The sequence below is a fragment of the Pseudomonas allii genome, assembly GCF_055380095.1.
This window is the reverse complement of record NZ_AP039450.1, coordinates 746,000-803,390: the sequence shown is the minus strand read 5'-3', so window position 1 is coordinate 803,390 and position 57,391 is coordinate 746,000. Positions and strand designations below refer to the sequence as shown.

Sequence of the window (57,391 nt, the reverse complement as noted above, 5' to 3'; positions counted from 1 at the left end):
GCAAGCGCAGGCAATGTAGCGAGCGCGACTTATCAGGGCGGTGGAGCAAAGATTACAAATCCGACAGTAATGGCTCTGCGGCGGGCATTTCGGCGGCCTGCCGCTGATCGCACCAAAACGGCACATAAGCACTTGGCCATCGCGGTATCAGGTATGCTTTTCGAGCAGGAAACAAAAAGAAACAATTTCCCCAACCTGTTCGATAAGGAGTCCCGCCTTGGAGTTATCGACTGCCGCGTGGATGGTTCACGACACTCGCCTTATGTTTTGTGTACTGCTGGCCATCGCCAGCATCATCGTGCTGATCAGCGCAACCAAGTTGCCGCCGTTCCTGTCGATCCTGATCGGCACCTTTATCGCCGGTGTCGGCGCCGGCCTGCCGCCGGAAGAAGTGGCCAAGGCCTTCAGCAAAGGCGCCGGGGCGATCCTCGGTGAGGCCGGGATCATCATTGCCCTGGGCTCGATGCTCGGCGCATTGATGGCCGAATCCGGCGCGGCCGACCGCATTGCCACCACCCTGCTCGGGCTGGGCAAGGGCAAGTCATTGCCGTGGGTGATGGCGCTGGTGGCGATGGTGATCGGCCTGCCGTTGTTCTTCGAAGTGGGCCTGGTGATGATGGTGCCGATCATCTTTGTGATGGCCAAGCGTTCAAACCAGCCGCTGCTGAAAATCGCCATCCCGGCACTGGCCGGCATGACCACCCTGCACGCCCTGATGCCACCGCATCCGGGGCCGCTGATTGCGGTAGGCGCCTTGCACGCCGACCTCGGCCTGACCATGTTGCTGGGTTTCTGCCTGGCGGTGCCGGCGGTGATCCTGGCCGGCCCGATCTACGGCAATTGGCTGTCCAAGCGCCTGCAGGTGGATGCACCGGCGGACATCGGCGCCCTGTTCAGCGCACCGCCCAAGGCGCCGCGCCAGCCGAGCTTCGGCGTGTCGTTGCTGATCATTCTGTTGCCGGTGATCCTGATGCTCGGCAGCACCTTGGCCAAGGTCGCGCTGCCGGCGGAAAGCACCCTCGGCCTGACGTTGAAGTTCCTCGGCGAACCGCTGATCGCCCTCGGCCTGGCCGTGATCGCCGCCGTGATCTGCCTGGGCTGGGCCGCCGGCATGCCGCGTGCCGACGTGGGCAACACCCTGCGCAAAGCGCTCGCCCCCATCGCCGTATTGCTGCTGACCATCGGCGCTGGCGGCGGCCTCAAGCAAACCCTGCTGGATGCCGGCGTGAGCCAGACCATCAGCAAGGTCGCCGAAGGCGCACACATGCCCTACCTGCTGCTGGCGTGGTTGATCGCGGTTGCGCTGCGCCAGGCAACGGGTTCGGCGACAGTCGCCACCACCACGACGGCGGGCATTCTCGCGCCGATGATGGCCGGGTTGGCGGTGACGCAAAGCTCGTTGGTCGCGCTGGCTATCGGCGCCGGCTCGGTGTTCTTCTGCCACGTCAACGACGCCGGGTTCTGGATGGTGCGTGAGTACTTCGGCTTGCAGCTGAAGCAGACGATCTGGGTGTGGTCGGTGTTGCAGACGATTGTCTCAGTCGTCGGTCTGGTGGGGACGCTGGTGCTTTGGCACTTCTTGACTTAATCCGACGCAGCCAACGTGTGGCGCTTTCCAAACAACGCCACACTCCCCACCCCCACCGCCCCCATTACCACGCAATACCCCACGCAGATCCACGGGCTGGTCGGCATCAGTGCAATCAGCAGCAGCGGCGTGGTACTCGCCCACAGCGCGTAGGCAATGTTGTAGGTGAAGGAAATCCCCGACACCCGCACCTGCGCCGGAAACAGGCCCACCATCACCGACGGCACCGCGCCGACCACGCCGCAACTGAGGCCCGCCACGGCATACGCCGCGCCCAGCCAGATTCCGCCGTTGATCAGGCTGGCGTACAGCACCGCGATTCCCAGCGGCAGCAACAGGCTGTAGACCAGCACCGCGCGCCAGGCGCCGATGCGGTCCACCAGCAGGCCGGCCAGTACGCAACCGATGTTGAGGAACACGATGCCCAAGGCGCTCAAGGCGAAGGTGTGGCTGGGGCTCATGCCGAAGGTTTTCTGCATCATGGTCGGGGTGATGACCACCAGCACGACGACGGCAGAGGTAAGCACGCAGGTGAGGATCATCGCCGGCAGCAACACCGCGCGATGGTCACGCAGCACGCTACGCAGCGGGAGTTCGGCGGCGGCCTGGCGGCGGGCCTGCATTTCGAGGAACACCGGGGTTTCGCTGAGCCAGCGGCGCAGCCACACGCCGATCACGCCGAACACACCGCCGAGCAGGAACGGGAAGCGCCAGGCGTAGTCGAGGATTTCTGCGGGGGTGAAGACTTGCGCCAGCAGCGTGGCGGTGAGGGCGCCGAGCAGGTAGCCGAAGGTCAGGCCAGCTTGCAGGAAGCCCAGGGCGTAGCCGCGATGATGGGGCGGCGCGTGTTCGGCGACGAAGGTCCAGGCGCTGGGCACTTCACCGCCGACCGCCGCACCTTGCAGCACGCGCAACGCCAGCAGGATCAGCGGGGCGAAGTAACCGATTTGCGCATAGGTGGGCATGACCCCGATCAGCAGGCAGGGCAAGGCCATCATCAGGATGCTCAGGCTGAACACGCGCTTGCGTCCCAGGTGATCGGCGAAGTGCGCCATCAGGATGCCGCCCAGCGGGCGCGCCAGGTAGCCGGTGACAAAGATGCCGAAGCTTTGCAGCAGGCGCAGCCACTCAGGCATTTCCGGCGGGAAGAACAGCTGGCTCAAGGTCAGCGCGAAAAACACGAAGATGATGAAATCGTAGATTTCCAGGGCACCGCCGAGGGCGGCCAGGCCCAGGGTTTTGTAGTCGGAGCGGGAAAAACGCTGCGCCTGCGTAGGAAAGGTGGCAGTCATGTGGAGGCTCGGCAGACAAACAAAATGGCGTGCAGGTTATGAGCTGAGCCCAATGATGGCAATCGCGGCAGATATATTTGTTTTCCTCATGGATCGATGAAGATAACTGCATTCCCATATCAATGGCCGTAGCGGAACATGCCGGAAAAATCGCCTGCCCCCTAATAACTATAAGAGGAAAGACTCATGGCCGATGCTATCGAAGAAAGCCGCTATGCCCGATTTGCCCTGCGTTGTTCCAATTTCGCCGAGCGCTGGTTTCCAGACTCCTGGGTATTCGCCGCCCTTGCGGTGATCATCGTTGCCGTGGCGACCCTGGGTATGGGCGCCGCACCGACCGAGGCCGCCAAGGCCTTTGGTGATGGGTTCTGGAGCCTGATCCCGTTCACCATGCAGATGGCCTTCGTGGTGATCGGAGGTTATGTCGTCGCCAGCTCGCCGCCCGCCGTGAAACTGATCGACCGCCTGGCGCGTATCCCGAAGAACGGGCGCTCGGCGGTGGCCTGGGTGGCGTTGATCTCGATGGTCGCCTCGTTGCTGAACTGGGGCTTATCGCTGGTGTTTGGCGGTTTGCTGGTACGGGCGCTGGCACGGCGCACGGATCTGCGTATGGATTACCGTGCTGCCGGTGCCGCGGCGTATCTGGGGCTCGGTGCCGTGTGGGCGTTAGGGTTGTCGTCCTCGGCGGCTCAGTTGCAGGCCAACCCGGCGAGCCTGCCGCCGTCGATTCTGTCGATCACGGGGGTGATCCCGTTCACCGACACCATCTTCCTCTGGCAATCCGGCGTGCTGTTGCTGGCGTTGATCGTGGTATCACTGATCATCGCCTACGCCACCGCGCCCGGCCCGAACAGCGCCCGTGATGCCAAGGCCTGTGGGGTCGACCCGGCGTTCAACCTGCCAAAACTGCAAGCCCCGACCCGCCCGGGCGAGTGGCTGGAACATAGTCCATTGCTGACTATTCTGCTGGCGCTGCTGGCGGCCGGTTGGCTGTTCCATGAGTTCTCGACCAAACCGGCGATCAGTGCCATTTCAGGGCTGAACACCTATAACTTCCTGTTCATCATGACCGGCGCCCTGCTGCACTGGCGCCCGCGCAGCTTCCTCGATGCGGTGGCGCGTGCGGTGCCGACCACCACCGGCGTGCTGATCCAGTTCCCGCTGTACGGCTCGATCGCCGCGCTGATGACCGTGGTCAAGGGTGGCGACGGCCAGACCCTGGCGCACCATATCTCCACCTTCTTCACCTCCATCGCCTCCCACGACACCTACGCGTTGTTGATGGGTGTGTACTCGGCGGTGCTGGGCTTCTTCATCCCGTCGGGCGGTGGCAAGTGGATAATCGAAGCGCCGTACGTGATGCAAGTGGCCAATGACCTGCAATACCACCTGGGCTGGGCCGTGCAGATCTACAACGCCGCCGAGGCGCTGCCGAACCTGATCAACCCGTTCTATATGCTGCCGCTACTGGGAGTATTGGGGCTGAAGGCACGGGACTTGATCGGATTCTCGTTCGTGCAGTTGCTGGTACATACGCCGCTGGTATTGTTCCTGCTGTGGGCGCTGGGGACGACGTTGAAGTATTTGCCGCCGGTAATGCCCTAATCAATGGATGAAGCACCTGTTGCTGCAACAGGTGCTTCATTCAGGCGCAACAGGAAGACATTCCAATAGATCAGGCAGGGCGCTCTGGATCGTGTCCCAAACCACATCAAGGTTGATATCGAAATAACCGTGGGCGATTCGGTTGCGCATTCCGCGCATGCTACGCCATGGGACTTGCGGGTGACGTGACGCAAAATCCGGATGCTGGTCCATGATTTTCGTCGAGGCTTCACCAATGATGATCAGGCTCATGATCACCGCTTGCTGAGTACGCCGGTCTTCCAAAACCTTCTTTACCCAAGCCATCAACAAAGGTGATCGCATCAGTGGACGCTCTGCGGATGTGACTCAGATAATCTTCAAGACGGTTCATTGTCATACCGGCCGCGCCTCAGCCAAGACTTTTGCGCGAAACGTCAAAGGCAAATCGGCCGGCGTCAGCAAGTCCACATTTACGCCAAGCAGATCCTCGAGTTCTACCTGCAGCCCACCAAGATCAAAAAGAGTGGTTCCCGGCGGGGCATCGACCAGCAAATCCAGATCGCTGCCCTCTTGGTCGGTACCTAGTAATACAGACCCAAATACTCTCGGATTTGAGATGCGAAAACGGCCTACCACTTCTCTGACGGCTGCTCGCTGTAGGTCAAGGGCGGTTGAAGGTTTCACGGTTCACCTCAGTGGTATCCATTACTGATCCAGTCTAGCAGCGCTGACCGTCTGTAGACGCACGCATACGGCCCAGAGGGAGTACTTGCGCGCCAGCAGCGAATTGACACTGTGCCTGCTGTGATCCGTTGATTCAAATCACTGTCTTCGTTCCGTCACATTGCATTGCTACCGTCCTGCGAAATATCTTGCAACACCTCGCCAAGGACTCCCCGCAATGAGCGACGAGCACGAAGACCGCCCTTCCCCCGATTCCGCAGCCCAACCGCCAGTCGACACCAGCCGTCGGCGTTTCCTGGGGGGCGCGGCGGTGCTGGGGGTTGGCGCAACCTTGAGTGCCTGCGGCAATACCAGCGAAGCACCGGGTAAACCGGTGGCGCGGCCGCTGACGCCGCAAGAGTTGGACAAGGCCTTGCGTGAGCAGGTGAAAACCGTGGTGGTGATCTACGCCGAAAACCGCAGTTTCAACAACTTGTTTGCGGACTTCCCAGGTGTTGAGAAACCGCTGTCGGCGCTATCCGCCGCCGACACGCAGCAGCGTGACCGCGATGGCAGCCTGTTGACCACCCTGCCCCCAACCTGGGGTGGCGTGCTGCAAGTCGGCCCGCAAACGGTGGACGGTGTGACCTACCCCAGCGAAGTGCAATTCCAGGAAAACCTGCCCAACGCGCCCTTCGCCCTCAAGGGCCCGAATGCCGAAGACCTGCCCCTGAGCCTGGTCACCCGTGACCTGTGGCACGTGTTCTACCAGAACCAGATGCAGATCAACGGCGGCAAGAATGACAACTTCGTCGCCTGGGCCGACTCCGGCGGCCTGGTGATGGGCCATTACGCCCAGAGTCGTTATGCCCTGCGCCTGTGGGACGTGGCCAAGGAGTTTGTGCTCTGCGATAACTTCTTCCAGGGTGCGTTTGGCGGCTCGTTCCTCAACCACCAATACCTGATCAGCGCCACCGCGCCGTTTTACCCGAATGCCGCACAATCGGTGGCCAAGGCGCAGATCGCCACGCTGCAAAGCGATGACCCCACCGACCCGCGCCTCAAGCCCCTGGACAAGTCCCCCGCCAGCGCGATGAGCGGCCCGCCGCAGTTCGGCCCCAGCGCGCTGACCCCGGATGGCTACGGCGTGAACACCCTGGCCCCGCCCTACTGGCCGACCTGGATCCGCGACCCGGAAAACCCGGACTACTCCAAGCCTGACCTGCCCAACGTGCTGGTGCCACAAACCCACGAACACATCGGCGACAAGCTGTCGAAGAAGAACGTCGATTGGGCGTGGTACGCCGGCGCGTGGCAAGCGACGCTGGACCAGTTCAAGGATTCGGGCGGTATTCCGAAAATCCCGAACTTCCAGTATCACCACCAGCCGTTCAACTACTTCAAGCAGCAGGGTCCCGAGAACCGTGCTGAACGCAACAAACGCCTGCGCGATGGCGGTTTGGGGGACGAGTCGAGCACCAACAAGTTCTTTGCCGACGCCCAGGCTGGCAAGCTGCCCGCCGTGACCTTCTACAAACCCCAGGGCAACCTGAACATGCACGCGGGCTATGCCGACGTCGCCTCGGGCGACCGCCATATCGCCCGTGCCTTGAAGGTGCTGCAAGAGAGCCCGCAGTGGAAAAACATGGTGGTGGTGGTGACGGTCGACGAAAACGGCGGTTGGTGGGACCACGTGGCACCGCCCAAGGGCGACCGCTGGGGCCCTGGCACGCGGATTCCGGCGCTGGTGGTGTCGCCGTTCGCCCGAAAAGGCACGGTGGACCATACGGTGTACGACACCGCGTCGATCCTGCGCCTGATCACCCGGGTGTTCCAGTTGGAAACCCTGGACGGCCTCAAGCAACGCGACGATGCGATGATCGCCCGCGGCCAGAAACCCATGGGCGACTTGAGCAACGCGTTGCAGTTCAGCGTGTAGGTTTTCTTATCCAATAGCGACACGCCCGATGATTTAGCACGCGGTTTTCCTGGTCAGCCGCTACTGTGTTGGGGTGGGCTTTCACCCCGCGCAGACGGGCTTTCGCTGACAAGGAAACAACCATGTTCAAACCAACCAGGCTGTCCTTCACCCTGGCCGTACTGATGGCGAGTGCGGCGGTACAGGCCGACATCGAGGTGCCGCTGGGGAGCACGCAGCGCGTGACTCAGCTGTTCGCCTTCCCCAACAACTGCAATGTGATCTGCTTTCGGCCCTGGACGCTGGAACAGACTGCCGAGCATTACTTGAACCAGAGCCTGCAACGGGATGGGTACAGCCGGGCGAAAGTCAGCGTCAAGACCCATGACGGTCAGGTTTCGGCGACTTTCAGCGGCGTACCGTACAGTTATGGCCAACCGCTGACCACCCTGCTCAATACCGCCGACCTGGCCTATCAAGGCGCCAGCAAGCTCAACAGCGATGGCAAATGGGCCTACAACTGGTACCTGTTCCTGCCGCTGGGCATGGCCCTGGAAAATCGCAAAAGCATCGAGCTGCTGCACTTCCCGCCGGACTACTCGCTGACCCAGGCGCAGGACTACCTGGAATCGGCCACCACCGACCGCTGGGCTACCCTGTTGACCGACAACGGCATCCCGGCCACCGAAACGCCGGCCTACCAGACCATCATCGATATCGCGCCCATCGCCGCGCCGTCCAATGCGGGCAAGGACCTGGAAACCGTCTACAGCTACTTCACCGATTACCAGACGCACATGGTCCGGGAGTTGAGCCTGCCGGCCAAAGGGGCGTTGCCCATGGTGGCGTTCGGCGCACCGGTGCGCAGCTGGATCAAGCAACAATACGGGCAGACGGTTGGCGTGCTGGGCCTGGCGCAGATCAGCCCGGCCCCCGGCAAGACCGTTTCGGTGCTGGGTTCCAACCACCCCAGTTACATCTGGTATGCCGCGAGCCCCGACACCTACGGCGGTAACGAGCAGAAAGCCGACGAAGCCGGCTTGAAGGTCATGGGCCAGGACCTGAGCGCCGCCTGCTGGCAGGCCGGGATGGGCCAGAAACCGGCGAGCGATCCGAATGTATTACTCAAGGCCTGCATGAATACCTGGCAAGTCACGCGCAAGGAACAGACGTGCGAGCTGTTCTACACCTCGGTGCGCAATCTTTCCCCGGAAGACGCGAACGCCAAATGCGCCACAGCCGCCATCAAGACCCAGCTGAAACAGCTTCGCAATGCGGCGCCAACCCCTACGGTCAGTGCGCCGGCGCTGTAAGTTGCACAAAAAACAACCGATTTCTACTGTCAACATTCACAGTAGAAATCGGATCCATGTTCAGCGAGTCTTGAGCCGCGCCCATCCGCTGCAAGACTGGTAGTCAGCCACCACCCGCAGGTCGATGCAGCCTAAACCAGGAGAGTTATGAAAACTCAGGCCATGGATAAGGCTAAAACCGCTGCGAGTGACTGCCTTTATCCTTTCGCGAGCACGTCTTTTACGCGTGGTTACCCTTCGAGCCGTGAATTTCAGGTGGTCCACAACCCAGAGGGGGAGCCCACGGGAATAAAGGCTCGTATCAATTTTGGCAACCGGACATGCATCGCCAAGGTATCAGGCTATGCGTTGAGCGAGAGGTGTCAGCATACCTTTCAGATTTCTTCGCGCATTTACCTGTATGACCGATGGTTCTGCGGCCAATTGCGCCACTCCTGCAGCCCAAACGCCTTTCTCGATACTCAATATTTGGAGCTTTGGGCAGTGGCTCCGATCTGCGCAGGAACCTGGATCACGCTCGACTACGCCAGCACCTGCGACATCCTGGACGTTCAATTCGCTTGCACCTGCGGCGCGCCCTGTTGCAAGGAGTGGATCAAAGGCTGGAATGAACAGATCAATGCAGAGGGGCTGCGCTTCCTCGAAGAGAAGCGCAGCCTGGGCGCCCCTTAGGCCTCACCCAATGGACGCAAGCGATACTGCGGCGGCAACTGTTCGAAACCACTGATGGTGGTGTTCAAGCTCTTCCAGCGGCCATCCTTGATGCCGTAGATGCAACCGTGGATCGACAGGCTCTGCCCACGGTGCCAAGCGTTCTGCACGATGCTGGTGTGACCGACGTTGGCCACTTGCTGAATCACGTTCAACTCGCAAAGACGGTCGACGCGCTCTTCTTCAGTCGGCAACTGGGCCAGCAGGTCGCGGTTCTCATAGTAGAGGTCGCGAATCGTGCGCAACCAGCCGTCGATCAGGCCGAACTGGCGGTCCTGCATCGAGGCGCGCACGCCGCCGCAGCCATAGTGGCCGGTGACCAGGATGTGTTTGACCTTGAGCACGTCCACCGCGTACTGGATCACCGACAGGCAATTGAGGTCGGTGTGCAGCACCACGTTGGCGACGTTACGGTGCACGAACAGATCACCCGGCAGCATGCCGACGATCTCGTTGGCCGGTACGCGGGCATCGGAACAGCCGATCCACAGATATTCCGGGGTTTGCTGGCGGGCGAGCTTGGCGAAGAATTCGGGATCTTCCTGTTTGATCGCGTCCGCCCAGCGTTCATTGTTATCAAGCAGGTCTTGTAGTTCGTTCATCAGGGAAAGCCTCAGGAATGATGCGCAGTTTTGTGACTGACAACCCCGCGTCCAGGTCACGCTCAGCACGAATCAGCTTGAATCTTTAGCCCTCCGTGCCTGTCCACACACTATAAGCCCCACAGTATGAGGATTGGCCATGACTGAATCACGACGTCCCTACGGCGCTACACAGCCCGAACCGATTGATGATAATGAAGATCGCATGGGCTCGATGCGTGAGCTGGATTTTGACGAAGACGCGCCCACCACGCATATCGGTGACGAACGGGTGCGGGAGGCCGGGCTGACCGGGGCTTCAACCGAAGACCATGAAGCGACGGACGATGACATGAGCCCTGAAACGCTGATCCATGAAGATGGAGCACGGGATGCTAAGGAAGCGGGCGAAAGCGAACCGGCGGACTGGGACCTGAGTATCGTCGATGAGGATGAGATCGGTGGGGGCAATGGCCTGGATGAGGCCGAATTGGCAGATATTGATCCAATAGACGGTAACCGCTGACAAACCGTGTCCTACAGGTGGGAGGGGGCTTGCCCACGATAGCGGCATGTCAGACTGATAAGGTGCCTGGTACACCGCCATCGGGGGCAAGCCCCCTCCCACAATGGCCTATGTATTTAGTCGACCAGGGTGCAGGCCATGACGACCGCATCTTCGCGGCCACCGACAGCCGGGTAATAGTCCCGGCGACGGCCGATCTCGTTGAAGCCATAGCGCTCATACAGGCGAAACGCGCCGGTATTGCTGTCGCGCACTTCCAGGAAACACTCCCGTGCACTGGCGGCATAGGCGCGGGACATCAGGTGTTCCAGCAACGCCAGGCCAAGGCCGCGTCCCTGGTTTTCCGGTTTGACGGTGATGTTCAGCAGATGCGCCTCGTCGAGGATGATCTGCACCACGCCGTGTCCCACCTGCTGCTCACCTTCGAACATCAGCCAGATCTGGTATTTGCCCAGCCCGTCGAGAAAGATCCCACGGGTCCAGGGATGGCTGAACGCCGCGTATTCGATTTTCAGCACGGCGTCGAGGTCGGCCTCGGTCATCGGGCGGAAGGATAAAGCCTCACTCATCGGTTGTTTTCCAGCGCGCCATCAGCCGGCGCATGGCTTGCCAGACATCAGCCTTACGCTGTGGCTCTTCCATTAATAATTCCAGGCCCGGGAGGGCCCACACCAAACCCAGGCTTTCGACCTGCAGTTCGCGGTACCAGGCTTCGGCATTGGCTTCGCCAGCAAAGCGCACGGCGGGCAAGCCGATCAGCCACAGGCACGCGCAAGGTTCGTCTTCCAGGCGCGCCGACACAAAACCTTGCACGAAATCCCGTGCGGCCTCGGGGCCTTGATCCATGTTGCCACGCACCAGCAGCGGCCAGCGCACCGGGTCGCCGACGATTTGCGGGCTGTCGGGCAGGCCGGCGGCGCGCAGCATGTCCTTGAGCAGCATGTAGGCGGGGTCGCGGGTCTGGAAACGTTCGCCGGTGGGCAACTCCACCAGCAGCAGGCAGCGCCCGGCGCGCAGCAATTGCAGGGCAAAGCGCGGTGGTGGCACCACCGGGGCCTTGACCACCGGGGCCGCCTCGTCGACCACCTTGGCGGCCTTGGTCACCGGCGCGGGGCGCGGCACTTCGATCTTCGCCCGCTCCACCACCGGTCGCGTCTCCGGCGTGGGCTTGACCACCGCCACTGGCGCAGCCGCTTCCTCGCCCGAAGACTCGAACGCCTCATAGGGCTCAAGCGCCTGCAACAGCTCGGGCCGCGACGGCGCGGCAAACGGCAGTTCGGTGCGGGGCAGCCAGTTGACCACCTGCATGGCGCTCAAGTAAGCGCGACGTCGGGACTCGATAAGCACAGCTCGGCCACTTGTGGATAACTAAAGAGCGGGGATTCTACCGCTGTTCGGCAACAATCGCCCACTGCGTACTGACCGGCTGTGGATAAATCCCGCGTCCGATGCAGTACAATCGCGACTTTTAATCGCCAACCAGCCGGCCATTCCGATGATCGAACCCAAGCGCGTCTTGCGCGCCCTCGCCGAACACTGGGCCCTGCTTGAGCCACTGTGCGAACACTTCGACCAAGGCACCCTGAGCCTGGGCGAACTGCGCGCACAACTGGCCGCCCAACAACTGGACAGCACGCCACAGGACATCACCAGCCTGCTGGACGTGTGGATTCGCCTGGACATCCTGGTGCCTGTCGCCAAAAGCCCGAACCGTTTCGAGCTCAATGCACAGATCCACGACTTCCTGGCCTATCTTCGCAAGGAGCACCGGCTTGGCCTGTGCCTGGAAATCGAAGCCTACCTGCGCCACCTCGAGCGCCTGGCCGGTTACATCCAGGACGCCTTCGACATCCGTGACGGCCACGACCTGGCCCGTCAACTGCGTCTGCTCGACATGCGCGTGCGCGATGTGCTGAAAAAACTCGCCAACGACGAACAGGCCCTCGCCGCCGTGGCCGACCGCGCCAAGACCAGCGACCGCCAGATCCCGTTACGCCAGCGTTATGCCGAGGTCCTCGCGACCTGGGACGAATACGTCGAACCGATGATCCAACTGGTGAACGCCGACGGCGCCTTCGAACAAGGCGTGCGCAAGGTGGAAAATGTGCTGTTGCGCATGCTCACCGAACAGCAGCGCCTCGGCCACCTGGTGGACGACGACATGCTGCTGCGCACCCACGCGCGCATCCTGGAGATGCAGACCAGCGCCCAGTTGACCTTGCGTCATGCCCGCGAACTGCTGCTGCCGCTGCGTGAAGAAGCGCGTCGGCACAACGCCGTGACCCGTGGTGCGGCGCTGGCCTTGTCGGCCATTCGCCGCAAAGGCCTGGACGCAGTGCCGCAGGCGGCGATGCCGATGTTCACCCGGCCGCAGAGCACCTTCCTCGGCAGTGCCAGCCAGGTGGAAGCCTATGTGTACGCCCTGGCGAATTTCGAGCCGAAACCGGCGCGTTTTCCCAAGGCGCACAAGTCCCCCAAGGGCGACGCCCAGCGCGCACCGCGCACGGTCAAGGAGATGCTCGAACGCTGCGAAGACGCCCTGCCGATGCCGGACCTGATGACCTGGCTGCTGGAGCAGGAACCGGACGGCGCCACCGACGAACTGCTGTACTGGTTCTCGCGCCTCTCGCGGGAAAAACGCTTCAAGCGCGAACGCCTGGAACGCCGCGATTACCACACACACGAGCACCAGGTCAGCCTGCGCTCATTCGCCCTGCTCCCGGCCGGATCCGACGCCGCCGAGCACCCTGCGAGTACACCTCATGCATCTTGATCTATCCGAACTGTCCCAGCTGGCGCCGATCTTTCGCGAGCTGTTCAAGGGTTACCACGTCAGCCGCCGCGACCCGGAGCTGTACGCACAACTGTCGAACTTCCAGGACCAGTACCGCACGCTGTTCAAGGCCCTGGGCTTTGAGCTGGTGTGCGACACGCGGGGCTTCTACTACTTCGTGCCGGACACCGCCGTGGCCGCCGCGCAGGTCAACAAGACCGCCCAGCGCCTGGCGTTGTTCACCTTCATCATCGTCGAGCACCTGGCCGACCAGGGCCGCGACCCGATCGCCGTGCTCGACGGTGGCAGCCTCGGCCGTGATGAGTTGCCGTCTCTGCTGGAGAAGTACCGCGACCTGTTTATCCAGGCCGAAGTGCAGACCCAGGAAGAACTCGAAGAAAAAATCATGCGCCGCATGACCCAGCTGGGTTTTGCCAGCGAAGACAACGGCATCTATCGCTTCCTGCCGCCGATGCACCGCTTCCTCGATGTGTGCCTGTCGGTGCAGCAAGACCGCGACCTGGCAGCCAGCGTGCACAGCGTGTTGCCGCTGCCGGCACCGGTGATCATCGACGAAGACAGCGATGAGAAATTGCTGAAAACCGATGACCCACTCGACTTGAGCGACTTCGCCGATGAAAGCGAAGAAGACGCACTGGCCCGCGCGATTGCCGAAGAACAGGAGACCGATGCATGAGCAAGGAACGCTACGGCATCCGCCGCTTCGCCCTATTGAACACCGCCGGCTACAGCCTGGGTTTGTTCCCGCTGGAAGAGCCGCTGTCGGTGTATGGCGCTAACAACCTGGGTAAATCCGCCTCGATCAACGCCTTGCAGTTCCCGATCCTGGCGCGCATGTCGGACATGAGTTTCGGCAAGTACACCCTGGAACAATCACGACGCTTCTACTTTGCCACCGATACCAGCTACATCCTCGTGGAAGTCTCGCTGCCCCACGGCCCCCATGTAATCGGCGTGGTTGGGCGCGGCCCGGGCGGTGGTTTCGGTCACCAGTTCTTTGCCTATGCCGGCAAGCTGGACCTGGCGCACTACCAGAAGAATGACACCTGCCTGCGTCAGAAAGAGCTGTTCACCAACCTCGAGCGCGAAGGCCTGAAAGCCTACGAACTCAAGCCGGATGAACTGCGTCGCTTGCTGGTAGGCGGGCATACGTCGATCCCGCTGGACCTGACGTTGATTCCACTGCGCTCCACCAGCGAGCAGAGCCTGAAGACCTTCCGCGCACTGTTTATCAACCTGCTGCACATGCGTGAAATCACCGCGGCCAAGCTCAAGCAATTGTTCCTGGATGCGTTTGAGCACAGCCTGCGTTCGGGTAGCGTGGACTACATCGCGGCGTGCGAAGAAGCCTTCCGCGATGTGCGACGCATGGAGCAGGACTACAACTCCCTGGTCGCGGCCGGCCCTCTGGTTGAAGCGCTGTCCAATGGTGTTCGTCAGCGCGACGTGCTGCGTGGCAAATTGCATCGCCTGTCGCCATTGCTCGACTCGTTGCTGGGCACCTGGTCGGACTACGCCAGTGCACGCAAGGAAGAACTGACGATTCAGGCCGAACACTACCGCAACGAGCAGGACGCGCTGCAGAACGATCAGCGTGGCGGCACCCAGGAGCTGATGCGCCTGGAGCGGGAAATCAGCGGTATCCAGCGTTGGTTGGGCGAGTTGTCGGTGCTCAAGCATCGCTTTGCGCTGGTGGATGACGTGAAGGTGCTGGAGCAGCAGTTGCTGGCGGCCAAGGATGCCCACGATGAGTTGGCGGGTGCCCTTGCGCAGTCGCGGCAGTTCAGCGCCGAGGATCTGGATGAGCGTCTGCGCGACTTGGAAAAACGCTTGAAGTCGGTCAAGCAGCAGCTCGACCACGCGGACAACAACAGCTACGCCAAACTGCGCGAAGAATTCTCACAGCAGGATGTCGAGCGTCTGATGCGCCTGTTCAACAGTTCGTTGTTCAGCCTGCCGTTGGGCGAGCATGGCATCACCCTGGATGAGGAAGGTCAGTGGGTCAAATCCCTGGAGCAAATCCTCGACGGCTTCAAGGGTGAGCGTTTTGAAGTGCCGGGGCTGTCCATCGACATCTCCCACATCGAACCGCCGGCATTGCAGGCCTTGGCGGATCGCGCGGCGTTGCGCGATCAGAAAGAGCGCCTGGAAAAAGAACTCAAGCAACTGAAAACCCAGCAGGCTGTCGCCTCCGACCGTGCCGCGAGCAAGACGCAGACCGAAGCGCTGTACCAGCAGGTGCTCGATGCGCAGAAAGCCCTGGAAGACTTCCGCCGTGCGCAAACCCTGAGCGCCGAAGAAGGCGAGAAGCTGGAAAACCTCGCGCAGATGGAAGCCGCACAAGACGAATTGAAGCGCTCCAGCGATGCGTTCACCGAGCGCGTTCAGCAACTGTCGGCCAAGCTGCAATTGGTCGGCCGCCAGATTGGTGACATGGAAGCCAAGCAACGCACGCTGGACGACGCGTTGCGTCGCCGTCAGTTGTTGCCGGCGGACTTGCCCTTCGGCACACCGTTCATGGAACCGGTCGACGATTCCATGGACAACCTGCTGCCGCTGCTCAATGACTATCAGGACAGCTGGCAAGGTTTGCTGCGCGCCGACGGGCAGATCGAAGCGCTGTACGCCCAGGTTCGCCTCAAGGGCGTGGCCAAGTTCGACAGCGAGGATGATGTCGAGCGTCGCCTGCAATTGCTGATCAACGCTTATGCGCACCGCACGGATGAAGCGCTGACACTCGGCAAGGCCCGCCGTGCGGCGGTCACCGATATCGCACGGACCCTGCGCAACATCCGCAGCGACTACGACAGCCTTGAGCATCAACTGGCGTTGTTCAACCGTGAGATCAACAAACGCCAGGTCTCCAACCTGCAAAGCTTCCGCATCGTGCTGGCGCCGAACAAGGAAGCGCTCAAGCATATCGACCAGATCATCCACAGTGCCGGTCAGTATGAAGAAGGCGAAACCCTCTCGGTGTTCGACCTGAGCCAGAGCGCCGAGCAGGACAACAAGAACGAAGAAGCCAAAGAGTACCTGGCGCGACTGGTGGCGGCCAACCATAACCAACTGGGCCTCAAGGACTTGTTTGAGCTGGCGTTCGAGATCACCAAGGTGCATGGCCAGCCGGTGATCCACACCGATATCGACGGCGCGGCGTCCAACGGCACCACCATGACCATCAAGGCGCTGACCAACATGTACTTGTTGCTGCACTTGATGGACCGTGACCAGGCCGGGCGTGTGCGCTTGCCGTACTACCTCGACGAGGCGGCGGACATCGATGAGAAGAACCAGGCTGCCCTGTTGGAGACCAGCTTGCAGCTGGGCTTCGTGCCGATCCTGGCCAGTGTGAAGCCGCAGGTGTCCGCCCAGGTGGCGATCGACCTGGAAGGCGGCAGCGGGCCGAATGGGATCTACATCGATGAGGCGGACTGGAAGTACATCCGTCGTCATGATGTGGTGAAGGCGACGATGAATGTGCAGGCAGACGAGCCGGAGCTGGATGAAGTCTGACGTCCTGCGCTGAAATGCAAAAAGGCCGCGATCTATGGATCGCGGCCTTTTTTGTGGCGCTTATTTGCCGAGCGGGATTTTAGGTGCCCAGGTCAGCCACTCATCTTCAAACTTGTCGAACAGCGGGAAGGTTTGCTGTGGCCGGGCGGCATTGCCCATGCGCTCGCCATCGGGTGTGGCGAAGGCGATACCGCCGGCGACCAGGGTTTCCAAGGATTCCGTGCGTACGGTTGCGCCTTTGAACAGGCCGAAGTCGAGGCCAAAGCCACTGGTGTTCCAGAACCGGCTCCCGCCACGCACCAGCGGGGCATATTTAGGCTCAATCAGAATATGGATCAACACACGGTCGGCGGTTTGGCCCAGCTCGTAGCCGGTGACTTTGCCCACGGTGACTTCGCGGTAGGTGACCGGCACGCCCTCCTTCAGCGAACCACGGCGGGCGGCGCTGAGGGTCAGGCTCAGGCCGGCTTCCTGATGGGCGGCTTCAGGGGGTTGGTCCAGCGCGACGAAACTCTTCTGCGGGCCGGCGCTTTTCGCAGCCGGTTGCACTTCGATGTATTGACCGGTGACCAGGGTTTCCAGGTTAGCGGTTTTCATCAGCCCCAGCTCAGGCTTGACCACCCAGAACTGGCTGCCGACGCGGGCGATACGATCTGCTACCTGGGTGATACGCGCACTGAGCAGCACCGACTGCATGTCGGCACTGAGGTCGACACTTTCAATCTTGCCCACGTCCAGGCCTTTGAAACGTACAGGTGTACCAGGGCGCATGCCGTCGGCGCGGTCGACCTTGATGGTCACTAGGGTACCGTGCTGGTTGGCGGCATCGCGGTCGGCAAACAGCCGGAAACGCGGAATGCGCTTTTTCAGCGGAACGTTCTGCTCGGGTGTTTCGAAGGCGATTCCGCCGGCCATCAAGCTGGCCAGGGATTCACTCTTCACCTGGATGCCGCCCGTGAGACCACCGGTCAGGGTGACGCCGCTGGCATTCCAGAAACGCGTCGAGCCATTGACCAGGTTTTCGTATTCCTTCTCGATGTGGACGCCGATCACCAACTGTTTGTTCTTGCGCGAGAACTGATAACTCTGCACCGAGCCGACCTTGACCTGCTTGTAGAGGATCGGACTGCCGACATCCAGGGAGCCGAGGCTGTCAGTGAACAGCACCATGTGTAGCCCCGGCGAACGCAGGTCCAACGGGGGAGCCTTGGCCCTTGCGACATACTCGCGTTGTGGAGGCGTCCCTTTGTCACCCGGGCGGATGGCGATGTAGTTACCTTTGACCAAGGCCTCAAGCCCGGTGATACCCGCCAGGGAAATTGACGGTTTGACGACCCAGAACTGGGTGTCCTGTACCAGGTAATCTTCAGCCAGGGGATCAAGGGTCAGTTCGGCGTTAGCACTGGAAAGGTCTGGGTTGATCTTCAGCGTTTTCAGGCTGCCGACCTGGATACCTTTGTACATCACCGGTGTACGGCCGGCCTGCAGGCCTTCGAAGTCGGAGAGTGTGACCTTGACCTTGATACCGGCCGCAGCGGCGTCGAAATCTTCGTACAGGCGGAATGGCAGGCTTGGATCCGTAGGCGGACTGTCCTTGCGGTTCTCCGGCGTGGCGAAGGCAATACCGCCGGCAACGATGCTGGAGAGGGATTCGCTGCGAACTTTCACGCCGGAGAGGTTGGCATCGATGCTGATGCCGCTGGCGTTCCAGAAACGTGTGTGTTTGCGCACGAGGCTGGCGTAGGTCGGTTCGATATAGACCTTGATCTCGACGGTGCTCTGGTCTTCGGAGAGCAGGTAGCTTTTGACCTGGCCTACCTGGATCTGCTTGTAGAACACCGGGCTGCCACGGTTGAGCGAACCGAGACGGTCAGCCTTGATGGTCAGGTGCAAACCGGGCTTGGCGTCGGACAAGGGTGGCTCTTCGGAGAGCGCCTTGAACTTGCGCGTGGGCTCACCGTCACCCGGGCTCGCGGCGATATAGTTGCCCGACACCAGGGTTTCCAGGCCGGTGATGCCGGCGAGGCTGACACTCGGTTTGACCAGCCAGAAACGGGTGTTGGTCTTCAGGTATTGTTCGACGTCCTTGTTCATCTCGATGGTGGCAATCACACCGCGATTGTTACCTTCGTCATCCAGCGCCAAGGCCTTGACCTTGCCCACTGGCATGCCTTTGTAGACCACTTCGGTTTTGTTGACCTGGATACCTTCGCCACTCTCAAAGCGCACCTGGATATCGATGCCCTGTTGAGAATAGGCACGCCACCCCAGCCATCCACCGATGATCAGGGCGATCAGGGGCAACACCCAAATGGCCGACCAGTTGGAGGCTGGGCGGGTTTTAGCTTTTGGCAAATCACTCATGGTCGTCGTCCGACTCCGTGTTATCCCAAATCAGTCGGGGATCAAAAGTTACTGCGGCAAGCATCGTCAAGATCACCACACTGGCGAACGCCGCCGCGCCGAGATTGGCCTCGACACTGGCGAGTCGTCCAAAGTTTACAACCGCCACCAGGATGGCGATCACGAAGATATCCAGCATGGACCAGCGGCCAATGAATTCGATAAAGCGGTACATCACAATGCGTTGTTGCGCGGACAGCGGTTGGTGACGCTGCACCGAGAACAGTAGCAGACCTATGCCGACCAGCTTGAACGTCGGCACCAGGATGCTGGCGATGAACACCACGGCCGCGATAGGGTACATGCCATGCTGCACCAGTTGAATCACCCCAGCCATGATAGTGCTGGGGTCGCCCTGGCCAAGCGAATTGATGGTCATGATAGGTAACAGGTTGGCGGGAATGTACAAGATCGCCGCGGTGATCAGCAGCGCCCAGGTACGGGTAAGGCTGTTGGGGCGACGGGCATGGATCAGCGCTCCACAACGGGTGCAGGTTTGCTCATCGCTATCAGCGTCTTGTTTGTTCAACTCGTGGCATTCGGTACAAATCAGAATGCCCGCATCAATCGCCCGCATGATCATCCTCTCCTGATAGCGCTTGCCATATCTGGTGGGGCGACATCACCACCTCAAGCAACACCTGAACCACCAATAGGCTGATAAAACAGACCAGCCCCAGGCCTATCGTGATGGAGGCCATGTCGGCGAGTTTTACGATCGCCACCAATACGCCCATCAAATAGACCTCCAGCATTCCCCAGTCTTTCATGTGATGGTAAATGCGGTACAGCAGCAGCCCATAACTGCGCCCGACATTCCAGCGGATGCTGAGCAACACTGCCAATTGGCAAAGCAGCTTGAGCAAGGGGATGCCCATGCTGCACAGGAAAACGACAGCGGCGACACCTTGCATGCCGGTGTCGAACAAACCAACGACGCCACTCCACACGGTGTCCTCGGAGGACTGCCCAAGTAGATTGAGCTGCATGATGGGTAGAAAGTTCGCGGGTATATACAGCAACAGTGCAGCCAGCACCAAGGCGATGCTTCGCTCAACGACATTGTGGCGGTGAGCGTACAGCTCGTAACCGCAACGCGGGCATTGGGCTTTTTCGCCGAGGGCGAGCACCGGTTTGCGCATCAGCAAGTCGCACTCATGGCATGCCACCAGGTCGTCCAGTGGTAAATCCGATAGCTCGAGGGCATCAGCCGGATCGGGCATAGATAGGGCTCTGACTCTAAAAATGGTTAGGTGCCTATTCTAGTGCTCTGGTTCAGAAATAACTGTGCAAATTTGTCGGGGGATAAGTAGCGCTCGAGTTTTCTACCGCCCAAAACAAAACCCCTGACTGCGTTAGCAATCAGGGGTTCTGGAATTTAATCTTGACGATGACCTACTCTCACATGGGGAAACCCCACACTACCATCGGCGATGCATCGTTTCACTACTGAGTTCGGGATGGGATCAGGTGGTTCCAATGCTCTATGGTCGTCAAGAAATTCGGGTACTGAGTCGCGGCCTAAGCCTCGCTTCAGCAAATTGGGTATGTGACAGCTTTCGGTGCTTTGTGAGCGTCGAACTTTCGGTTCATTTTCGTCTTCACACACCGCAATCTGATGCTCGTTAGAGTGGTCAAATTGCTTGGGTGTTATATGGTCAAGCCTCACGGGCAATTAGTATTGGTTAGCTCAACGCCTCACAGCGCTTACACACCCAACCTATCAACGTCGTAGTCTTCGACGGCCCTTCAGGGAACTCAAGGTTCCAGTGAGATCTCATCTTGAGGCTAGTTTCCCGCTTAGATGCTTTCAGCGGTTATCTATTCCGAACATAGCTACCCGGCAATGCCACTGGCGTGACAACCGGAACACCAGAGGTTCGTCCACTCCGGTCCTCTCGTACTAGGAGCAGCCCCTCTCAAATCTCAAACGTCCACGGCAGATAGGGACCGAACTGTCTCACGACGTTCTAAACCCAGCTCGCGTACCACTTTAAATGGCGAACAGCCATACCCTTGGGACCGGCTTCAGCCCCAGGATGTGATGAGCCGACATCGAGGTGCCAAACACCGCCGTCGATATGAACTCTTGGGCGGTATCAGCCTGTTATCCCCGGAGTACCTTTTATCCGTTGAGCGATGGCCCTTCCATACAGAACCACCGGATCACTAAGACCTACTTTCGTACCTGCTCGACGTGTCTGTCTCGCAGTCAAGCGCGCTTTTGCCTTTATACTCTACGACCGATTTCCGACCGGTCTGAGCGCACCTTCGTACTCCTCCGTTACTCTTTAGGAGGAGACCGCCCCAGTCAAACTACCCACCATACACTGTCCTCGATCCGGATAACGGACCTGAGTTAGAACCTCAAAGTTGCCAGGGTGGTATTTCAAGGATGGCTCCACGCGAACTGGCGTCCACGCTTCAAAGCCTCCCACCTATCCTACACAAGCAAATTCAAAGTCCAGTGCAAAGCTATAGTAAAGGTTCACGGGGTCTTTCCGTCTAGCCGCGGATACACTGCATCTTCACAGCGATTTCAATTTCACTGAGTCTCGGGTGGAGACAGCGCCGCCATCGTTACGCCATTCGTGCAGGTCGGAACTTACCCGACAAGGAATTTCGCTACCTTAGGACCGTTATAGTTACGGCCGCCGTTTACCGGGGCTTCGATCAAGAGCTTCGCGTTAGCTAACCCCATCAATTAACCTTCCGGCACCGGGCAGGCGTCACACCCTATACGTCCACTTTCGTGTTTGCAGAGTGCTGTGTTTTTAATAAACAGTCGCAGCGGCCTGGTATCTTCGACCGGCATGAGCTTACGGAGCAAGTCCTTCACCCTCACCGGCGCACCTTCTCCCGAAGTTACGGTGCCATTTTGCCTAGTTCCTTCACCCGAGTTCTCTCAAGCGCCTTGGTATTCTCTACCCAACCACCTGTGTCGGTTTGGGGTACGGTTCCTGGTTACCTGAAGCTTAGAAGCTTTTCTTGGAAGCATGGCATCAACCACTTCGTTAACTAAAAGTTAACTCGTCATCAGCTCTCGGCCTTAAGATCCCGGATTTACCTAAGATCTCAGCCTACCACCTTAAACTTGGACAACCAACGCCAAGCTGGCCTAGCCTTCTCCGTCCCTCCATCGCAATAACCAGAAGTACAGGAATATTAACCTGTTTTCCATCGACTACGCTTTTCAGCCTCGCCTTAGGGACCGACTAACCCTGCGTCGATTAACGTTGCGCAGGAAACCTTGGTCTTTCGGCGTGGGTGTTTTTCACACCCATTGTCGTTACTCATGTCAGCATTCGCACTTCTGATACCTCCAGCAAGCTTCTCAACTCACCTTCACAGGCTTACAGAACGCTCCTCTACCGCATCACTTACGTGATACCCGTAGCTTCGGTGTATGGTTTGAGCCCCGTTACATCTTCCGCGCAGGCCGACTCGACTAGTGAGCTATTACGCTTTCTTTAAAGGGTGGCTGCTTCTAAGCCAACCTCCTAGCTGTCTAAGCCTTCCCACATCGTTTCCCACTTAACCATAACTTTGGGACCTTAGCTGACGGTCTGGGTTGTTTCCCTTTTCACGACGGACGTTAGCACCCGCCGTGTGTCTCCCATGCTCGGCACTTGTAGGTATTCGGAGTTTGCATCGGTTTGGTAAGTCGGGATGACCCCCTAGCCGAAACAGTGCTCTACCCCCTACAGTGATACATGAGGCGCTACCTAAATAGCTTTCGAGGAGAACCAGCTATCTCCGAGCTTGATTAGCCTTTCACTCCGATCCACAGGTCATCCGCTAACTTTTCAACGGTAGTCGGTTCGGTCCTCCAGTTAGTGTTACCCAACCTTCAACCTGCCCATGGATAGATCGCCCGGTTTCGGGTCTATTCCCAGCGACTAGACGCCCTATTAAGACTCGCTTTCGCTACGCCTCCCCTATTCGGTTAAGCTCGCCACTGAAAATAAGTCGCTGACCCATTATACAAAAGGTACGCAGTCACAGAACAAAGTCTGCTCCCACTGCTTGTACGCATACGGTTTCAGGATCTATTTCACTCCCCTCTCCGGGGTTCTTTTCGCCTTTCCCTCACGGTACTAGTTCACTATCGGTCAGTCAGTAGTATTTAGCCTTGGAGGATGGTCCCCCCATATTCAGACAAAGTTTCTCGTGCTCCGTCCTACTCGATTTCATGACTAAGAGATTTTCGCGTACAGGGCTATCACCCACTATGGCCGCACTTTCCAGAGCGTTCCGCTAATCTCAAAGCCACTTAAGGGCTAGTCCCCGTTCGCTCGCCACTACTAAGGGAATCTCGGTTGATTTCTTTTCCTCAGGGTACTTAGATGTTTCAGTTCCCCTGGTTCGCCTCTTGCACCTATGTATTCAGTACAAGATAACCATCTTATGATGGCTGGGTTCCCCCATTCAGACATCTCCGGATCAAAGTCTGTTTGCCGACTCCCCGAAGCTTTTCGCAGGCTACCACGTCTTTCATCGCCTCTGACTGCCAAGGCATCCACCGTATGCGCTTCTTCACTTGACCATATAACCCCAAGCAATCTGGTTATACTGTGAAGACGACATTCGCCGAAAATTCGAATTTCTCAACTAAGAGAACTCACAAATTTTACCTTAGCCTGATCCGTTACCAGTGAAAGTAACGTTCAGTCTATCTTTCTATCACATACCCAAATTTTTAAAGAACGATCTAATCAAAGACTAGAAATCAACATTCACCATCGCCTTGATGGAATGCTCATTTCTAAGCTTTCAAAACTTTCAGAAGCAGTAGTGGTGGAGCCAAACGGGATCGAACCGTTGACCTCCTGCGTGCAAGGCAGGCGCTCTCCCAGCTGAGCTATGGCCCCGTATTTCTACAGGCGTTTCCCACACAAAATTGGTGGGTCTGGGCAGATTCGAACTGCCGACCTCACCCTTATCAGGGGTGCGCTCTAACCAACTGAGCTACAGACCCAATTTCGGGCTGCTTCTTTATCGTCTTCTTCAATGAATCAAGCAATTCGTGTGGGAACTTATGGAGCAGCTGATGTCGTCGATTAAGGAGGTGATCCAGCCGCAGGTTCCCCTACGGCTACCTTGTTACGACTTCACCCCAGTCATGAATCACACCGTGGTAACCGTCCTCCCGAAGGTTAGACTAGCTACTTCTGGTGCAACCCACTCCCATGGTGTGACGGGCGGTGTGTACAAGGCCCGGGAACGTATTCACCGCGACATTCTGATTCGCGATTACTAGCGATTCCGACTTCACGCAGTCGAGTTGCAGACTGCGATCCGGACTACGATCGGTTTTATGGGATTAGCTCCACCTCGCGGCTTGGCAACCCTCTGTACCGACCATTGTAGCACGTGTGTAGCCCAGGCCGTAAGGGCCATGATGACTTGACGTCATCCCCACCTTCCTCCGGTTTGTCACCGGCAGTCTCCTTAGAGTGCCCACCATTACGTGCTGGTAACTAAGGACAAGGGTTGCGCTCGTTACGGGACTTAACCCAACATCTCACGACACGAGCTGACGACAGCCATGCAGCACCTGTCTCAATGTTCCCGAAGGCACCAATCTATCTCTAGAAAGTTCATTGGATGTCAAGGCCTGGTAAGGTTCTTCGCGTTGCTTCGAATTAAACCACATGCTCCACCGCTTGTGCGGGCCCCCGTCAATTCATTTGAGTTTTAACCTTGCGGCCGTACTCCCCAGGCGGTCAACTTAATGCGTTAGCTGCGCCACTAAAAGCTCAAGGCTTCCAACGGCTAGTTGACATCGTTTACGGCGTGGACTACCAGGGTATCTAATCCTGTTTGCTCCCCACGCTTTCGCACCTCAGTGTCAGTATTAGTCCAGGTGGTCGCCTTCGCCACTGGTGTTCCTTCCTATATCTACGCATTTCACCGCTACACAGGAAATTCCACCACCCTCTACCATACTCTAGTCAGTCAGTTTTGAATGCAGTTCCCAGGTTGAGCCCGGGGATTTCACATCCAACTTAACAAACCACCTACGCGCGCTTTACGCCCAGTAATTCCGATTAACGCTTGCACCCTCTGTATTACCGCGGCTGCTGGCACAGAGTTAGCCGGTGCTTATTCTGTCGGTAACGTCAAAACAATCACGTATTAGGTAACTGCCCTTCCTCCCAACTTAAAGTGCTTTACAATCCGAAGACCTTCTTCACACACGCGGCATGGCTGGATCAGGCTTTCGCCCATTGTCCAATATTCCCCACTGCTGCCTCCCGTAGGAGTCTGGACCGTGTCTCAGTTCCAGTGTGACTGATCATCCTCTCAGACCAGTTACGGATCGTCGCCTTGGTGAGCCATTACCTCACCAACTAGCTAATCCGACCTAGGCTCATCTGATAGCGCAAGGCCCGAAGGTCCCCTGCTTTCTCCCGTAGGACGTATGCGGTATTAGCGTTCGTTTCCGAACGTTATCCCCCACTACCAGGCAGATTCCTAGGCATTACTCACCCGTCCGCCGCTCTCAAGAGAAGCAAGCTTCTCTCTACCGCTCGACTTGCATGTGTTAGGCCTGCCGCCAGCGTTCAATCTGAGCCATGATCAAACTCTTCAGTTCAAACATCTTTGGGTTTTTAAGAAACCCTAAACTTGGCTCAGCAATCGTTGGTTACATCTTTGATTTCTCGCGGAGCAACTTGTGATGCTGATAATCTTGTTGACTATCAGTCTGACTCCACAAGCACCCACACGAATTGCTTGATTCAGTTGTTAAAGAGCGGTTGGTTAAGATCTTTCGTCTCAACCGAGGCGCGCATTCTACAGCAGCCTCATTTGCTGTCAAGTGATTATTTTCAGAAGTTTTCGAAGATTTCTTCAACAACTTCAACCACTTGCGCTTCCGATCTCTCGTTAGCGGGAGGCGAATTCTACAGCGTTACACGCTGCTGTCAACACCTCTTTTTCTCCGCTTTCGACCGAGAGGATCGAAACGTTAATAGAGCCAAACCACTTTGCTCTACCAACTCCTTCTGGGCTTCGATGAACTGAAGCAAGCCGCTGTCGAATTCTGCGTAACTCTTTGTTTACCAAGGAGTTTTCCGTTTCGACTGCGCCGGAAGTGGGGCGAATTATAGACTTCCAGAATCTGCCGTCAACACCTTTTTTTCATATTTCTGTCACATGGGTCAAAAAAGCCCCAGAAACGCGAAAGCCGGCCCCAAGGGGCCGGCTTTCAGCACTGCTTACAAGCTAGGGAAAGCAAATTGCGAGGCTTCATGGCTGGCCCGTTGCGGCCAGCGCTGGGTAATCGCCTTGCGACGAGTATAGAAACGCACCCCATCCGGCCCGTAGGCATGCAGGTCGCCAAACAGCGAGCGCTTCCAGCCACCAAAGCTGTGATACGCCACCGGCACCGGCAATGGAACGTTCACGCCCACCATACCCACTTCAATCTCGTCACAGAACAGACGCGCCGCTTCACCGTCACGGGTGAAGATACACGTACCGTTACCGTATTCATGATCGTTGATCAGTTGCATGGCCGCTTCCAGGCTATCCACCCGCACCACACACAACACCGGCCCAAAGATCTCTTCTTTGTAGATACGCATTTCAGGCGTCACATGATCAAACAGACTACCGCCCAGGAAGAAGCCTTCTTCATGGCCCGCAACACTCAGCCCACGCCCATCAACCACCAACTTGGCGCCCGCTGAGACACCGTCTTCTATATAGCCACTGACTTTATCCCGCGCCTGACCGGTCACCAGCGGCCCCATATCCAGGCCACAAGACGTCCCCGCCCCAATCTTCAGCGCCTTGACCTGCGGCACCAGCTTGGCGATCAACGCATCCGCCACCTGGTCGCCCACGCACACCGCCACTGAGATCGCCATGCAACGCTCGCCGCAGGAACCGTATGCCGCCCCCATCAGAGCACTGACGGCGTTATCCAGATCTGCATCCGGCATCAGCACCGCGTGGTTCTTCGCCCCACCCAATGCCTGTACGCGCTTGCCACGCTTGGTGGCCTCGGAGTAGATGTACTCGGCAATCGGCGTCGAGCCCACGAAACTCAGCGCTTTCACTTCCGGCGCTTCGATCAGCGCATCCACCGCGCCCTTGTCGCCGTGCACCACGCTGAGCACGCCTTTGGGCAGCCCGGCTTCCTGCAGCAGTTGTGCAATCAGCAATGTCGAGCTCGGATCACGCTCCGATGGTTTCAGGATGAAACAGTTGCCGCAAACGATCGCCAGCGGGTACATCCACAGCGGCACCATCGCCGGAAAGTTGAACGGCGTGATACCGGCCACCACGCCCAGCGGCTGGAAATCCGACCAGGCATCAATATTCGGTCCTACGTTACGGCTGTACTCACCCTTCAGAATCTCCGGTGCCGAGCACGCATACTCGACGTTCTCGATACCGCGCTTCAATTCACCGGCGGCATCTTCCAGCGTCTTGCCATGCTCTTCGCTGATCAATTGCGAGATACGCGCTTCGTTCTGCTCCAGCAATTGCTTGAAACGAAACATAACCTGGGCACGCTTGGCCGGCGGCGTATTACGCCAGGCCGGGAACGCGGCCTTGGCGGAGTCGATCGCCTGTTGGATGGTTTCACGGCTGGCCAACGGCACTTGATGAATCACCCGGCCGGTCGACGGGTTGTACACGTCGGCACTACGGCCGGAATCATTGACCAACTCACCGTTGATCAAATGCTGGATAAGGCTCATGCGGGGCTCCTGAAAAGTTGTTCTATATAGAAGGAGAAATCAGTCGATCTTGTTCAGCACTTCGCCGACCGCATCGAACAGGCGATCCAGGTCCTGCGGCTTGCTGTTGAAGGTTGGCCCGAACTGCAGGGTGTCGCCGCCAAAGCGCACGTAGAAACCGGCTTTCCACAAGGCCATGCCAGCCTCGAATGGACGCACGATGGCATCACCGTCACGCGGGGCAATCTGGATCGCGCCGGCCAGGCCGTAGTTGCGGATGTCGATCACGTTCTTGCTGCCCTTCAAGCCATGCAGCGCATTCTCAAAGTGCGGCGCGACTTCGGCGACGCTTTGCACCAGGTTTTCCTTCTGCAACAGGTCCAATGCCGCCAGGCCAGCCGCGCAGGCCACCGGGTGCGCCGAGTAGGTGTAGCCGTGGGGGAATTCCACCGCGTACTCCGGCGTCGCCTGGTTCATGAAGGTCTGGTAAATCTCACTGCTGGCAATCACCGCGCCCATCGGGATCGCGCCGTTGGTGACTTGCTTGGCGATGCACATCAGGTCCGGGGTCACGCCGAAGCTGTCGGCGCCGAACATCGAGCCGGTGCGGCCGAAACCGGTGATCACTTCATCGAACACCAGCAGGATGTTGTGCTGATCACAGATCTCACGCAGACGCTTGAGATAACCCTGTGGCGGCACCAGCACACCCGCGGAGCCGGCCATTGGCTCGACAAAAACAGCGGCGATGTTCGACGCGTCGTGCAATTCGATCAGTTTGAGCAGTTCGTCTGCCAGCGCGATACCGCCCTGCTCCGGCATGCCACGGGAGAAGGCATTGCTTGCCAGCAAGGTGTGCGGCAAATGGTCAACGTCCATCAAGCCCTGGCCAAACAGCTTACGGTTGCCGTTGACGCCCCCCAGGCTGGTACCGGCAATGTTCACACCGTGGTAACCGCGGGCGCGGCCGATCATCTTGGTCTTGGTGGCCTGGCCCTTCAGGCGCCAGTACGCACGCACCATCTTCACCGCGGTATCGGCGCACTCGGAGCCGGAGTCGGTGAAGAACACATGGTTCAGGTTGCCAGGGGTCAGGTCGGTGATCTTTTCCGCCAATTGGAAGGACAATGGATGACCGTATTGGAAGCCCGGCGAGTAGTCCAACGTCCCCAGTTGCTTGGCGACTGCGTCCTGAATCTCCATGCGGGTATGCCCGGCACCACAGGTCCACAGGCCCGACAATGAGTCATACACCTTGCGGCCTTTGTCGTCGGTCAACCAGCTTCCTTCGGCGGCCACGATCAGGCGCGGATCACGCTGGAAGTTACGGTTGGCGGTGTACGGCATCCAGTGCGCGTCCAGCTTCAATTGGCTGGCCAGAGACGATGGGGCGTTTTCGGGCATGTTCATCAGCAAAACCTCGCAGGGCAAAAGGCAGCGTCGGGATTGAAAAGCGTTGTTGCAGCTAAATTGCCACGGCGATAAAGTCGGTGAAATTCAACTCTTCTAACCTTCAGTCAGGCCTTCACTAAACTATGAGCAGCCGTCGACCCGATCCCCTGGCCCAAGTCAGCGACTTCGATATCCGCCTGCTGCGCATCTTTCGCAGCGTGGTGGAGTGCGGCGGCTTTTCAGCGGCAGAAACCGTGCTGGGCATCGGGCGCTCGGCGATCAGCCAGCAAATGAGCGACCTGGAGCAACGGCTCGGATTGAGACTGTGCCAACGCGGCCGCGCCGGTTTTTCCCTGACCGAAGAGGGCCGCGAGGTCTACCAGTCGGCCCTGCAACTGCTAAGTGCCCTGGAAAGTTTTCGCACCGAGGTCAATGGCCTGCACCAGCACTTGCGCGGCGAGCTGATCATCGGCCTTACCGATAACCTGGTCACCCTGCCCCACATGCGCATCACCCACGCACTTGCGCAGTTGAAGGAACGCGGGCCGGACGTGCAGATCCAGATCCGTATGATTGCCCCCAACGAAGTCGAACAAGGCGTGCTCGACGGTCGCCTGCATGTCGGCGTAGTCCCCCAGGCCAGCGCCCTATCAGGGTTGGAATACCAGCCGCTGTACAGCGAGCGCTCACTGCTCTACTGCGCAGTCGGCCACCCGTTGTTCTACGCCGACAACAAGCAACTCGACGATGCACGCATCGACGCCCAGGACGCGATTGCCCCGACCTTCCGCCTGCCCGCCGAAATCCAGGCCCATTACCAGGCGCTCAACTGCACCGCCAGCGCCTCCGACCGCGAAGGCATGGCGTTCCTGATCCTCACCGGCCGCTACATCGGCTACCTGCCCGACCACTACGCGAGCCTGTGGGTACAACAAGGCCGACTGCGTGCGCTGAAACCGGCCACGCGTTTTTACGATTTAAGCCTCGCATCGGTCACGCGCAAAGGCCGGCGCCCCCATTTGGTGCTGGAAAGCTTCCTGGAAAGTCTCGCGGCAACCCGCTAACTCGGCCCCGCAGCTAAAAGCTGAGCAATTGGACAGCTTTTTGCAACAACCCAAGGACATAGACCTTGAGTTTGCCCGCCATGCCACCAGAAACGTCCAACAGCAGCGATCTTATCTACGGGCTCAACGACCGCCCGAAACCCGGACCTGCCTTACTCGCCGCCCTGCAGCATGTACTTGCTGCATTTGTCGGCATCATCACCCCGCCGCTGATCATCGGCTCCACCCTGGGCCTCACCGCCCATTTGCCCTACCTGATCAGCATGGCGCTGATGGTTTCCGGTGTCGGCACCTTTATCCAGGCGCGTAGGCCATTTGGCATCGGCGCCGGGATGATCTGCCTGCAAGGCACCAGCTTTGCATTTCTCGGCGCGGTGCTGTCGGCGGGTTTTCTGGTGAAACAACGCGGCGGCAGCCCGGAAGACATCATGGCGATGATCTTCGGCGTGTGCTTTTTCGGCGCCGTGGTGCAAATCCTGTTGAGCCGGTTTATCGGGCAACTGCGCCGGGTCATCACGCCTCTGGTCACCGGAATCGTCATCACCCTGATCGGCATCAGCTTGATCAAGGTCGGTATCACCGACCTTGGCGGCGGCTTCAACGCCCCCGACTTCGGCGCCCCCACCAACCTGGCGCTGGGCCTGTTCGTGGTGTTGACGATCATTCTGCTCAACCGCTCGAATACACCGTGGGTGCGCCTCTCGGCCATCATCATCGGCCTCGCCCTCGGCAGCCTGGCTGCCTGGTTCAGCGGCAAGCTGGTGCCTCAAGCGTTGCCCGTTCTGCCGCTGGTCAGCCTGCCGATCCCGCTCCGCTTTGGTTTCAACTTCGACTGGAGCGCTTTCCTGCCGATCGCGCTGATTTATCTGATCAGCAGCATCGAAACCGTCGGCGACCTCACCGCCAACTGCATGATCGCTCGCCAACCCATCAGTGGCCCTTCCTATATAAGCCGACTCAAGGGCGGCGTACTCGGTGATGGCGTGAGCTGCATGATCGCCGCCACCTTCAGCGCCTTTCCCAACACCACCTTCGCGCAGAACAATGGCGTGATCCAACTCACTGGCGTGGCCAGCCGTTACGTTGGCCTCTACATCGGCGTGGTGCTGTTTTGTCTCGGTTTGTTTCCACTGATTGGCGCAGTGCTGCAGCAAATCCCCAAGCCGGTATTGGGCGGCGCGACGCTGGTGATGTTCGGCAGTGTCGCCGCCGCGGGCGTACGCATCCTCGCCCAGGCGCCGCTGGACCGGCGCAGCATGCTGATCATCGCCACTTCGTTTGGTGTCGGCCTGGGCATCGCCGCCCAGCCGAACCTGCTGCATCTGATGCCGACGCTCATACAAAACCTGTTTGACTCCGCTATCACCAGCGGCGGGCTGACGGCCATCGTATTGTGCCTGTTCCTGCCGGAAAGCACGGCCCCCAGCGCTGCCGCAAACAAAGCGCCGGAAAGCGACAGCCTGGAACCGCTTTGACGGTTTTATTGCATCAGGACTTGTCTGAGGCTTGAGGGTGGGTTATCTGTGCACACGTCGTCTCAATCGATCAGCACGGAAACCTCCATGAGCCTCGAAGTTCCTGCCCACAGTACCCACGCCGGTAAGCCCGCCAGCCGCATTCGGCAAAAGAACGAACAAGCGATTCTGCAGGCGGCTGAAGACGAGTTCGCGCGCCATGGCTACAAAGGCACCAGCATGAACACCATCGCAGCCAGTGCCGGGCTGCCCAAGGCCAACTTGCATTACTACTTCACCAACAAGCTGGGCCTGTATATCGCGGTGCTCAGCAATATCCTCGAGCTGTGGGACAGCACTTTCAACACGCTGACCGCCGAAGATGACCCGGCCGTGGCGCTCACCCGCTACATCCGCACCAAGATGGAGTTCTCGCGTCGCCAGCCCCAGGCTTCGCGAATCTTCGCGATGGAGATCATCAGCGGCGGCGAATGCCTCACCGAATATTTCAGCCAGGACTACCGCGCCTGGTTCAGCGGCCGGGCAGCCGTGTTCCAGGCCTGGATCGACGCTGGCAAGATGGACCCGATAGACCCCGTGCACCTGATCTTCCTGCTGTGGGGCAGCACCCAGCACTACGCCGACTTCGCCACCCAGATCTGCCGCGTCACCGGTCGCACCAAGCTGACCAAGCAGGACATGGAAGACGCCGGCACTAACCTGATCCATATCATCCTCAAGGGCTGCGGCATCAAGCCCGTCCATTAAACGAAGCGACTTATGCCTTTCACGCTCACCGGCCTTTGCGAGTTTCGCGAAGAAATACGCAAAAGCCGCTTTATCACCCTCGCCGCACCGATCACCAGCCCGCAAGACGCCCAGGCGTTTTTCGAGCAACACAGCGACTTGAACGCCACGCACAATTGCTGGGCCTGGAAGCTGGCCGATCAATACCGCAGCAACGACGACGGCGAACCCGGCGGCACCGCCGGACGGCCGATCCTGGCGGCCATCGAGGCACAGGGCTTTGATCAGGTAGCGGTGCTGGTTATTCGCTGGTACGGCGGCATCCAGTTGGGCACCGGCGGCCTCGCACGCGCCTACGGCGGTGGCGCGAATAAGTGCCTGCAAACGGCTGACCGCATCGAACTGATCAGTCGTGTCCCCTTGAGTTGCGCCTGTGGCTTCGCCGAACTGAACCTGGTGAAATTGCGTGTGGCTGAGCTGGGTGGACTGGTGGTCGAAGAAACCTTCACCGCCAACGGCGTCGAGCTGCAACTGGCCTTGGGCGAAGCACATATCGACACCCTGCAAATTCAACTCGCCGACCTCAGCCGTGGGCGTATCCTGCTACAACGTTGAACTCCGTGAACCGCGACGCTAAAGGAAGCTTTTCATGTCTACGCCAAAAACCGCACTGATCATCGGCGCATCCCGCGGCCTGGGCCTCGGCCTGGTCAAGCAACTGCTTCAGGACGGCTGGGACGTGACCGCCACCGTGCGTGACCCGAGCAAGGCCGATGCGCTGAAAGCCGTTGGGCCGGTACAGATCGAGAAGCTCGACATGGACGATCAGCAAGCCGTGATCGCCCTGAGCCAACGCCTCAAGGCCAGCACCTTCGACCTGCTGTTCGTCAATGCGGGCGTCAAGGGCCCCGCCAACCAGGAGCCGGGCCACGCAACCCTGGCCGAAGTCGGCCAACTGTTTTTCACCAATGCCGTAGCGCCGATCAACCTGGCTCAGCGTTTCGTCGGGCAGATCCGCAAGGACACTGGCGTGCTGGCGTTCATGAGTTCGGTGCTGGGCAGCGTGGCCATCCCCGACGGCTCGGACCTGGCGCTGTACAAAGCCAGCAAGGCGGCACTCAACTCCATGACCAACAGCTTCATCACTCAGTTGGGTGATCACAAGCTGACCGTATTGTCGCTGCATCCGGGCTGGGTGAAGACCGACATGGGCGGTGAAAACGCGCACATCGATGTCGACACCAGCGTGCGCGGCCTGGTCGACCAGGTGAACGCCTACACCGGCAAAGGTGGCCATCACTTCATCGACTACAAAGGCGACGCCATCGCCTGGTAAGCGGTGCGGGATTGTTATCGACCGATTGCCGTCGATAACAATCCGTGCGTAGACTGCCCCCTCGCCTTCACCGGCGACCCTGGATCAGCAGACAGGGCAACACTGAGCTGGCAAACCTGAACCCATCATTCAGAGGAGCCGGCCAATGCCTGCGACCCGTATCTGGTTAAAAAAACCCCTCGCGATTTTCACGGCCAATGGCCTCGATGCCCGTGGCGGCCTGGTGCTGCAAGACGGTGTGATCACCGAAGTACTGGCCCAGGGCCAAGAACCCGCGCAGCCCTGCGCGCAGGTGTTCGACGCCCGTGAACATGTGGTCCTGCCCGGGCTGATCAACACCCACCATCATTTCTATCAAACCCTCACCCGCGCCTGGGCGCCGGTGGTCAATCAGCCCTTGTTTCCCTGGTTGAAGACCCTGTACCCGGTCTGGGCACGGCTCACCCCGGAAAAACTCGCACTGGCCAGTAAAGTTGCATTGGCCGAACTGCTGCTCTCGGGCTGCACCACAGCGGCAGACCACCACTACCTGTTCCCCGAAGGCCTGGAAAACGCCATCGACGTACAAGTGCAAAGCGTCCGCGAGTTGGGCATGCGCGCCATGCTCACCCGCGGTTCCATGAGCCTGGGCGAGGCCGACGGCGGCCTGCCGCCGCAACAGACAGTGCAACAGGGCCAGGTCATCCTCGAAGACAGCCAGCGCCTGATCCGTGAATACCACGAGCGTGGCGACGGCGCGCAGATCCAGATTGCCCTGGCACCCTGCTCGCCGTTTTCCGTCACCCCGCAAATCATGGAAGCCAGCGCTGAACTGGCCAATCGCCTGGATGTACGCCTGCACACCCACCTGGCGGAAACCCTCGACGAGGAAGACTTCTGCCTGCAACGTTTCGGCCTTCGCACCGTGGATTTCCTGGACAGCGTCGGCTGGCTCGGTCCGCGCACGTGGCTGGCCCATGGCATTCACTTCAACCCGGATGAAATCGCGCGCCTGGGCGCCGCCGGCACCGGCATCTGCCATTGCCCTAGCTCGAACATGCGCCTGGCCTCCGGCATCTGCCCGACCCTGGACCTGCTCGCAGCGGGCGCGCCTATCGGTCTGGGTGTGGACGGTTCAGCCTCCAACGATGCGTCGAACATGATCCTCGAAGCCCGCCAGGCCCTGTACATCCAGCGGCTGCGTTATGGTGCAGAAAAAATCACCCCGGAAGGTGTGCTGGGTTGGGCGACCAAGGGGTCGGCGCAGTTGCTGGGGCGTACGGATATCGGCGAATTGGCCGTAGGCAAGCAGGCCGATCTGGCGCTGTTCAAGCTCGATGAGCTGCGTTTCTCTGGCAGCCATGATCCGATTTCGGCGTTGCTGCTGTGCGGTGCAGACCGTGCAGATCGGGTGATGATCGGCGGCAAATGGCGCGTGATCGACGGCCAGGTCGAAGGCCTGGACCTCAAGGGTCTGATCGCCGATCACACCCAGGCCGCACGCCAGTTGATCGCCGGAGCCTAGACTAGACGCCGATTAAAAATGTGGCAGGGGGCTTGCCCCCGATAGCGGTGGTTCAGCCAATACATGCACTAGCTGACACTCCATCATCGGGGGCAAGCCCCCTCCCCCATTGTTTCTCGGTGATTTAGAGCCCCAACAGCGACAGCATGATAAAGGTCGCAAACAACACAAAATGGGTCATCCCTTCGATGGCGTTGGTTTCGCCATCGTTGAGGTTGATCGCGCTGACGATCAGCGTGATAAACACCATCACCGTTTGCACCGGCGTCATTGCCATCTGGAACGGCTGGCCGGTGTAGAGCGCCATCGCCTCCATCACCGGCACCGTCAGGATCACCGTCGACAGCGAAGCCCCCAGCGCGATATTCACCACCGACTGCATGCGGTTCGCCAACGCAGCACGCAACGCGGTCAGAATCTCCGGTGCCGCAGAAATGGCCGCGACCACGATCGCCGTGATCACCGGCGGCGCGCCTGTGCCTTCCAGGCCCAGGTCCAAGGTCTTGGACATCACCTCGGCCAGTGCGCCGATCACAATCACCCCAAACACCAGGGTGCCGATGGAAAATGCCAGGTTGACCGGCGGCGCTTCCTGTTCTTCCGGCAGTTTCTTGCGGCGTTTTTCCGGGTAGCTGTAGCTGAAGAAGTAACTGTGCGGCCCCACCTGCATACGCAGGAACAGGGTGTACAACACCACCATCGCGCCGATGGTGAAGGCTGAGTAAATTTTCCAGTCGGCTTCGGGGATAAATTCCGGCACCACCATCGACACGCCCATGGCGGTGAGGATCATCACGCTGTAGGTGCGTGCCGAATCATCGTTGTAGGACTGTTCACCATGCTTGATGCCGCCCATCAGCGCGGCCAGGCCGAGAATGCCGTTGATATCGAGCATTACCGCCGAATAGATGGTGTCGCGCACCAGGGTGGGCGACGGCTCGTTGCTCATCATGATCGCCAGGATCACCACTTCCACCAGCACGGCGGCGAGGGTTAGGATCATGGTGCCGTAGGGGTCACCGACTTTTTCCGCCAGTTGCTCGGCGTGATGGGCCACGCGCATCGACGCCACCACGATGAAGCCGATCAGCGCCACGCCGGCCAGCAGCGCCGTGATTTGCCCGCTATTGAGCATCCAGTGCTCCAACGGGTAGGCGGCGATGGCGGCAATCAGCGCCAGCAGCATGAATTTTTCTTGCTTGAGGGATGTGAGCATTCCGGGCCTTTTAGTACGGCAAATCAGTCATTGATGGGGTACAGACTGCGCCAAGCCGCTAACGTTTCGTTACACCTTAGTTCACACACACCTTGCGCGAATGCGACAAAAACAATCCTGCTGGTCAGGTTTTGCCAATTATTTCAGCCATGGCCTGTAGAATGCCGCCATTGCACCTGATGAGAATTTAGAAAATGTACGATTGGCTCAACGCCCTGCCCAAGGCTGAACTGCACCTGCACCTGGAAGGCTCGCTGGAGCCGGAGCTGCTGTTCGCCCTGGCCGAGCGCAACAAGATTGCGCTGCCATGGAACGACGTCGAAACCCTGCGCAAGGCCTACGCCTTCAACAACCTGCAGGAATTCCTCGACCTGTATTACAAGGGCGCCGACGTGCTGCGCACTTCCCAGGATTTCTACGACCTGACCTGGGCCTACCTGCTGCGCTGCAAAGCACAGAACGTGATCCATACCGAACCCTTCTTCGACCCGCAAACCCACACCGACCGTGGCATACCCTTCGAAGTCGTGCTCAACGGCATCGCCGCTGCGCTGAAAGATGGCGAGCAGCAACTGGGCATCACCAGCGGCTTGATCCTCAGCTTCCTGCGCCACCTGAGCGAAGCCGAAGCCGAGAAAACCCTCGACCAGGCCCTGCCGTTCCGCGACGCGTTCGTCGCCGTTGGCCTGGACAGCTCGGAGATGGGTCACCCACCGAGCAAGTTCCAGCGTGTGTTCGACCGTGCCCGCCACGAAGGCTTCCTCACCGTGGCCCACGCCGGTGAAGAAGGCCCGCCGGAGTACATCTGGGAAGCCATCGACCTGCTGAAAATCCAGCGTATCGACCATGGCGTACGCGCCATCGAAGACGAGCGCCTGATGCAGCGCATCATCGACGAGCAGATCCCACTGACCGTGTGCCCGCTGTCCAACACCAAGCTGTGCGTGTTCGACGACATGGCCCAGCACAACATCCTCGACATGCTCGAGCGTGGCGTGAAGGTGACCGTGAACTCGGATGACCCGGCGTACTTCGGCGGTTATGTCACCGAGAACTTCCACGCGTTGTACACCTCACTGGGCATGACCCAGGACCAGGCCAAACGCCTGGCGCAAAACAGCCTGGATGCGCGACTGGTCAAACCGTAATCCCGTTGAGCCGGCTTGCCGGCTCCTACACGGTCAGCTCCTTGCTGGCACGGCCAATCGGGTGATTTCCTTTCGCCCGATGGCATGAACCTGCAAGGCCTGGGACTCATTGATCACGCTGATCCAGTTCGACTGCAAAAACAGTTGCAACAACCCCGCGCCCAACGCACCCCCCAGGTGCGGCTGCTGCTGGCTCCAGTCAAAGCAGCTGCACACCAGCGGCGATGCCAATGCCTGGGTAAAAATCCCCAGTTTCGCCAAGCGCTTCGCGCCCTTCACCGTGACATCGGTACGCTGTTCGTAGCGCTCGATCCAGCCTGCCTCCAGCAGATGTTGATATAACTGCGCCCCCAACTCGCCACCAAGGTGCCCATGGCACAAACGGGCATGACGTAACGACGGCGGAGCAAGCAGGGTCGGCGGCAAAGCATCCGGCGCGCTGCGCGCTGCGCAGGCCATGGTGGTTCTGGCCAGGGCATCGATGGCTGCACTGACATCCGGCGCCGCCACGCGAAACAGGCGCTTGCCACGCCGGGCTTCCACACGCAGCAAACCGCCTGCGGTCAGTCGCGCCAGGTGTGCATGGGCGGAGGTCGCGGACAACCCGGCGAGCGTGGCCAGTTCTATCGGCGACTTGGCTGAACCATCCATCAAGGCCCACAGCATGGCGGTGCGTTTAGGCTCGGCAAGCAAGCTGGCGATCTGACTGATGCAAGGTGCTGCTTCCATCTTTTCACTCCCTGTTGGCTTATTTTTCTATTGAGGTTGGAGCCAAAGTATAGGGGCGCAAATCGCCGGTTCCACGGCGTCTGACAGCGTGGATAGGGACAGGCCCTGAATGAAATTTCCTGCTGTGATGGAGGGCGTTACATCGCGTTCAATCGCTCCGGCAATTGAGCGGTCAACGTCGTACAGCGAGACACGAGCATTTCCCGCAACAGGTTGATGGGTTTGCTCAGTTGCGCACGATGGGCACACAGCAGATTGAGCGGCGTGCGCTCACCACGCAGCTCCGGCAGGATCAGGCGCAAGCGCCCCGCGAGCACATCGGTGCTGACATCCAGCCAGGATTTGTAGGCAATCCCCACGCCCGCCACCGCCCAACGGCGGACCACGTCGGCATCGTCACTGAAGCGGTCGCCGGTCACCGTCAGGCTGACCTCGCGTTTACCATCGTGAAAGGTCCAGTGGTCGTGGACCCGGCTGCCGAGCATATAGAGCAGGCAATTATGCTGGGCCAACTGCTCCAGGTGCCGAGGCTGACCATAACGTGCGAGGTAGCTGGGGGAGGCGCACAGCACCCGTACGTTATCGGGCGCAACGGGCAGTGCGATAAGGCTCGAGTCTTCGGGCTCACCGTAACGCAGGGCAATATCCACCGGCTGGCGAAACAGATCGGCAATCCGATCGCCCAACAGCAGGCGCACGGTGAGTTGTGGGTACTCACGCTGAAATTCATCCAGCCACGGCAGCAACTGGTTACGCCCAAAATCCGACGGGGCCGACAGTTGCAGCACACCGCTGACATGGTCCTGGCCGCTGGCCAATAAACGGCGGCCTTCGTCCAGCGAGCTCAGCGCTGCGCGGGCATATTCCAGGAAGCCCTCGCCTTCGGCGGTCAGGCGCAGGCTGCGGGTGGAACGCGCCAGCAAGCGCGTGCCCAGTTGCTGTTCGATACGCTTAAGCGCGGCGCTGGCCACGGCGGGCGACAAATCCATCACCCGCGCGGCGGCGGACAGGCTCCCCAGGTCTGCCGCCCGTACAAACAATTGCAAATCATCAAAGCGCAGCATGCATTCCCACCCATTATCAAAATTTTATTGAAACAGCCTGCTGTTTTAGCCGCTTTTATCTGCGCGGGAAATAGCCAATCATCTGTGCATCCCGTTCATCACGTGTCTGGAGTTGAATATGTCCACTGCCTTTAACGTCATTGCCACGCTGATCGCCAAACCCGGCCAACAGGCCACCCTGGAACCCTTGCTGCGCGACCTGCTGGAACCCACGCGCCTGGAAGCCGGTTGCGAACAGTACGACCTGCACCAGGACCTGCAACATCCCGAGACCTTCTACATGCTCGAACGCTGGAGCGACGACGCGGCGCTCGCCGACCACGACCAGAGCGCGCATATCCAAAACTTTCGCGCCAAGGCCGCTGATGTGATCGAACACTTCGAACTCAAGCGCCTGAAATTTCTTGCCTGATCGCCACCTTTTTTTCCGGAGCCTCCATGAAAGCCATTGCCTACTACGCCTCACTGCCGATCAACGATCCAAACGCCTTGCAAGACATCGAGTTGCCAGCCCCCGTCGCCGGCCCGCGTGACCTGCTGGTGGAAGTCAAAGCCATCTCGGTCAACCCGGTGGATACCAAGGTGCGCCAGAACGTCGCCCCGGAAAACGGCGCCGCCAAGGTGCTGGGCTGGGATGTGGCCGGTGTGGTCAAGGCCGTCGGCAGCGACGTGACGCTGTTCAAGGCCGGTGACAAGGTGTTCTACGCCGGGTCCCTGGTGCGCCCGGGTGGCAACAGCGAACTGCACACCGTGGATGAGCGCATCGTCGGACATATGCCGAAAAGCCTGGGCTTTGCTGAAGCCGCCGCGCTGCCGCTGACGGCAATCACCGCCTGGGAGTTGCTGTTCGAACGCCTGCAAGTGCGTGAGGGTAAACAGGATGAAGGCCAGAGCCTGCTGATCGTCGGTGCCGCCGGTGGTGTGGGCTCGATCCTGACCCAATTGGCCAGCCAGCTCACCGCCTTGAAAGTGATCGGCACCGCTTCGCGCCCGGAAACCCAGGCGTGGGCCAGGGACCTGGGCGCCGACCTGGTGATCGACCACAGCCAGCCCCTGAGCGAAGCGCTGAAAACCGCCGGCCACCCGCACGTGACCCACGTCGCCAGCCTGACCCAGACCGATCATCACCTGGACCAACTGGTCGAGGCTCTGCAACCCCAGGGCAAGCTGGCGCTGATCGACGATCCCAAGGCGCTGGACGTCAGCAAGCTCAAGCGCAAGAGCCTGTCGTTGCACTGGGAGTTCATGTACACCCGCTCGATGTTCGAGACGCCCGACATGATCGAGCAGCACAACCTGCTCAACCGCGTGGCCGAACTGATCGACGCCGGCACCCTGAAAACCACGGTAGGCGAACACTTCGGCGTGATCAATGCGGCCAACCTGCGCCGTGCCCATGCGCTGCTGGAAAGCGGCAAGGCCAAGGGCAAGATCGTTCTCGAAGGGTTCTGAAAAAAAGGCTGTCAGTGTCGTCCATTATTCATGTGAGTAATGGACGACACCGCTAGTCAGAGAGTTGATCTTTGTCATATGTGTGAGCGTATTCGGGTTTATATTGGCGGCCTTTGCCACGATTCTTTTACGTGAGGAAGTCAGCAATGAAAATCCTGATAAAAGCGTTAGCAAAATCCGCAGGCAATAAATGGCAGGTGCGTCTCGACCAGGACGCCTTCACCTTCCGCACCGAGGCCGAGGCCCGTGCCTTTGCCGACACCCTGCAAGCCCGTATCCAGGCGCCCCACCGTTTCCCCATCAGCCAGCACCGTTCTGCCGCTGGCTGACCCGCTCTTCAGACCTGCGCCTGCAAGGCCCGTTTGCGTTGCAGGCGCTGGGTCGACATCGCAATCGTCACCGCCAGTACACCGCACAAGCTGATGACCATGGCCATCGGCATTGCCGTACCGTCGTGCAACACGCCAACCAACGAAGCGGCACCCGCCGCCACGCCAAACTGAATGCAGCCAAGCAACGCCGAAGCGCTACCGGCCCGTGCGCCCTGCCCGCTCATGGCGCAGGCCGAGGTATTGGGCAAAATGCAGCCCAGGCTGGCGATGCAGATAAACAGCGGCACCAGCAATGGCCACAGCGCATCGGAACGCAACGCCGCGATGCCCAGCAACGTCAACGCCGCCAACAGGTAAACCCACACACTGCGCGACAGCAGAAAGGCCGGCCCGCGTTTGGACAGCAGCCGCGCATTCACCTGGGCCACCAGGATAAAGCCCGCAGCGTTGGAGCCAAACAGCCAGCCGTAATGCTCGGCAGGCACGCCGTAAAGTTGGATAAACACGAAAGGTGAACCGGCGATGTAGGCAAACATCCCGGCAATCGAGATACCCCCGGTGAGGGCGTAGCCCAAGTAGACACGGTCCGACAACAAGGCCGCATAGCGACGCAACGAGCCGGACAAAGGCTGGCGCGGCTGATGGGCCGGAAAGGTTTCCGGCAGCCCGACGGCGACCGCGATGGCCGCCATTACGCTGAATATCGACAGCGCCAGGAAAATCGACTGCCAGCCCCACAGCCCCACCATCAACCCACCGGCCAGCGGTGCGAGGATCGGCGCCAGGCCAGTGACCAGCATCAGTTGGGAAAACACCTTGGCCGAGCCGACAGCGTCACACTTGTCGCTGACGACGGCGCGGGAAATCACCATGCCCGCGCAGCCACCCAGGGCTTGCACGAAACGCGCGCCAATCAGCCATTCCAGTGAAGGCGCAAAGGCACAGGCGAAGGAAGCCAAGGTGAACAAGGTGACGCCGCTGAGCAGCGGGCCGCGCCGACCGAAGCGATCAGCCAGTGGGCCGTAGATCAATTGGCCGATGGCCAGGCCGCCGAAGTACACCGCCAGGGTCAGCTGGATGTGTTTTTCATCGGTAGCGAAGGCCTTGGCCATGGCCGGGAAACCCGGCAGGTAAAAGTCGATGGCCAGCGGCGCGAAGGCGCTCAAGGCACCCAGGATCAGGATTATGCGGAGGTTCATCGGGCACCCAAGTGAGTCGGCAGCCCGATAGTCTAGCCGCGCTTGGGTGCATTGAACACGATAGCTCGCTAACTATTTGTCCACGTCAGGCGAGCTTGGCGCTATAGCCCTCTTCTTTGATCGCCTCGATCACTTGCTCGGCAGACAAGCGGCTTTCAACGCCCACCTCCTTTGCCGCCAGGTCGACCTTCACGCTGGCCGCCGGGTCCTGGCTCTGCACTGCCTGGGTCACCGCGCGAACGCAATGGCCGCAGGTCATTCCTTCAACGCTGAATACTTGCATGACATGACTCCTTTGATGAGATTGAGCCGAGTCTCGACCTTGCCACCATGGCAAGGTCAAGTTCTGGAAATATCTGCCGGGCTGGTATTTAGCCGCTTCAAAGGCCAAGCTTCACCCATCGTCGATTCACACCACGGAGCATTCGCCATGCGCTGGTCGTTTTTTGCCCTTGCCGGCCTGATGAGCCTGTCGGCCGCTGCGCCCCAAGCCCTCGCCGCAGAAGACTATGCGGTGCTGATCATTTCCCGCGAGCGCCTGGAAGTGCCGACCAACTGCGAGATCGGCCTGTACCTGAATGACCAGTTGGCGGGCCGGCTGTTCCAGGAGCAGGCCACTTCGTTCAACCTGCCGGCGGGCAACCTGTCCCTGCGTTTGAAGCTGCTGCCGGGCCAGGCCCCGGGTTGCCTGCCGGGCCTGCTGGCGCCGCCTGCGCAGAACATCACGCTCAAGGTCGGTGATGTGCGCAAGTTGCGCATTGCCCAGGGCCCGGACGGCATGTACCTCAAGCCCGCCGCATTGGAATACTGAAGGCGCTTGACCTTCCCCACAGGTCAAGGTTGATGCTAGGGGCAACTTCTCCTGGAGGACTGCCCCATGAATGGATACACCACCTTTGACCTGCCCATCGGCGGCATGACCTGCGCCAGCTGTGCCGGCCGGGTCGAGCGCGCGCTGGGCAAGGTGCCGGGGGTGCAAAGCGTCAGCGTCAACCTGGCCAACGAACGCGCCCATGTTGAAGTGCTCGGCCAGATGGACCCCGGCGTGCTGATCGCTGCCGTCGACAAAGCCGGCTACACCGCCAGCCTGCCCCAAAGCGAAACCGCCACCGATGCCGATCAGGCCCGGCGCCTGCACCGCGAGCGGTGGTCGTTGCTGCTGGCGATCCTGCTGGCACTGCCGTTGGTGTTGCCGATGCTGGTGGAGCCCTTCGGCCTGCACTGGATGCTGCCGGCCTGGGCGCAGTTCGCCCTGGCCACGCCGGTGCAATTCATCTTCGGCGCACGCTTTTACATTGCCGCCTGGAAAGCCGTGCGCGCTGGTGCCGGCAATATGGACCTGCTGGTCGCCATCGGCACCAGCGCCGGTTACGGCCTGAGTATTTACGAATGGCTCACCGCTCACCCTGGCATGGCGCCGCACCTGTACTTCGAAGCCTCGGCGGTGGTGATCGCTCTGGTGCTGCTGGGCAAATACCTGGAGAGCCGCGCCAAACGCCAGACCGCCAGTGCCATCCGCGCCCTCGAAGCCCTGCGCCCCGAGCGGGCGATTCGAGTGCTCGACGGTCGCGAAGAGGATGTCGCCATCAACGCTCTGAAACTCAATGATCTGGTGCTGGTAAAACCCGGCGAACGCTTCCCGGTGGACGGTGAAGTGGTCGAAGGCCAAAGCCACGCCGACGAAGCGTTGATCAGCGGCGAAAGCCTGCCGGTGCCGAAGCAACCTGGCGACAAAGTCACCGGTGGCGCCATCAACGGCGAAGGTCGCCTGCTGGTGCGCACCCTGGCCCTAGGCGCCGAAAGCGTACTGGCGCGGATCATCCGTCTGGTGGAAGACGCCCAGGCCGCCAAGGCACCGATCCAGAAGCTGGTGGACAAAGTCAGCCAGGTGTTTGTCCCGGCCGTGCTGGTGCTGGCGTTGATCACCCTGGTGGGCTGGTGGCTGTACGGTGCTTCCCTGGAGACCGCGATCATCAATGCCGTGGCTGTGCTGGTGATCGCCTGCCCCTGTGCCTTGGGCCTGGCCACACCCACCGCAATCATGGCCGGCACCGGGGTTGCCGCCCGCCACGGCATCCTGATCAAGGACGCCGAAGCCCTGGAGCGCGCCCATGAAGTGAGCGCCGTGGTCTTCGACAAGACCGGCACCCTCACCTCCGGCGCACCGAAAATCGCCCATCTGGCCGCCGTGGACGGCAATGAAGCGCTGCTGCTGCAACACGCCGGCGCGCTGCAACGCGGCAGTGAACACCCTTTGGCCAAAGCCGTACTGGATGCCTGTAGCGAGCAAGGGTTGGAGGTAGCCGATGTGACGGCCAGCCAATCCCTGGCCGGCCGCGGCATCGCTGGCACGCTGAATGGCCAGCAGTTGGCCCTGGGCAATCGCCGCCTGCTTGAAGAAAACGGCTTGAACGCGGGGGGCCTGGCGGACTCGGCCAAGGCTTGGGAGGCCGAAGGCCGCACCTTGTCCTGGCTGATCGCGCAAGGCGCCCAACCGCGAGTGCTGGGGCTGTTCGCTTTTGGCGATACGCTCAAGCCCGGCGCGCTGGAGGCGGTACAGCAACTCAAGGCCCGGCACATCAGCAGTCATTTACTCACCGGCGATAATCGCGGCAGCGCCCGCGTGGTCGCCGAGGCCTTGGGCATAGAGGATGTGCACGCCGAGGTGCTGCCCGCCGACAAAGCCGCTACGGTCGCCGAGCTGAAAAAAACCGGCGTGGTGGCCATGGTCGGCGACGGCATCAACGACGCCCCGGCCCTGGCCGCCGCCGATATCGGCATCGCCATGGGCGGTGGCACCGACGTGGCCATGCACGCGGCCGGTATCACCCTGATGCGCGGCGACCCGCGCCTGGTTCCGGCAGCCCTGGAGATCAGCCGCAAGACCTACGCCAAGATCCGTCAGAACCTGTTCTGGGCCTTTGTGTATAACTTGATCGGCATTCCACTGGCCGCATTCGGCCTGCTCAACCCGGTATTGGCCGGTGCTGCGATGGCCTTGTCGAGTGTCAGCGTGGTCAGCAATGCCTTACTGTTGAAGACTTGGAAACCCAAGGATTTGGAGGATCAACGCCCATGAATATCGGCCAAGCCGCACGCCAGAGCGGGCTCAGCGCCAAAATGATTCGTTACTACGAATCCATCGGCCTGCTCAAGGCCGCCCACCGCACCGACAGTGGCTATCGCGTGTACGGCGCGGATGACTTGCACACCCTGGCGTTTATCAAACGCTCGCGTGACCTGGGGTTTTCATTGGAGGAAGTCGGCAAGCTGCTGACCCTGTGGCAGGACCGGCAACGGGCCAGCGCCGATGTAAAAGCCTTGGCGCGCCAGCATATCGATGAGCTGAACCAGAAGATCCTGGAACTGGGGCAGTTGCGCGATACCTTGCAGGACCTGGTGGAACACTGCCAGGGCGATCATCGGCCGGATTGTCCGATTCTCAAGGAGTTGGCTTCCGGAAGCTGCTGCGCCTGACCGAATGTACAAAAATCCAATGTGGGAGGGGGCTTGCCCCCGATAGCGGTGGATCAGCCGGCTTATCTGTAGCTGACCCACTGCAATCGGGGGCAAGCCCCCTCCCACATTGTGATTTCCAGTTATCTGGAAATCACTGCATCCACGGCGGCGGCGGCGGTTCGTCCGGCACCTTGCTCGGCGGCGCATCGTCCGCCGCGCGAATCGCCTGGCGACGCTCTTCATCCAGCCGCGCCGCTTCGATCTCGCGAATCACACCGCCGACGTCCGCCAGTTCTTCCGGCTCGTCGAACTCGCCGGTCAAGACGCTGGCCGGGTGCAGGGTGCCGGCTTCGTACAGCGCCCACATCTCCTTGGCGTACTTGGTCTTCTTCAATTCCGGGGCAAAACGCCCGAAATAGGAAGCCATGTTGCCCACGTCACGCTCCAGCATGCTGAACGCGTGGTTGTTGCCCGCCGCATCCACCGCCTGGGGCAGGTCGATAATCACCGGACCGGTGGGCGTGAGCAGTACGTTGAACTCAGACAGGTCACCGTGCACCAGGCCGGTACACAGCATCAGCACGATCTGGGAAATCAGGAAGGCATGGTATTCGCGCGCCTGGTCCGGTTCCAGCACCACGTCGTTCAGACGCGGCGCCGCATCGCCGTACTCGTCGGCCACCAGTTCCATCAGCAGCACGCCTTCAAGGAAGTCGAACGGCTGGGGCACGCGGACGCCCGCACCGGCCAGGCGGAACAACGCCGCTACTTCGGCGTTCTGCCAGGCATCTTCGGTTTCTTTCTTGCCGAACTTGGAGCCCTTGGCCATGGCCCGGGCCTGCCGGCTGTTACGGACCTTACGGCCTTCCTGGTATTCGGACGCTTGACGAAAACTTCGTTTGTTCGCCTCCTTGTAAACCTTGGCGCAACGCAATTCGTTGCCGCAGCGCACCACATAAACAGCTGCTTCTTTACCACTCATGAGTGGGCGCAGCACTTCGTCGACCAGACCGTCTTCGATCAGGGGTTCAATGCGTTTAGGAGTCTTCATCAGCTTTTATTGTGGGTCCTGTATTACCAAACACGCGTATGGCACTCGTTATACGGCAATCAGCTCGCCGGTGGGAGAGGCTAGCGACCGTTGATCACTTAAGAATGCATCCAATATGCCAGTTTCATCGCTCAATGATCGCCGTAACCCCCTGACCGCCCGCCGCGCAGATCGAAATCAGCCCACGCCCCTTGCCCGCCGCATCCAGCAACTTGGCCAGACTGGCGACGATACGCCCACCGGTGGCGGCAAACGGATGGCCGGCGGCCAGGGAACTGCCTTTAACGTTCAAGCGGCTACGGTCGATGGAACCCAAGGGGGCGTCAAGTCCCAGGCGCGTCTTGCAGTAGTCCGCATCTTCCCAGGCCTTGAGCGTGCACAACACTTGGGCAGCGAAGGCTTCGTGGATCTCGTAGTAATCGAAGTCCTGCAGCGTCAGACCATTCCTCGCCAGCAAGCGCGGTACCGCATACACAGGCGCCATCAGCAGGCCTTCGGCGCCGTTGACGAAGTCCACCGCCGCCGCTTCGCCATCGCGCAGATACGCGAGGATCGGCAGGCCGCGCTCTTTGGCCCACGCTTCGCTGCCCAAGAGCACCAGCGATGCGCCATCGGTGAGCGGCGTGGAGTTGCCGGCGGTAAGCGTGCCCTTTGCGCTGCGTTCGAAGGCGGGTTTAAGGGCGGCGAGTTTTTCCAGGGTCAGGTCGGGACGCAGGTTGTTGTCGCGGGTCAGGCCCAGGAAGGGCGTGAGCAGATCGTTGTGCCAGCCCTCGGCATAGGCGGCGGCCATTTTCTGGTGGCTTTCCAGGGCCAACTGGTCCTGCTCGGCGCGGGGAATCTGCCAGGTCTGCGCCATCAATTCACAATGTTGCCCCATGGACAAACCGGTACGCGGTTCGCCGTTGCGCGGCAGTTCCGGCTTGAGGTGATGGGGACGAAGTTGTAACAGGACTTTTAATTTATCCGTCATGGACTTGCTGCGGTTGGCTTGCAGCAAAATCTTGCGCAGCCCTTCATTCACCCCGATCGGCGCGTCGGAGGTGGTGTCGACGCCGCCAGCAATCCCGCACTCGATCTGGCCCAGGGCAATCTTGTTGGCCACCAGCAACGCCGCTTCCAGGCCGGTGCCGCAGGCCTGTTGAATGTCATAGGCAGGGGTTTGCGGCGACAGGCGCGAGCCCAGTACGCATTCGCGGGTCAGGTTGAAATCCCGCGAATGCTTGAGCACCGCGCCGGCAGCCACTTCGCCCAGGCGCAGGCCGTGCAGGTTGTAGCGTTCGATCAGGCCTTCGAGGGCCGCGGTCAGCATTGCCTGGTTGCTCGCCGTGGCATAGGGGCCATTGGAGCGGGCGAAAGGAATGCGGTTACCGCCAATGATCGCTACACGGCGCAATTGAGTCATGGAAAGCTCCCTCTGTCTGTTGTGGGCTGGATTACTGAGCCTAGTCGAACGACTGCTACCCTGGGATGGTCAACCCTTTGAACCCCAGCCTTCGGAGAGCGTTCCATGTCTGACCGTTATATCGACTTCGCCAACTCAAGCCTCGGCCATCGCCTGGTCGCCGCCATTGGCCTGCCGTCGCCGGTACGCCTGGAACGCTGGCAGGCCGGGCGCCTGCGCCCGGTGGAAGGCGCATTGCTGCTGGGCGGCGGTGCACTGGTCAGCAAGGTGCAGGCGTTTGCCAACAGACTCACCGATGCCATTTACACCTACGGGACTGAAACGACGACGTGGATTCCCGGGCACGGTCCCAAACTCAAGGCCGTGGTGTTCGACGCCAGCGATTTGCAACACACCGACCAGCTCAAGCAACTGCGCGAGTTCTTCCAGCCGCTGCTGAAAAACCTGGATAACAGCGCACACCTGGTGATCCTCGGTCGTGCGCCGGAAAGCCTCGGCGATCCGTTCGCCGCCAGTGCCCAGCGCGCCCTGGAAGGTTTCAGCCGCTCGCTGGCCAAGGAGTTGCGCAACGGTGGCGTGCTGCAATTGCTGTATGTCGGTGACGGTGCCGAAGACCAGTTGGAAGGCGCCCTGCGCTTCTTCCTCTCGCCGAAAAGCGCTTATATCTCCGGCCAGGTGATCCGCCTGGAGGCTTGCACTACACCGGTGGAAGATTGGACACGGCCGCTGGCCGGGCGCAAGGCGCTGGTCACCGGCGCCGCCCGTGGCATTGGCGCATCCATTGCTGAAACCCTCGCCCGCGACGGCGCCGAGGTGATCCTGCTCGACGTGCCCCAGGCCAAGGCCGACCTCGATGCCCTGGCCGCACGCCTGGGTGCACGTACCGTGGCGCTGGATATCTGCGCCGAAGACGCCGCCACCCAATTGATCGAACACCTGCCCGATGGCCTGGATATCCTGGTGCACAACGCGGGTATCACCCGTGACAAAACCCTGGCGAACATGACCCCGGAATACTGGGACGCGGTGCTGGCGGTCAACCTCAATGCACCGCAGGTCCTGACCAAGGCGCTGCTCGACAGCGGCACCCTGCATGACAACGCCCGCGTGGTGCTGCTGGCGTCGATCAGCGGCATCGCCGGCAACCGTGGGCAAACCAACTACGCGGCGAGCAAGGCCGGCTTGATCGGCCTCGCACAGGCCTGGGCGCCGCTGCTCAAGGCGCGCGGCATCAGTATCAACGCCGTGGCGCCGGGGTTTATCGAAACCCAGATGACCGCGCATATCCCGTTCGCCTTGCGTGAGGCCGGGCGACGCATGAGTTCGTTGGGCCAGGGCGGCCTGCCGCAGGACGTCGCCGAAGCGGTGGCCTGGCTGGGCCAACCGGGTTCCGGTGCGGTCAGCGGGCAAGCGCTGCGGGTGTGTGGGCAAAGTCTGCTGGGGGCGTAACCATGCAATGGAAGACGTTAGACAGTGCACCGTCTCTGCCGCCGCTGTATTGGCGTGCGGCCCTCAAGCGCAAGATCACCGGCCGCACGCTGCCCGAGCACGGGTTGCGCTGCCGGGTCAGCATCGACCCCAAGCGGGTAGCGGCCTATCGCAAGGTCTGCGGCTTTGCCGACAGTCCGATCCTGCCGGCGACGTATCCGCATATCCTTGCGTTCGGTTTGCAGATGCAGTTGCTCACCGATAAGAGTTTTCCGTTCCCGCTGCTGGGGCTGATTCACCTGAGTAACCGCATCCGCATTCATCGCCCCCTGGGGGGTGTGAGCGACCTGTCTGTGGCTGTACACGCGCAGAACCTCAAGCCCCACCCCAAGGGCGCGACCTTTGACCTGATCACCACGGTTGAAGATTCCCTCGGCCTGTTGTGGGAAGCCGAAAGCCGCATGCTGTGCCGGGGCGTGAAGCTGGAAGGCGAGACAGAAGCTATCACCCAGCCGTCTCCCGCTCAGGTCAGCGAACTGACCCGCTGGAAGGCCCCCCCCGATATCGGCCGTCGTTATGCGCGAGTCTCCGGTGATTACAACCCGATCCACCTCAGCACCCTGACCGCCAAGCTGTTCGGCTTCCCCCAGGCCATCGCCCATGGGCTGTGGAACAAGGCGCGTACCCTTGCCGCCCTCGGCGAGCACCTACCCGCTGCCAATATCGAGATCGACATCGAGTTCAGGAAACCCGTGCGCCTGCCCGGTGAAGTGACGTTATTGGCCAGCACCGCCGGTTCCAGCGGAGCGTTGTGGTTGAAAGGCCCGGGCGATATTGAACATATGGTAGGCAAGTGGCGGCCGATCGCCTGAAACAAAAAGATTAATTGTATATATACACCCTAAGTAATAGCGGACTTTATGAAGTCCGCTTTTTTATTTAACTAATTGATTTATAAAATATATACATCTTGATACATCCTTCCCTTATACCCTTGGCATTAGTCGCTTAACCGGTACACCGCTGCTGTATATAAATCGTTAATACCAAGTAGAGCATTGAGAGAACGCACTGCCGGGGCTGTTATAGCCACACGGACAAACGCATCGCTATCCCCAGAAGTAGCGAGCGCTTGAAGACAACCAAGGTTGTACAGGTGCAAGGAACTCAATCATGAAAACTCAAGTCGTGTTTTGGAAAGCAAGTACCGCGCTGGCCCTGGCAGTAGCACTGGCACTCGGCGGCTGCAGCAGCGGTGGTGGCGGGCATCACAGTGGTGGATCCTCCTCGGGTGCGGGTGCAAGTGCGGGTGGCGGGACAGGCGGCACCGACCCAGGAACCAACCCAGGGACCAACCCCGGCACCGATCCTGGCACCGATCCTGGCACCAACCCAGGCGGCGGCACGACCCCCTTGGTCACCGCCACCGTGGTCGACACCCTCGGTAATACCGTGACCGACCTCGGCGGCACCGTCAGAAGCCTGGGCACCACCCTTGGCAGCCTGCCAATCGTTGGCGCCACTGCAGGCGGCCTGGTGAATGCCACCGGCAACGCGGTCGGCAGCATCGGCACCGGCCTGTCCGATGGCCTGGGCTCGCTTGGCACGGACAGCAATGCCTTGGGCAAAACCGTCGCCGGCGTGGCCAACGGGGTTTCCGACCTGGGCGATGGCGTGACCGTGACCGGTAGCAACGTCGCCACCCTGCTGGGTAAAGTGCCGGTCGTCAGCGGCGCGGCCCCGGTAGTCGGCAACGTCGTCGGCAAGGTCGGTAATGCCGTGACCATGCTGGGCGACACCCTGAGCACCGCCAGCACCACCGGCCCATTGGGATCGGTGACCAACACCGTCGGCGCGAAAGTGCTGGTGCCGGTGGTATCCCTGGTGGAAAACACCACCGGCAAAGTCGGCACCGCGACCGGTCTTGATAAGCCTGTGGGTGGGCTGCTGCAAAAAGTCGGCGATACCGTCGACGGCCTGGGCGATAAGGTCACCGGCGCAGGTGGCACTGGCAACCCTGTGACGGGTGCGGTGGGCAATGTGCTCAATGGCGTCGGCACCGTGGTGAGCAAGGCGGGCGGTTATGTCGACCCGAATGACGGCAACAACGGTGGCAACAGCGGCGGCGGTACAGGCGGCAGCATCAACCGGTTGGGCCTGCCTGAACTGATCGGTGGCGTGATTGCCGGTGCCGGTAGCGGCCTGGATACAGGCAGCAGCAATGGCGTGGTCAGCGCGACCGGCGTCACCGGTGTCAAAGCCGGCACCACCGTGGCCTCCCTGGGTACCCTCCTCGGCGGCAGCGGCGCTCCAAACATGGCAGCCGGCGCCCCCATTGCAGGGCTGACCAGCCAGATCGGCGGCGCACTGAACCCCGTCACCAGCGGTGTGCAAAGCTTGACGCAAAACGTCGGCAACGCCACCGGCCTGGGTGGCCCGGTGAACGGCCTGGTCGCTAATGTCGGTGGCGCCGTCAGCAGCCTGGGCGGGCAAATCAGCGCCACCCACGCCAACCCGGTCACCAACGCCCTGGGCGGTACCGTGACCGCAGTGGGTGGCACCGTGGCGTCGATCGGCGGCCTGGTCACCGGCGGCACCAGCACCGGTGGTGGCTTGCTCGGCGGTGGCCTCAATGTGGGTGCCGGTGCCTCGGCGGGCGCAGGGGCCGGCGCCAATGCAAACGGTGGTGTTCTCGGCGGGCTGTTGGGTGGCCTGAGCGGCACAAAATAGAATTGCACCTGGCCGATTAGACGGCCTCACCTACAGCGCCTACGCTTGGTTGAGACGAGAGACCCCACTAAGTCTCTCGTCTTTTTTTGGGTCAATGATCGACCCTTGGAAACACCCGAACCGCGCCCCCAGAGCCCGGCGGGAATCTGCGAAACGCTGCTGCAGTTTTGACCATGGAGTGTCCTATGCGCGCTTTGACGCCGTTGCTATTGCTCACCCTCAGTGCTTACGCCCACGCCGATACCCTACCCACTTTCCTCAATAGCAACGACACCATCCGCAACCTGCCCGTGCCCAACCTGCCCGTCGACGCCTACCGGCCCGCCGCCACGCCCACCCAGGTGCCAACGCCGGCACCCACCGCCGGGCAGCCGTTGATGATGGACACCAAGGTCACCATTCGCAAACTGCAGATCGACGGCGGCACCGTCTACCCACTCAAGGACGTCGCCCAGGCATTCGCGCCCTTGATTGGCCATGAAACCAACCTGGCGCAATTGATCGAAGCCACCCGCAGCATCACCCGGCGCTACCAGGAGGACGGCTACTTGCTGTCTTATGCCTTCCTGCCGGAACAACACTTCGAAGGCGGCCTGGTGCAGGTGGTGCTGGTGGAGGGCTACATCCGCGATTACCAACTGCAAGGCGACATCGGATCAGTCTCCTCCTATGTCGACAAACTGGCGGGGAAACTCCAGGCCGAACGCCCGCTCACGCGCAAGACCTTCGAGCGCTACACCACGCTGATGAGTGCGATCCCAGGCCTGACCGTGCAGGCTCAAGTGCCACCCCCCAGCACCACCGATGGCGGCACTCATATGCAAGTCACCGCCAGCCGCAAGCCCGTCACCACCAGCATGAGCCTCAACCAGGCCAGCCGTGGCGGCACCCAGGCGCTGCTGACCGGCACCAGCAATTCGTGGACCTCCATGGGCGAGCAACTGAGCATCAGTGGCCTGTTTCCGCCGGGCCAGGATAAAGAGCACTACTACCGCGCGACCTATAGCCAGTTCCTCAATGCCGAAGGCACCCAACTTGCTCTCTCGGGCGAACGCTACCGCGCCGACCCAAGCACCAGCCTGCAACTGGGCGATGGCCTGGAACTCAAGCCGCACCAGGAAATCGACCGTTACTCCATTGGCCTCAGCCACCCCTTCATCGCCTCACCCGGCGAATCGCTGAACGTCGGCGCCCGCCTCTACGCCGTCGACCAGACCACCCGGTACAAGCTCAGCGGTTTCCCTCAGCGTTTCGAGCTGGAAACCAACCTGCGCGCCCTGGCCTTCGAGGGCGACTGGCGCAAAGCCGACAGCACGCAGTTGCGCATCATCAGCGGCGGCCTCTACCAAGGCATCAACGGCATGGGTGCCAAGACGCGCACCGACTTCGGCGGCCTCAAGCCCGACCTCGACTTCTTCCGCCTGCGCCTGTCCGGCGTGCAGAGCAACAAGCTGTTCGGCAATTGGCAAGGCGTGCTGTCCGGCGCGCTCTACTGGAGCAACGACTACCTGCCGGACAGCGAGCGCGCCACGTTCGGCGGGCAGAGTTTCGGCCGCGGCTACCCCGATGACCAAGGCTCGGGCGACAAAGGCTGGGGCGTGGCTTACGAGGTCAACTACAGCTACAACCGCGCCGGTGATTGGGTGAGGATCCTGCAACCCTATGTGGTGTTCGACCGCGCCAAGACCTGGTTCAACGACCTGCCGGTCAAGGGCAATGACCTGTCATCGGCGGCGCTGGGCCTGCGCTTTGGCGACACCAAGTACTACAACATCGCGCTGGAAGCCGCCAAGCCGATGTCGGACGAAGCCCTGGACAGCTTCGATCGGCGACCGCGCTATTCGCTGAACTTCAGCTACCAGCTCTGACTTGTGATGAGCGGGCCACAGTGGTGAGCCCGCTTGCTGTGGCGAGCGGGCTTGTCCCGCGTTGGAGTGCGCAGCACTCCCGCTTTTACCAGGCCAGCTCACTACACCGTTTTGGGAAGGGGAAAGAGGTTGTTCAACGTATCGATCAACCGCACCAGGTAGATCGGCTTGCGAAACAGGTCCAGCACCTGCAGACGCAGCATGTCGCTCACATCATCCATTTCGGCATGACCCGACATCACAATCACCGGCAAGTGCGAGCGTGAGGTGTGTTCGCGCAGGCGCTTGATCAAGGAAATGCCACTTTCCTCGGGCATGCGCAGGTCGGTGATCACCAGGGCAATGTCGGGGTGAAGTGTCAATTCTTGCAGGGCGAACGTGACGGAGTTGGCGGTGAAACACACAAACCCTTCGTTTTCGAGGGATTCGGCGAGTTCGATCAGGGCATCCTCTTCATCGTCCACCAATAGAATTTGCTGGCGCGGAGAAGACCATTCGCTCATAGCCATACCTGAAGAGAGTGGGCCGCCGCAACGACAGCCGCAAGTTGAGTGAACTCAGGTCGCAGTCGTCATCTTGTTAGCAATCGAGTTGAACACGGAGGCAACTTTAGCGCCAAGTCCAGAGCCGGCGCCGACAATAACAAGTGCGACCAGCGCGACGATAATTGCGTACTCAATACCGGAGGCACCCTCTTTGCGCCTAAGAAATAGTTGCGTTTGCACATAAAATTTCAACATCAGGTCGAGGAACATAAGACTTCTCCCTAAAACGCCACTGAAAGCCGGAAGGGCTCTACCACCAGATGATCGCGGCGTGCCACTAGAGCATTGTCAACAAACCCCGGCCTCACAACTGTAAGAACGCATTAATCACAAAGTATTAGTCGTAAGGTTGACGCCACAGAAGCGCAATTCAAAAGGACCACTTTTTAGTTCAGATAATTTTTTCCAGCGGTAATGGCATTTCGTCCTAGCTGAGCTACCTTCAAATAGCCAAATCGTTAGATGTTCATCACAGCCAGGTTGCGGATTAACCCGTTTGGATTAACAGGGTGTGCAGTGCAACGGGAAAGGGAGAGCCGTCATGAACAGTCGCATCAGCATGGTCCTGGCCGGCTTGTTGCTGATCGGGGCATTGATTGCCGGGTACTGGGGCCTTGTGTTGAGCCGCGCACCCGACCCCGTCGCAGTGCCTGCCGCACCTGTCGTTTCCGTTGAAAAAACCCTCGCCGCCGCTGAAGACCAAACGCGCCAGCCGGTAGTCGTCTTGCGGCATGACGTGCCTGCCTTTACGCCACTGACCGCCGCCGACCTGTCCGTCGAGAAACTGCGCACCGCGCCCGCCGGCAGCCTGACCCAGCTCGACCAGGCCATCGGCCGCATCCCCCTGAGAGCCCTCGGCGCCGGTACCTGGCTCAACGAGGACAGTTTCAACGCCGGCGGCCCCCTCTCGCGCATGATCCGCCCCAACGAGCGCGCGCTGGCCGTGGCCGTGGACGAGGTGGTCGGCGCCGCAGGCCAATTGAGCCCCGGTGATTACGTGGATGTGCTGCTGTTCCTGCGCCAGGATGCCGGCAACGCCGAACAGTCGGCCCAGATCGTCCTGCCGGCCATGCGTCTGCTCAGCGTCGGCGATCAATTGGGCCTGGCCAACGATGGCCAGCCGGCAGTACTACCGCCAGCGACTGCCGAAGAACGCGCCCAGGCCATACAGCGCCGACTCGCCGCACGCACCGTGGTGCTGGCCGTGCCGGAGCCTTTATTAAGCCGCCTGATGCTCGCGGCGCAAGCCGGGACCTTGCGCCTGGCCGTGCGCAGTGCCGAGGAGCAACTGCTCAGCCGCTACTGGGCCGGTGAAGATGACACCGCGCAGAAGCTGGAAACTGCCAACCGCGACCTTTACCAATACACTCAGCTGGCATTGACCGGCCCGCCCAAACGCATCGCGCCGGTTGGCGGCGGGCCTGGTGTGCGCCGTGGCATCGAAGTGATTCGCGGCGCCCAAGCGGCCCCACAAACCCCGTGATCGAGCAAGGATGCCTTGAATGAGCCGTCGCTACGCACCCATGTTCACGCAGTTGGCCTGCGCCTTGACGCTGTCGAGCCTGCCGATCGGCATGGCTCTGGCAGCGCCGGGTAATTGCAGCGCCCTGGGCCAATTGCCCGCCGTGGTCGAGGTGGGAGAAGGCCTGCAACAGGAACTGCAATCCCCCGTGGCAATCACGCGCCTGGCCATCGGCGACCCGAAGATCGCCGATGTGCGGGTCAACGGTGACCGTAACTTCCTGCTCACCGGTGTCAGCAGCGGCGCCACCAGCCTGCTGGTGTGGACCGCCTGCGCCAGCGCGCCGCGCCAGAGCATGGTGTTCGTCAAGGGCAAGGCCACCTCGGCGCTGACCAGCGTGTCGCTGTCGCCCTCGCAAGACCCGTTGCTGCCCAGCCAGGTGCAAACCGATATCCGCTTTGTGGAAGTCAGCCGCAGCAAGCTCAAGGAAGCCAGCACCAAGCTGTTGGGCACGGGTGCAAACTTTTTCCTCGGCAGCCCCAACATCCTGTCCCCCTCGGAAGGCGTGTTCAAACTGCCGGTGAGCACGGACAGTTTCAACGTCGGCTTCGGCGGAGGCCGGGTCAAGGCCATGATCAACGCCCTGGAGCGCAGCGGCTTTGCCTACACCCTGGCACGCCCAAGCCTGGTGGCCATGAGCGGGCAAAGCGCGTCCTTCCTGGCCGGCGGTGAAGTACCGATCCCGGTGCCCAGTTCCGGCAGCGACACCATTTCTATCGAGTACAAGGAGTTCGGCATCCGCCTGACGCTGACACCCACGGTGATCGACCGCAACCGCATCACCCTCAAGGTAGCGCCGGAAGTCAGCGAGCTGGACTACAGCAACGCGGTGCAGATCCAAGGCATCCAGGTGCCGGCCCTGACCGTACGCCGCACCGACACCAGCGTGTCCCTGGCCGATGGCGAAAGCTTTGTGATCAGCGGCCTGATCAGCACCAACAACCGCTCGACCATCGACAAATTCCCGGGGCTGGGCGATATCCCGATCCTCGGCGCGTTCTTCCGCGACTCCACAATCAGTCGCGAAGAAAAAGAACTGCTGATGATCGTCACCCCGCACCTGGTGCAGCCGTTGGCCGCCAACGCCCAATTGCCGTCCTTGCCGGGTGAAAAACTGCGCAACTACGACCCGAACTGGTACCGGCTGTTCTTCCTGGAAAACGG

General features: G+C 60.4%; 48 protein-coding genes, 2 tRNA genes and 3 rRNA genes (1 of these 53 only partly in view). 28 read left to right on the top strand and 25 right to left on the bottom strand.

Going from position 1 to position 57,391, the window contains the following annotated elements:
* Nucleotides 1-217: 217 nt before the first annotated feature.
* Nucleotides 218-1,588, top strand: coding sequence for a GntT/GntP/DsdX family permease (locus ACZ445_RS03465; protein ID WP_058423147.1), 1,371 nt, complete (start codon nt 218-220; stop codon nt 1,586-1,588).
* On the opposite strand, the gene ACZ445_RS03460 is transcribed toward ACZ445_RS03465, so the two are convergent.
* A complete protein-coding gene (locus ACZ445_RS03460) occupies nt 1,585-2,880 on the bottom strand; it encodes an MFS transporter (protein ID WP_179029136.1) in 1,296 nt (431 codons plus the stop codon). The genes ACZ445_RS03465 and ACZ445_RS03460 overlap by 4 nt on opposite strands.
* A 186-nt stretch (nt 2,881-3,066) precedes the next feature.
* Between ACZ445_RS03460 and ACZ445_RS03455 the strand changes: the two genes are divergently transcribed.
* A complete protein-coding gene (locus ACZ445_RS03455; protein WP_058423151.1) occupies nt 3,067-4,485 on the top strand; it encodes a short-chain fatty acid transporter in 1,419 nt (472 codons plus the stop codon).
* A gap of 36 nt (nt 4,486-4,521) precedes the next feature.
* On the opposite strand, the gene ACZ445_RS03450 is transcribed toward ACZ445_RS03455, so the two are convergent.
* Nucleotides 4,522-4,737: a HepT-like ribonuclease domain-containing protein gene (locus ACZ445_RS03450; protein WP_445764757.1), complete on the bottom strand. Its 216-nt coding sequence runs from the start codon at nt 4,735-4,737 to the stop codon at nt 4,522-4,524.
* Between the two features lie 123 nt (nt 4,738-4,860).
* On the bottom strand, nt 4,861-5,151 hold the full coding sequence (locus tag ACZ445_RS03445; RefSeq protein WP_076955290.1) for a nucleotidyltransferase family protein: 291 nt from the start codon (nt 5,149-5,151) through the stop codon (nt 4,861-4,863).
* Nucleotides 5,152-5,368: 217 nt separating this feature from the next.
* Between ACZ445_RS03445 and acpA the strand changes: the two genes are divergently transcribed.
* From acpA to ACZ445_RS03430, 3 genes are all read left to right on the top strand, one after another.
* Entirely contained in the window at nt 5,369-7,069 is a 1,701-nt protein-coding gene (gene acpA, locus ACZ445_RS03440) for an acid phosphatase (protein ID WP_310863419.1), read from the top strand.
* Nucleotides 7,070-7,191: 122 nt separating this feature from the next.
* The gene (locus tag ACZ445_RS03435; protein WP_310863418.1) at nt 7,192-8,361 is read left to right on the top strand and encodes a hypothetical protein; all 1,170 of its coding nucleotides are present in this window, start codon (nt 7,192-7,194) and stop codon (nt 8,359-8,361) included.
* 147 nt (nt 8,362-8,508) lie between these two features.
* A complete protein-coding gene (locus ACZ445_RS03430; RefSeq protein ID WP_058423154.1) occupies nt 8,509-9,033 on the top strand; it encodes an SET domain-containing protein in 525 nt (174 codons plus the stop codon).
* Here ACZ445_RS03430 and can read toward each other — a convergent pair.
* Entirely contained in the window at nt 9,030-9,674 is a 645-nt protein-coding gene (gene can / locus ACZ445_RS03425; RefSeq protein ID WP_010213394.1) for a carbonate dehydratase, read from the bottom strand. The genes ACZ445_RS03430 and can overlap by 4 nt on opposite strands.
* A 139-nt stretch (nt 9,675-9,813) precedes the next feature.
* On the opposite strand from can, the gene ACZ445_RS03420 reads away from it, so the two are divergent.
* Nucleotides 9,814-10,179, top strand: coding sequence for a hypothetical protein (locus ACZ445_RS03420; RefSeq protein ID WP_058423155.1), 366 nt, complete (start codon nt 9,814-9,816; stop codon nt 10,177-10,179).
* A 116-nt stretch (nt 10,180-10,295) separates the two neighbouring features.
* Here ACZ445_RS03420 and rimI read toward each other — a convergent pair whose 3' ends face one another.
* Together rimI and ACZ445_RS03410 are read right to left on the bottom strand one after the other, a co-directional pair.
* Nucleotides 10,296-10,748 carry a ribosomal protein S18-alanine N-acetyltransferase gene (gene rimI, locus ACZ445_RS03415; RefSeq protein ID WP_005784514.1) on the bottom strand — a complete coding sequence of 151 codons (453 nt, stop codon included), beginning with the start codon at nt 10,746-10,748 and terminating at the stop codon, nt 10,296-10,298.
* Nucleotides 10,741-11,487, bottom strand: coding sequence for a hypothetical protein (locus ACZ445_RS03410; protein ID WP_058423156.1), 747 nt, complete (start codon nt 11,485-11,487; stop codon nt 10,741-10,743). The genes rimI and ACZ445_RS03410 overlap by 8 nt, the downstream gene beginning before the upstream one ends.
* Before the next feature lie 187 nt (nt 11,488-11,674).
* Here ACZ445_RS03410 and mksB point away from each other — a divergent pair, with 187 nt between their 5' ends.
* From mksB to mksF, 3 genes are read left to right on the top strand one after another with little or no spacing between them, the layout of a single operon-like run.
* Nucleotides 11,675-12,952: an Mks condensin complex protein MksB gene (gene mksB, locus ACZ445_RS03405; RefSeq protein ID WP_179029139.1), complete on the top strand. Its 1,278-nt coding sequence runs from the start codon at nt 11,675-11,677 to the stop codon at nt 12,950-12,952.
* A complete protein-coding gene (mksE, locus tag ACZ445_RS03400) occupies nt 12,942-13,649 on the top strand; it encodes an Mks condensin complex protein MksE (protein WP_016974932.1) in 708 nt (235 codons plus the stop codon). The genes mksB and mksE overlap by 11 nt, the downstream gene beginning before the upstream one ends.
* Nucleotides 13,646-16,486 (top strand): Mks condensin complex protein MksF, encoded by a 2,841-nt coding sequence (gene mksF, locus ACZ445_RS03395; protein ID WP_179029140.1) that lies wholly within the window; start codon nt 13,646-13,648, stop codon nt 16,484-16,486. The genes mksE and mksF overlap by 4 nt, the downstream gene beginning before the upstream one ends.
* Before the next feature lie 60 nt (nt 16,487-16,546).
* Here mksF and ACZ445_RS03390 read toward each other — a convergent pair whose 3' ends face one another.
* The 10 genes from ACZ445_RS03390 to aptA all read right to left on the bottom strand — a co-directional run bounded on the left by ACZ445_RS03390 (nt 16,547) and on the right by aptA (nt 28,995).
* Nucleotides 16,547-18,850, bottom strand: a complete 2,304-nt coding sequence (locus tag ACZ445_RS03390; RefSeq protein ID WP_058423160.1) for a PqiB family protein — start codon at nt 18,848-18,850, stop codon at nt 16,547-16,549.
* Nucleotides 18,843-19,466 carry a paraquat-inducible protein A gene (locus tag ACZ445_RS03385; protein ID WP_058423161.1) on the bottom strand — a complete coding sequence of 208 codons (624 nt, stop codon included), beginning with the start codon at nt 19,464-19,466 and terminating at the stop codon, nt 18,843-18,845. The genes ACZ445_RS03390 and ACZ445_RS03385 overlap by 8 nt, the downstream gene beginning before the upstream one ends.
* Nucleotides 19,453-20,112, bottom strand: a complete 660-nt coding sequence (locus ACZ445_RS03380) for a paraquat-inducible protein A (protein ID WP_058423162.1) — start codon at nt 20,110-20,112, stop codon at nt 19,453-19,455. Before ACZ445_RS03380 ends, ACZ445_RS03385 begins: the two co-directional genes overlap by 14 nt.
* Before the next feature lie 159 nt (nt 20,113-20,271).
* A 5S ribosomal RNA gene (gene rrf, locus ACZ445_RS03375) occupies nt 20,272-20,387 on the bottom strand.
* 156 nt (nt 20,388-20,543) lie between these two features.
* Nucleotides 20,544-23,435: ribosomal RNA gene (locus tag ACZ445_RS03370) — 23S ribosomal RNA — on the bottom strand.
* 249 nt (nt 23,436-23,684) lie between these two features.
* Nucleotides 23,685-23,760: transfer RNA gene (locus tag ACZ445_RS03365), tRNA-Ala, on the bottom strand.
* A gap of 30 nt (nt 23,761-23,790) precedes the next feature.
* A tRNA-Ile gene (locus ACZ445_RS03360) sits at nt 23,791-23,867 on the bottom strand.
* Between the two features lie 83 nt (nt 23,868-23,950).
* Nucleotides 23,951-25,487, bottom strand: a 16S ribosomal RNA gene (locus ACZ445_RS03355).
* The 16S, 23S and 5S rRNA genes sit together here with 2 tRNA genes alongside, the layout of an rRNA operon.
* A gap of 625 nt (nt 25,488-26,112) precedes the next feature.
* Nucleotides 26,113-27,606, bottom strand: a complete 1,494-nt coding sequence (locus ACZ445_RS03350) for a CoA-acylating methylmalonate-semialdehyde dehydrogenase (protein WP_058423633.1) — start codon at nt 27,604-27,606, stop codon at nt 26,113-26,115.
* 39 nt (nt 27,607-27,645) lie between these two features.
* Nucleotides 27,646-28,995, bottom strand: a complete 1,350-nt coding sequence (aptA, locus tag ACZ445_RS03345; RefSeq protein WP_058423632.1) for an omega-aminotransferase AptA — start codon at nt 28,993-28,995, stop codon at nt 27,646-27,648.
* 125 nt (nt 28,996-29,120) lie between these two features.
* Between aptA and ACZ445_RS03340 the strand changes: the two genes are divergently transcribed.
* The 6 genes from ACZ445_RS03340 to ACZ445_RS03315 all read left to right on the top strand — a co-directional run bounded on the left by ACZ445_RS03340 (nt 29,121) and on the right by ACZ445_RS03315 (nt 35,082).
* Nucleotides 29,121-30,041: a LysR family transcriptional regulator gene (locus ACZ445_RS03340; protein WP_038845836.1), complete on the top strand. Its 921-nt coding sequence runs from the start codon at nt 29,121-29,123 to the stop codon at nt 30,039-30,041.
* An 80-nt stretch (nt 30,042-30,121) separates the two neighbouring features.
* On the top strand, nt 30,122-31,516 hold the full coding sequence (locus ACZ445_RS03335) for a uracil-xanthine permease family protein (RefSeq protein WP_310863291.1): 1,395 nt from the start codon (nt 30,122-30,124) through the stop codon (nt 31,514-31,516).
* 87 nt (nt 31,517-31,603) lie between these two features.
* On the top strand, nt 31,604-32,263 hold the full coding sequence (locus ACZ445_RS03330; RefSeq protein WP_092250056.1) for a TetR/AcrR family transcriptional regulator: 660 nt from the start codon (nt 31,604-31,606) through the stop codon (nt 32,261-32,263).
* A gap of 12 nt (nt 32,264-32,275) precedes the next feature.
* Nucleotides 32,276-32,857, top strand: coding sequence for an IMPACT family protein (locus tag ACZ445_RS03325; protein WP_058423629.1), 582 nt, complete (start codon nt 32,276-32,278; stop codon nt 32,855-32,857).
* A gap of 34 nt (nt 32,858-32,891) precedes the next feature.
* Nucleotides 32,892-33,578 (top strand): SDR family oxidoreductase, encoded by a 687-nt coding sequence (locus ACZ445_RS03320; RefSeq protein ID WP_058423628.1) that lies wholly within the window; start codon nt 32,892-32,894, stop codon nt 33,576-33,578.
* A 145-nt stretch (nt 33,579-33,723) separates the two neighbouring features.
* The gene (locus tag ACZ445_RS03315; RefSeq protein WP_310863286.1) at nt 33,724-35,082 is read left to right on the top strand and encodes an 8-oxoguanine deaminase; all 1,359 of its coding nucleotides are present in this window, start codon (nt 33,724-33,726) and stop codon (nt 35,080-35,082) included.
* A gap of 124 nt (nt 35,083-35,206) precedes the next feature.
* Here ACZ445_RS03315 and ACZ445_RS03310 read toward each other — a convergent pair whose 3' ends face one another.
* On the bottom strand, nt 35,207-36,298 hold the full coding sequence (locus tag ACZ445_RS03310; protein WP_058423626.1) for a calcium:cation antiporter: 1,092 nt from the start codon (nt 36,296-36,298) through the stop codon (nt 35,207-35,209).
* A gap of 194 nt (nt 36,299-36,492) precedes the next feature.
* Here ACZ445_RS03310 and ACZ445_RS03305 point away from each other — a divergent pair, with 194 nt between their 5' ends.
* On the top strand, nt 36,493-37,446 hold the full coding sequence (locus ACZ445_RS03305; RefSeq protein ID WP_027607950.1) for an adenosine deaminase: 954 nt from the start codon (nt 36,493-36,495) through the stop codon (nt 37,444-37,446).
* A 33-nt stretch (nt 37,447-37,479) separates the two neighbouring features.
* Here the strand turns inward: ACZ445_RS03305 and ACZ445_RS03300 are convergent, their stop codons facing one another.
* Nucleotides 37,480-38,175: an ArsR/SmtB family transcription factor gene (locus ACZ445_RS03300; protein WP_179030378.1), complete on the bottom strand. Its 696-nt coding sequence runs from the start codon at nt 38,173-38,175 to the stop codon at nt 37,480-37,482.
* A gap of 137 nt (nt 38,176-38,312) precedes the next feature.
* Nucleotides 38,313-39,239 (bottom strand): LysR family transcriptional regulator, encoded by a 927-nt coding sequence (locus ACZ445_RS03295; RefSeq protein ID WP_058423624.1) that lies wholly within the window; start codon nt 39,237-39,239, stop codon nt 38,313-38,315.
* Between the two features lie 118 nt (nt 39,240-39,357).
* On the opposite strand from ACZ445_RS03295, the gene ACZ445_RS03290 reads away from it, so the two are divergent.
* From ACZ445_RS03290 to ACZ445_RS03280, 3 genes are all read left to right on the top strand, one after another.
* Nucleotides 39,358-39,651 carry a putative quinol monooxygenase gene (locus tag ACZ445_RS03290; protein WP_058423623.1) on the top strand — a complete coding sequence of 98 codons (294 nt, stop codon included), beginning with the start codon at nt 39,358-39,360 and terminating at the stop codon, nt 39,649-39,651.
* A gap of 26 nt (nt 39,652-39,677) precedes the next feature.
* Entirely contained in the window at nt 39,678-40,691 is a 1,014-nt protein-coding gene (locus ACZ445_RS03285) for a zinc-binding alcohol dehydrogenase family protein (protein WP_310863285.1), read from the top strand.
* 146 nt (nt 40,692-40,837) lie between these two features.
* A complete protein-coding gene (locus tag ACZ445_RS03280; protein ID WP_058423621.1) occupies nt 40,838-41,020 on the top strand; it encodes a hypothetical protein in 183 nt (60 codons plus the stop codon).
* Nucleotides 41,021-41,028: 8 nt separating this feature from the next.
* On the opposite strand, the gene ACZ445_RS03275 is transcribed toward ACZ445_RS03280, so the two are convergent.
* Both ACZ445_RS03275 and ACZ445_RS03270 read right to left on the bottom strand, forming a co-directional pair.
* Entirely contained in the window at nt 41,029-42,222 is a 1,194-nt protein-coding gene (locus ACZ445_RS03275; RefSeq protein ID WP_464707992.1) for a multidrug effflux MFS transporter, read from the bottom strand.
* 85 nt (nt 42,223-42,307) lie between these two features.
* Nucleotides 42,308-42,505 (bottom strand): heavy-metal-associated domain-containing protein, encoded by a 198-nt coding sequence (locus ACZ445_RS03270; protein ID WP_058423619.1) that lies wholly within the window; start codon nt 42,503-42,505, stop codon nt 42,308-42,310.
* A 147-nt stretch (nt 42,506-42,652) separates the two neighbouring features.
* Between ACZ445_RS03270 and ACZ445_RS03265 the strand changes: the two genes are divergently transcribed.
* The 3 genes from ACZ445_RS03265 (at nt 42,653) to cueR (ending at nt 45,699) form a co-directional block, all read left to right on the top strand.
* Nucleotides 42,653-43,033 (top strand): hypothetical protein, encoded by a 381-nt coding sequence (locus ACZ445_RS03265; protein ID WP_058423618.1) that lies wholly within the window; start codon nt 42,653-42,655, stop codon nt 43,031-43,033.
* 66 nt (nt 43,034-43,099) lie between these two features.
* The gene (locus ACZ445_RS03260; protein ID WP_310863284.1) at nt 43,100-45,301 is read left to right on the top strand and encodes a heavy metal translocating P-type ATPase; all 2,202 of its coding nucleotides are present in this window, start codon (nt 43,100-43,102) and stop codon (nt 45,299-45,301) included.
* Nucleotides 45,298-45,699: a Cu(I)-responsive transcriptional regulator gene (cueR, locus tag ACZ445_RS03255; RefSeq protein WP_058423616.1), complete on the top strand. Its 402-nt coding sequence runs from the start codon at nt 45,298-45,300 to the stop codon at nt 45,697-45,699. The genes ACZ445_RS03260 and cueR overlap by 4 nt, the downstream gene beginning before the upstream one ends.
* A gap of 133 nt (nt 45,700-45,832) precedes the next feature.
* On the opposite strand, the gene ACZ445_RS03250 is transcribed toward cueR, so the two are convergent.
* Both ACZ445_RS03250 and ACZ445_RS03245 read right to left on the bottom strand, forming a co-directional pair.
* Nucleotides 45,833-46,732 carry a PA4780 family RIO1-like protein kinase gene (locus tag ACZ445_RS03250; RefSeq protein ID WP_014716761.1) on the bottom strand — a complete coding sequence of 300 codons (900 nt, stop codon included), beginning with the start codon at nt 46,730-46,732 and terminating at the stop codon, nt 45,833-45,835.
* Nucleotides 46,733-46,856: 124 nt separating this feature from the next.
* A complete protein-coding gene (locus ACZ445_RS03245; protein WP_058423614.1) occupies nt 46,857-48,134 on the bottom strand; it encodes an acetyl-CoA C-acetyltransferase in 1,278 nt (425 codons plus the stop codon).
* Nucleotides 48,135-48,239: 105 nt separating this feature from the next.
* Here ACZ445_RS03245 and ACZ445_RS03240 point away from each other — a divergent pair, with 105 nt between their 5' ends.
* The 4 genes from ACZ445_RS03240 to ACZ445_RS03225 all read left to right on the top strand — a co-directional run bounded on the left by ACZ445_RS03240 (nt 48,240) and on the right by ACZ445_RS03225 (nt 54,160).
* On the top strand, nt 48,240-49,583 hold the full coding sequence (locus ACZ445_RS03240; protein ID WP_310863282.1) for a 3-oxoacyl-ACP reductase: 1,344 nt from the start codon (nt 48,240-48,242) through the stop codon (nt 49,581-49,583).
* Nucleotides 49,584-49,585: 2 nt separating this feature from the next.
* A complete protein-coding gene (locus ACZ445_RS03235) occupies nt 49,586-50,434 on the top strand; it encodes a MaoC family dehydratase (RefSeq protein WP_464707991.1) in 849 nt (282 codons plus the stop codon).
* 301 nt (nt 50,435-50,735) lie between these two features.
* Nucleotides 50,736-52,292: a collagen-like triple helix repeat-containing protein gene (locus tag ACZ445_RS03230; RefSeq protein WP_464707990.1), complete on the top strand. Its 1,557-nt coding sequence runs from the start codon at nt 50,736-50,738 to the stop codon at nt 52,290-52,292.
* Nucleotides 52,293-52,477: 185 nt separating this feature from the next.
* On the top strand, nt 52,478-54,160 hold the full coding sequence (locus ACZ445_RS03225) for a ShlB/FhaC/HecB family hemolysin secretion/activation protein (protein ID WP_464707989.1): 1,683 nt from the start codon (nt 52,478-52,480) through the stop codon (nt 54,158-54,160).
* Between the two features lie 101 nt (nt 54,161-54,261).
* Here the strand turns inward: ACZ445_RS03225 and ACZ445_RS03220 are convergent, their stop codons facing one another.
* Nucleotides 54,262-54,663 carry a response regulator gene (locus tag ACZ445_RS03220; RefSeq protein ID WP_464707988.1) on the bottom strand — a complete coding sequence of 134 codons (402 nt, stop codon included), beginning with the start codon at nt 54,661-54,663 and terminating at the stop codon, nt 54,262-54,264.
* Between the two features lie 54 nt (nt 54,664-54,717).
* Nucleotides 54,718-54,915: a Flp family type IVb pilin gene (locus ACZ445_RS03215; RefSeq protein WP_464707987.1), complete on the bottom strand. Its 198-nt coding sequence runs from the start codon at nt 54,913-54,915 to the stop codon at nt 54,718-54,720.
* A 331-nt stretch (nt 54,916-55,246) separates the two neighbouring features.
* Here ACZ445_RS03215 and cpaB point away from each other — a divergent pair, with 331 nt between their 5' ends.
* Both cpaB and ACZ445_RS03205 read left to right on the top strand, forming a co-directional pair.
* A complete protein-coding gene (gene cpaB / locus ACZ445_RS03210; RefSeq protein WP_464707986.1) occupies nt 55,247-56,188 on the top strand; it encodes a Flp pilus assembly protein CpaB in 942 nt (313 codons plus the stop codon).
* A 19-nt stretch (nt 56,189-56,207) separates the two neighbouring features.
* Nucleotides 56,208-57,391, top strand: partial view of a type II and III secretion system protein family protein gene (locus tag ACZ445_RS03205; protein WP_464707985.1) — the 5' portion only. The gene runs 34 nt beyond the window's last position; the window shows 1,184 of its 1,218 coding nt (coding positions 1-1,184); its start codon is at nt 56,208-56,210; its stop codon lies off the right edge, out of view.

Bases quoted from the DNA above. Each gene is read 5' to 3' on its own strand.
- ACZ445_RS03460 (WP_179029136.1), bottom strand. From the start codon at position 2,880: ATGACTGCCACCTTTCCTACGCAGGCGCAGCGTTTTTCCCGCTCCGAC.
- ACZ445_RS03455 (WP_058423151.1), top strand. From the start codon at position 3,067: ATGGCCGATGCTATCGAAGAAAGCCGCTATGCCCGATTTGCCCTGCGT.
- ACZ445_RS03450 (WP_445764757.1), bottom strand. From the start codon at position 4,737: ATGAGCCTGATCATCATTGGTGAAGCCTCGACGAAAATCATGGACCAG.
- acpA (WP_310863419.1), top strand. From the start codon at position 5,369: ATGAGCGACGAGCACGAAGACCGCCCTTCCCCCGATTCCGCAGCCCAA.
- ACZ445_RS03435 (WP_310863418.1), top strand. From the start codon at position 7,192: ATGTTCAAACCAACCAGGCTGTCCTTCACCCTGGCCGTACTGATGGCG.
- ACZ445_RS03430 (WP_058423154.1), top strand. From the start codon at position 8,509: ATGAAAACTCAGGCCATGGATAAGGCTAAAACCGCTGCGAGTGACTGC.
- can (WP_010213394.1), bottom strand. From the start codon at position 9,674: ATGAACGAACTACAAGACCTGCTTGATAACAATGAACGCTGGGCGGAC.
- ACZ445_RS03420 (WP_058423155.1), top strand. From the start codon at position 9,814: ATGACTGAATCACGACGTCCCTACGGCGCTACACAGCCCGAACCGATT.
- rimI (WP_005784514.1), bottom strand. From the start codon at position 10,748: ATGAGTGAGGCTTTATCCTTCCGCCCGATGACCGAGGCCGACCTCGAC.
- ACZ445_RS03410 (WP_058423156.1), bottom strand. From the start codon at position 11,487: ATGCAGGTGGTCAACTGGCTGCCCCGCACCGAACTGCCGTTTGCCGCG.
- mksB (WP_179029139.1), top strand. From the start codon at position 11,675: ATGATCGAACCCAAGCGCGTCTTGCGCGCCCTCGCCGAACACTGGGCC.
- mksE (WP_016974932.1), top strand. From the start codon at position 12,942: ATGCATCTTGATCTATCCGAACTGTCCCAGCTGGCGCCGATCTTTCGC.
- mksF (WP_179029140.1), top strand. From the start codon at position 13,646: ATGAGCAAGGAACGCTACGGCATCCGCCGCTTCGCCCTATTGAACACC.
- ACZ445_RS03390 (WP_058423160.1), bottom strand. From the start codon at position 18,850: ATGAGTGATTTGCCAAAAGCTAAAACCCGCCCAGCCTCCAACTGGTCG.
- ACZ445_RS03385 (WP_058423161.1), bottom strand. From the start codon at position 19,466: ATGCGGGCGATTGATGCGGGCATTCTGATTTGTACCGAATGCCACGAG.
- ACZ445_RS03380 (WP_058423162.1), bottom strand. From the start codon at position 20,112: ATGCCCGATCCGGCTGATGCCCTCGAGCTATCGGATTTACCACTGGAC.
- ACZ445_RS03350 (WP_058423633.1), bottom strand. From the start codon at position 27,606: ATGAGCCTTATCCAGCATTTGATCAACGGTGAGTTGGTCAATGATTCC.
- aptA (WP_058423632.1), bottom strand. From the start codon at position 28,995: ATGAACATGCCCGAAAACGCCCCATCGTCTCTGGCCAGCCAATTGAAG.
- ACZ445_RS03340 (WP_038845836.1), top strand. From the start codon at position 29,121: ATGAGCAGCCGTCGACCCGATCCCCTGGCCCAAGTCAGCGACTTCGAT.
- ACZ445_RS03335 (WP_310863291.1), top strand. From the start codon at position 30,122: ATGCCACCAGAAACGTCCAACAGCAGCGATCTTATCTACGGGCTCAAC.
- ACZ445_RS03330 (WP_092250056.1), top strand. From the start codon at position 31,604: ATGAGCCTCGAAGTTCCTGCCCACAGTACCCACGCCGGTAAGCCCGCC.
- ACZ445_RS03325 (WP_058423629.1), top strand. From the start codon at position 32,276: ATGCCTTTCACGCTCACCGGCCTTTGCGAGTTTCGCGAAGAAATACGC.
- ACZ445_RS03320 (WP_058423628.1), top strand. From the start codon at position 32,892: ATGTCTACGCCAAAAACCGCACTGATCATCGGCGCATCCCGCGGCCTG.
- ACZ445_RS03315 (WP_310863286.1), top strand. From the start codon at position 33,724: ATGCCTGCGACCCGTATCTGGTTAAAAAAACCCCTCGCGATTTTCACG.
- ACZ445_RS03310 (WP_058423626.1), bottom strand. From the start codon at position 36,298: ATGCTCACATCCCTCAAGCAAGAAAAATTCATGCTGCTGGCGCTGATT.
- ACZ445_RS03305 (WP_027607950.1), top strand. From the start codon at position 36,493: ATGTACGATTGGCTCAACGCCCTGCCCAAGGCTGAACTGCACCTGCAC.
- ACZ445_RS03300 (WP_179030378.1), bottom strand. From the start codon at position 38,175: ATGGAAGCAGCACCTTGCATCAGTCAGATCGCCAGCTTGCTTGCCGAG.
- ACZ445_RS03295 (WP_058423624.1), bottom strand. From the start codon at position 39,239: ATGCTGCGCTTTGATGATTTGCAATTGTTTGTACGGGCGGCAGACCTG.
- ACZ445_RS03290 (WP_058423623.1), top strand. From the start codon at position 39,358: ATGTCCACTGCCTTTAACGTCATTGCCACGCTGATCGCCAAACCCGGC.
- ACZ445_RS03285 (WP_310863285.1), top strand. From the start codon at position 39,678: ATGAAAGCCATTGCCTACTACGCCTCACTGCCGATCAACGATCCAAAC.
- ACZ445_RS03280 (WP_058423621.1), top strand. From the start codon at position 40,838: ATGAAAATCCTGATAAAAGCGTTAGCAAAATCCGCAGGCAATAAATGG.
- ACZ445_RS03275 (WP_464707992.1), bottom strand. From the start codon at position 42,222: ATGAACCTCCGCATAATCCTGATCCTGGGTGCCTTGAGCGCCTTCGCG.
- ACZ445_RS03270 (WP_058423619.1), bottom strand. From the start codon at position 42,505: ATGCAAGTATTCAGCGTTGAAGGAATGACCTGCGGCCATTGCGTTCGC.
- ACZ445_RS03265 (WP_058423618.1), top strand. From the start codon at position 42,653: ATGCGCTGGTCGTTTTTTGCCCTTGCCGGCCTGATGAGCCTGTCGGCC.
- ACZ445_RS03260 (WP_310863284.1), top strand. From the start codon at position 43,100: ATGAATGGATACACCACCTTTGACCTGCCCATCGGCGGCATGACCTGC.
- cueR (WP_058423616.1), top strand. From the start codon at position 45,298: ATGAATATCGGCCAAGCCGCACGCCAGAGCGGGCTCAGCGCCAAAATG.
- ACZ445_RS03250 (WP_014716761.1), bottom strand. From the start codon at position 46,732: ATGAAGACTCCTAAACGCATTGAACCCCTGATCGAAGACGGTCTGGTC.
- ACZ445_RS03245 (WP_058423614.1), bottom strand. From the start codon at position 48,134: ATGACTCAATTGCGCCGTGTAGCGATCATTGGCGGTAACCGCATTCCT.
- ACZ445_RS03240 (WP_310863282.1), top strand. From the start codon at position 48,240: ATGTCTGACCGTTATATCGACTTCGCCAACTCAAGCCTCGGCCATCGC.
- ACZ445_RS03235 (WP_464707991.1), top strand. From the start codon at position 49,586: ATGCAATGGAAGACGTTAGACAGTGCACCGTCTCTGCCGCCGCTGTAT.
- ACZ445_RS03230 (WP_464707990.1), top strand. From the start codon at position 50,736: ATGAAAACTCAAGTCGTGTTTTGGAAAGCAAGTACCGCGCTGGCCCTG.
- ACZ445_RS03225 (WP_464707989.1), top strand. From the start codon at position 52,478: ATGCGCGCTTTGACGCCGTTGCTATTGCTCACCCTCAGTGCTTACGCC.
- ACZ445_RS03220 (WP_464707988.1), bottom strand. From the start codon at position 54,663: ATGAGCGAATGGTCTTCTCCGCGCCAGCAAATTCTATTGGTGGACGAT.
- ACZ445_RS03215 (WP_464707987.1), bottom strand. From the start codon at position 54,915: ATGTTCCTCGACCTGATGTTGAAATTTTATGTGCAAACGCAACTATTT.
- cpaB (WP_464707986.1), top strand. From the start codon at position 55,247: ATGAACAGTCGCATCAGCATGGTCCTGGCCGGCTTGTTGCTGATCGGG.